Genomic DNA, 46,675 nt, shown 5'->3' on the forward strand with positions numbered 1-46,675 from the left:
GAATGTTAAGGATACACAAATATAGAAGTAGATAAGTGCACACACGAATACCATCTGCAATCACATTCTAGCACAGGCGGGGGAAAAAGAAAATCGAAGGAATGGGAAAAAGTTATCTTGTCTGAATCCTATCCATAAGGTATAGTAACCTTATCACGAAATAAACGGAAAAGGGTAAGACGAATGATTTTAAATGTAGAAAATTTGACACATGGTTTTGGAGACAGAGCCATTTTCAATAATGTATCTTTCCGGCTGCTTGCCGGTGAACATATCGGACTGGTTGGAGCAAATGGTGAAGGTAAAAGTACCTTTATGAATATTGTGACAGGAACACTTGCGCCGGATGAAGGTAAGGTGGAATGGAACAAGCATGTGCGTGTTGGCTATCTGGATCAGCATGCGGTGCTGGAAAAGGGAATGACGATCGAATCTGTGCTGAAGTCAGCATTTTCCTATCTGTTTGAGATGGAGGAGAAGATCAACCAGATTTATGATAGCATGGCGGATGCAACGGATGATGAGATCATGGAAATGATGGAGGAAGTCGGCACGCTGCAGGATCTTCTGACAAATCATGATTTCTATATGATCGATGCCAAGACGGAACAGGTAGCGAGAGCGCTGGGGCTTCTGGAACTTGGACTGGATCATGACGTAACAGATCTGAGCGGTGGTCAGCGTACCAAGGTTTTGCTTGCAAAGCTGTTACTTGAGAAGCCGGAGATTCTGTTGCTTGATGAGCCGACAAACTATCTGGATGCAGAACATATCGAATGGCTGAAACGGTATCTGCAGGAGTATGAGAACGCATTCATCCTGATCAGCCATGATATTCCATTTTTAAATGATGTCGTAAATATCATCTATCATATGGAGAATCAGGAGTTGAACCGCTATGTCGGCAACTATGACAAATTCTTAGAAGTATACGAGGCGAGAAAGGCACAGCAGGAGGCTGCTTACCGGAAACAGCAGCAGGAGATCAGTGAATTGAAGGATTTCGTTGCCAGAAATAAAGCGCGTGTTGCCACAAGAAATATGGCGATGTCCAGACAGAAGAAGCTGGACAAGATGGATGTGATAGAACTTGCCAGGGAACGCCCAAAGCCGGAATTTTATTTTAAGGAAGCGAGAACACCGGGCAAGATGTTATTTGAAACTGAGGATCTGGTGATCGGATATGACAAACAGGCGCCGCTTTCCAAACCGATCAATCTTCGGATGGAGCGTGGAGAAAAGATCGCGATCGTTGGTACAAATGGTATAGGAAAGAGTACGCTGCTTAAGAGTTTGCTTGGAATCATCAAGCCGATATCCGGTACGGTGCATCTGGGTGATTATCTGTATAAAGGTTATTTTGAACAGGAAATGGCTGGGACAGAGAATACCTGTCTGGAGGAAATCTGGCAGGAATTTCCGGGATTTTCACAGTATGAGGTGCGATCGGCACTTGCCAAATGCGGACTGACAACCAAGCATATCGAGAGTAAGGTTAAGGTATTAAGCGGTGGTGAGCAGGCAAAGGTACGCCTGTGTAAACTGATCAATCAGGAGACGAATCTGTTGATCCTCGATGAGCCGACAAACCATCTGGATGTGGATGCAAAGGACGAATTGAAGCGGGCATTGAAAGACTATCACGGTTCGGTTTTGTTAGTCTGCCATGAGCCGGAGTTCTATTCAGATATCGTGACAAAGGTGTGGAATCTGGAAGAGTACAGTGTGTTGACACTGTAATAAAGAAATAAATTTATAATCATGAGGTGTAGACTGTCTATAATCGGATGGGAATATAGACGGCATGAATATGCTGACAGAGATAATACTGAATGACAAAGTGACAAATGAAAATATCCGGGTACAGGTTATAAGATCCGGGAGAAAAAGTCTCGGCCTGGAGGTGCGACCGGATGGAACGGTACTTGCAAGGATTCCGGCGAGATTATCTGACCGGGAATTAAAAGCATTTATAGAGAAACAACAGGATTGGATCTTAAAGAAGGTGGATCAGGTAAAAAAGCGTGCGGATGCACGAACGAAAATTAAGGTTCCATCTATGGATGCGTTATCAGATGCAGAGATTCAGAAGATCAAGGATAAGATAGCAGATCGGGTAAAGTATTATTGTGCGGTTATGCAGGTGACAGTTGGGCGCATCACGATCCGCAACCAGAAGACCAGATGGGGAAGCTGCAGCAGTGCCGGAAATGTGAATTTTAATTATCAGTTATATTATCTGCCGGATGAATTACTTGACTATGTGGTAGTGCATGAACTGGCGCACAGACGACATATGAATCATTCCAAAGAATTCTGGTCAGAGGTAGCGCGGTATTGCCCGGACTATAGAGCGAGACGGAAGCAGTTAAAAGAATATCAACTGGCGAATTAAAAATTGAAATGTAAAGGAAGTTTAATATGGGATTATTTCGAAAAAAGAAAGAGCAGGCATCATATGATAGTCAGAGTAAACGACCGGTCATCAAATGCAGTATCTGCACCGGTGAACAGGTCGCTGGTTTTCAGGATATTCATAACGGGATATTTGAAGATATCATGTTGATCCGTGGAAAAGAAGATCTGAAAGTCTTCCGGAAAAAATATGGAATCCCGCAGGATGCGGAGATTCCAAAGATATATTGATTTTCTTTCATGTTTTCAATATGATCGCCGAGTGTAACCCCGTTTTTGTTTATATCGATGCCTTTAATACCCATAATAGTTCCTCCTGAAAAATTAGTTCCTATATTATCTATAATACAGAGTTCATAACAAATAGTAAGAAGGAGTTTAACAGTGACACAGGAAAATTTAGTAAGATTTGAGTTTCGAAATATTAAAAAGAATGAAGCAGAGCAAACAGCAGAGATCGAACGGATCTGTTTTCCTCCGAATGAGGCCTGTACTCCGGAGATGATGCATTTGCGTGTGGAGAAAGTGCCGGAAATGTTTCTGGTTGCGGTAGATAAAGCAACAGGTAAGATTGCCGGATTTATTAATGGTCTGTCTACAAATGAAACGGTTTTGCGTGATGAATTTTTTCAGAATGCAGATCTGTATGATCCTGCCGGAAAAAATGTAATGATCCTTGGTGTTGATGTTTTGCCGGAATATCGCAGGATTGGGCTGGCTTCCGAGATGATGGAATGTTATAAGAACAGGGAAAGACAGAATGGACGAAAGCGACTGATCCTTACCTGTCTGGAATCCAGGGTTGCCATGTACCAGAAGATGGGATACGAGGATAACGGCATGTCGGTTTCTTCGTGGGGCGGCGAACAGTGGCATGAGATGACGTGTAAACTGGGAAAGGGTATCCCGGAGGCGATTGCAAAGACAACGTTGGAGCTTGGATAAGGAGAAAGAATATGTATACATTAGAAGCAGCCAGAAAATATGAAAAAGAATATGAAGTTGATGCTGATAAAAGACCGTTATTTCATGTGACACCACCGATCGGCTGGATGAATGATCCCAATGGATTTTCAGTATATAAGGGACAAATCCATTTGTTTTATCAATATCATCCATATAGCAATGTATGGGGACCGATGCATTGGGGGCATCAGGTAAGTGAAGATATGATAAGTTGGAAGCAGTATCCGACGGCACTTGCACCGGATAAGGAATACGATGAGGAAGGATGCTTTTCCGGTTCGGCAGTTATGACAAATCTTGGACATGTGTTGTTTTATACAGGAGTCAGTAAAGATAAGAATGGTGGCTGCAATCTTCAGAATCAGTGTATGGCAGTTGGAGATGGTGTAGGTTATAAGAAGCTGAAGAACAATCCTGTTCTCACAGGGGCGGTGATGCCGGAGGGATTCAGCCATATTGATTTCAGAGATCCGAAGGTATGGGAAGAAGATGGTATTTACTATATGCTGACCTGCAGCCGGGATGCTCAGAATAAAGGAATGATCGCGTTATTTTCAAATTCTGAAATACATCAATATCTGGAAAAAACAGAGCTTACCGAACAGGAGACAGAAGCCTTTGAGAAAGCAGCAGGTTGTTGGAAATATGAAGGTGTATTTGCAGAGCACATGGAACGGTTAGGAAGCGTATGGGAATGTCCGGATTATTTCAGGTTGGACGGAAAAGATGTGCTGTTGTTTTCACCACCTGATGTACAGGCGCAGGGAAATGAACTGCATAATGGTAATAATGCGATCTATGTTGTTGGAACATATGATCATGCAAAAAAGCAGTTTCAAATGGGGCAGCCACATACACTTGATAAAGGTCTGGATTTTTATGCATCACAGACGACAGAACTTCCGGATGGAAGGAGAATCTTGATCGCATGGATGCAGTCATGGCATAATTCATTTATCCCGGATGGACAGGGGTGGCAGGGCATGATGACAATCCCAAGAGAATTATATCTGTCAGATGGCAGGATCATCCAGAAACCTGTGAAAGAACTGGAGCAATATCGGGTTCGGCCGGTTTCCTATTCGAATGAAAAGGTAGAAGGCGGGCAGAACTTTGATGGGATAAAGGGAAGAACGCTGGATATGACAGTAACAATAAAATCCGGTGAATTTCAGGAGTTTTATATTGATGTAGCAAAAGATGCAGAGCATTATACCAGAATTACATATAACAGAAGAAAACGGGAGATCGAAGTTGACCGGACATTTGCAGGAATGAACCGGGATGTAGTCTGCATCAGGCGGGCAGAGGTAGAATCGGAAGCAGAACGGATAACATTACGGTTTATTCTTGACCGCAATTCGGTAGAACTGTTTGTGAATGACGGAGCGTTGTCAATGAGTACAACAATTTATACGCCGCAGACAGCAGATGGCATTTCGTTTTTCTGTGATGGAAATGCGATAATCGATATAGAAAAGTTCGATATTGAGATTCCGATGAACAGATAAATTCTGATACCGGTTATAGATATAGTAATCTGAAATACCGACAATGCAATGAATTTATTTGACGGATAAACCAGATGTAGTATAATAAACATGACCATTCGTTTAGAAATAAGTGCGGCATTTGCCGTATTACCCATGACTCTTTTTTCTATTGCGTAGGCAGAGCGGAGCTTTCAGGAGGTAGCGGATGGTCTTTTTATGTATATAGATCAGACAGGAGGAAGCACTACAATGAAGATGATATCGTGGAATGTGAACGGAATTCGCGCATGTGTTGGAAAGAATTTTATGGATTTCTTTAAAGAGGCAGATGCAGATATTTTTTGTATTCAGGAATCAAAAATGCAGGAAGGACAGCTTCAACTGGAGCTTCCGGGTTATTATCAATATTGGAATTATGCAGAGAAAAAGGGATATTCCGGAACTGCTATTTTCGCAAAGAAAGAGCCGTTGTCAGTGGCATATGGAATCGGTATAGAAGAACACGACCATGAGGGACGAGTCATCACACTCGAATATGATAATTTTTATATGGTCACTGTATATACGCCAAATTCACAGAATGAGCTTGCCAGACTGGACTATCGTATGAAGTGGGAGGATGATTTCAGAGAGTATCTGAAGCAGTTGGAACAGACAAAGCCGGTGGTAGTATGTGGGGATATGAATGTGGCACATACAGAGATCGATCTGAAAAATCCAAAGACCAATCGTAAGAACGCCGGATTTACAGATGAGGAAAGAGAAAAATTCAGTACCCTGCTTGACAGTGGATTTGTTGATACGTTTCGTTTTTTTAATCCGGACGCAGAAGGCATTTATTCCTGGTGGTCTTACCGTTTTAAGGCAAGAGAGAAGAATGCCGGATGGCGGATCGACTATTTTTTGACCTCAAAGGTTCTGGAATCCAGACTTGTGGATGCAAAGATCCATACAGAGGTGTTGGGTTCCGATCATTGTCCGGTAGAACTTGATATTGACCTGTAATGGTACCATTTATAAGAATAAATGCATACTAACAGGCGAAAGCAAAGATTACAGCACTTGCGGGTGTAGAAGAATAGAAAAAATGATAAAAGGAGAAATTATATATGCCAGTTTTTGATTTCAGTGATAAACCGGTAAAGAATGAGGATACGGTTTGTACCTATACGGCATTTCAGTCAAATGCAAAGGAAAAGACACCGGAGGAACCGATTCTGGTGTTAGATAACAGTGAGAGACAGTGGATCCATCATGCGCTGGGCGTTTTTACAAATCCGGCAAAGCGTACTACTTTTGAATTCAAGGAAAATGGGGAGACATTTTCAGCAGATATTTTAAAGATTGATTCCAGATTTGTCAGTCTGATCAAATGGCTGGGAGAAAATCATATCAGTGTACGTCTGTCCGGTAAAAATCTGGAAGACGGATATGCAGTATACAGAATCCGAGAGACAGCATTTGGTGGCGGAACCAAGTTATCTGCGGCAGATGGATTTTTACAGTTTATGATCGAACGACTGCTTGCAAGTACAGCATCAGAGGAAGTCGAGGAGGATGACGATGCAGACGAGGAAGGCGACGATATGAAGCTGACCAGTCTTCAGAGCATTTCTGATTTTATGACATGTGCGGGCAGAACGATGCCGGATAATATCCGTCTCTGGGCGAGAAGAAATCTTGCTGTTGCCAGATCAAATGAGGTGTCACCGGAGGAGCGTCGTCATGCACAGAGAGCACTCTCGATCATGATGAATATTCAGTGGAAGAGCAATTATTTTGAAGCGATCGATCCGGTTGAAGCAAGACGGATCCTGGATGAAGAATTATATGGAATGGAACGTGTAAAGCAGAGGATCATGGAGACGGTTATCCAGATCAACCGAACTCATACCCTTCCTGCTTATGGACTTCTGTTGGTCGGACCTGCCGGTACCGGAAAATCACAGATCGCGTATGCGGTTGCCCGTATTCTGAAACTGCCATGGACAACCCTTGATATGAGTTCGATCAATGATCCGGAGCAGCTTACAGGAAGCTCCAGAATCTATGCAAATGCAAAGCCGGGTATCATCATGGAAGCATTCTCGATCGCAGGAGAATCCAATCTGGTATTTATTATCAATGAGCTTGATAAGGCTGCATCAGGAAAGGGAAATGGAAATCCTGCGGATGTACTTCTGACTTTGCTTGATAATCTTGGATTTACAGATAACTATATGGAGTGTATGATCCCGACCGTTGGCGTATATCCGATCGCAACGGCAAATAATAAAGAAGATATCAGTGCGCCATTGATGTCACGTTTTGCGGTTATCGACATACCGGATTATACCTTTGAAGAAAAAAAGATCATTTTCAGTAAATTTGCATTGCCAAAGGTATTGAAGCGGATCGGTCTGAAAGAGAATGAATGTATCATCACAGAGGATGGTCTGGATGCGGTCATTGAAGAATTCAAGAATACCTCCGGTATCCGTGATCTGGAGCAGGCAGCCGAGCATCTGGCAGCAAATGCACTTTACCGGATCGAGGTAGATCATGTACCACAGGTGACATTTGATGCGGAAGGCGTAAGACATTTATTCCTATAGGAGAGAATGTTGCCGGACGGCTGTTTTTAGTTAAATGAAAATGGAGCGTAAGTAAAAATGATAAAATTAGTAGCAAGTGACGTGGATGGAACTCTTGTTCCTGACGGAACATTTGAGATCAATCCTGAGATCTATGATGTAATAAAGGCATTAAAAGAAAAGAATATAACTTTTGTAGCAGCAAGCGGCAGGCAGTATGCGAGCTTGAAAAAGTTATTTGCACCGGTTGCAGATCAGATCTTATATATCCCGGATAATGGCGGATTTGTCAGAGGAAGCAAGGGCGAAACATGGCTCAAACGTCCGATGGAGAAAGACCTGATCCGTGCGATCGTGGAGGATGCAGAGAAGCTGCCGGATGTAGAGCTGTTGCTCTGTGGAAGGGATTATGCCTATGTTGGAAGCGAGGATGGACGACTGTATAACTGGATGCGGGAAGCATATCGCTATGAGATCAAGGCAGTGCCGGATCTTACCGATATTAATGATGATATCGTGAAGATCTCGATATTTCACCCGGAGGATGCAGAGCGGATCGTAAAAGACTGGTTTTATGACAAATGGAAGGATACCATTCTACTGGCACCTGCCGGAGTTTACTGGGTAGACTGTTCGGAACCATCGATCAACAAGGGAAGTGCATTACAGTTTCTGCTTGATAAATATGAGATCAAACCGGATGAAGTTATGGTATTTGGTGATAATATCAATGACCTTGGTATGCTTGCCTGTGCAAAGGAAAGCTATGCGATCGGAAGTGCCAGAGATGAGGTAAAGCAGGCAGCAGCCCATGTAGCAGATACGATGCGCAATCAGGGTGTGATCAAGGTATTAAAAGAGAAGCTGTTACGATAACAGGCAGCAGCTATGAAAAGAAAACATACAGAACAGGAAAAAGAATTGTATCAGAAAAAAGGAGTGAAGCCTGATGGCATGTACAACGATATTAGTTGGAAAGAAGGCATCCTATGATGGATCAACGATCATTGCCAGAAACGATGATTCAGGATCCGGTCATTATATGCCGAAGAAATTTGTAGTCGTAGAACCGGAAGAACAGCCGAAGATCTACCGTTCGGTTCTGGCACATCTGGAAATTCCGCTTCCGGAAGAAGCGATGCGCTATACATCGATGCCCAATGCAATCGATGGGGAAGGCATCTGGGCAGCAAGCGGTGTAAATGCAGCCCATGTTGCAATGACAGCGACCGAAACCATTACATCGAATCCGAGAGTGCTCGGCGCAGATCCTCTGGTCGAGTATCAGCCGGCAGAGAACGGAAACGAAGAAATGCCGGGCGGAATCGGAGAAGAAGATATCGTCTGTCTCGTACTTCCATATATAAGAAGTGCGAGAGCAGGTGTAGAACGTCTTGGCAGTCTGCTTGAAACGTACGGAACCTACGAGATGAATGGAATCGCATTCCAGGATCAGGATGAGATCTGGTGGATGGAAACGATCGGAGGACATCACTGGATCGCGAAAAAAGTGCCGGATGATGTCTATGTTGTGATGCCGAATCAGTTCGGCATGGATGTATTTGATATGAAGGATGCACTAACGGATCAGAACGCACATATGTGCTCAAAAGATCTGCCGGAATTTATCGAGAAGAATCATCTGGATCTGACTATTAGAAGAAGCACAGAACGTAAGGCCGAAGATGCGGATCTGCCATTTGGCAGATTCATTAATCCAAGAGAGATATTTGGGAGTCATGATGATTCGGATCATGTCTACAATACGCCAAGAGCATGGTTTATGGAGCGGTATCTGAATCCGAAGACCTACCGCTGGGATGGTGAAAATGCAGATTACACACCGGTATCGGACGACATTCCATGGAGTCTGATTCCGGAGCATAAGGTGACGATGGAGGATGTCAAATATGTGTTGTCCGCGCATTATCAGGGAACACCATATGATCCATATCTCCCATATGGAGATAAGAAGATGGCAGGTGCATATCGTTCCATCGGTATTAACCGGACTGATTTCATGTCTGCGATCCAGATGCGACCATATGGAGCAGAGGACAGTCGTGTGATCGAGTGGGTGGCATTTGCTTCAAATGCGTTTAATGTCATGGTGCCATTTTATGCAAATGTGGACACGACACCGGAATATCTGGCGAACACGACCGCTGACGTATCTACCGATAATTTCTACTGGAACAGCCGTATGATCGCAGCGATGGCAGATGCCTCTTACAGCAAGTCTCTGTTCCATATTGAACGGTATCAGGAAACTATGCTTGCGAAAGGGCATGCAGTGATCAACCGATATGATGAGCAGATAGAAAAAGAAGCAGATGCCGGTAAACGAAGCGCGCTTCGGAAGCAGGCCAATCAGGAAATGGCAGATATTCTCCGGAAAGAGACCGGTAATACGCTTTCCAAAGTCTTATATGAACTGAGTAATCAGATGAAGAATTCTTATGCGAGATCGGATGCTTAAAGCAGCGGCATAGAGAAGCAAGAAATACAGGAGAAAAAGTAGAAAATATGAAACGAGAATCATTTAAATCCCGTTTAGGATTTTTATTAGTAAGTGCAGGATGCGCGATCGGAATCGGAAATGTATGGAGATTCCCATATGTAGTAGGGGAAAATGGTGGAGGAATCTTTGTATTGTTCTATCTGTTGTTCCTTGTGGTGATGGGACTTCCGGTTCTGACGATGGAGCTTGCTGTCGGACGAGGAAGCAGAAAGAGTGCAGTTCTGGCTTATAAGGAGCTTGAAAAACCAAAGAGCAAATGGCACATTCATGGATGGTTTGCGATCCTTGGCTGTTATGTACTGATGATGTACTATACAACCGTATCCGGTTGGATGGTATCGTATTTTTATAAATTCGTAACAGGCGAATTCAAGGCTGGTATGGATGCGGATTCAACCGGATCTGTATTCTCGAATCTGCTTGCCGATCCAAAGCAGATGGGCTTCTGGATGATTCTGACGGTTATTGTCGGATTTATCGTATGCAGCCGTGGACTTCAGAATGGTCTGGAACGGATCAGTAAGATTATGATGACAGCACTGTTGGTGCTGATCGTGGTACTGGCAGTTCACAGCATTACTTTATCAGGAGCCGGTGAAGGTTTACGGTTCTACCTGATCCCAAATCTGTCAACGGTTGAGAAAGTTGGTATCGGAAATGTGATCTCCGCGGCTATGAATCAGGCCTTCTTCACTCTGAGTCTTGGTGTAGCTGCGATGGAGATCTTCGGAAGTTATATGAGCAAGGATCATGCGCTGGCAGGCGAAGGTGTCAGGATCTGTGCGCTTGATACATTTGTAGCAGTTATGTCCGGTCTTATTATCTTTCCGGCCTGCTTCAGCTATGGAGTAGAGGTCACTGCAGGACCAAAGCTGATATTTGTAACGCTGCCAAATGTATTTGTCAATATGGCAGGCGGCAGGATCTGGGGTTCTCTGTTCTTTCTGTTTATGACATTTGCAAGCTTTTCTACGGTTATCGCCGTATTTGAAAATATCATGTCATTTGCGATGGATATGTTCGGATGGAGCAGGAATAAGACAGCCATCATCAATTGCGTTATTATTCTGATCGCAAGTCTTCCTTGTGTTCTGGGATACAACGTGTGGAGTGATCTGCACCTGATCGGTGGCAGAGATGTATTAGACAGTGAGGACTTCCTGGTAAGTAATCTTCTGCTCCCACTCGGTTCGCTGATCTATCTGTTGTTCTGTGTTACGAAATGGGGTTGGGGCTTTGATAATTATATTGAGGAAGTAAATACCGGTTCCGGATTGAAAATGTCCGTAAAATTAAAACCATATTTCCAGTTTGTACTTCCTGTTCTGATCCTGATCATTCTGATTCAGGGACTGTTATAAAGAAGATTTTCAAGATAAAATATGAGAAGATATTTGGGAGATCAGACGGTATATGGATACGAAAAAATATGAAGATCAGATACCTGTAGATGAAGGCTTACAGGGAAATGAGACAATTGAAGAAGCAATCCTTGTTTTACAGCAGGAACCGACAGAAGAAATGCTTGCACATACACTTACAGTGATAAGACGGCGTGCGAGAGCAAATGGACAGTTCATTGTTGCTGTTATACCACCGGCGGGTGCGGAGAGCAGTTTGCAGATCCAGGCGATCCAGACCGAGGATGAGCGGTACTGGTGGATGGCATTTACCAGCTTTGATGAGGAGATAAAGGGCGGTGAAACCGTAATGTCAACCTTTATGGCAGATATCAGCCATCTCTTTGAAGCAGTTTTAATGACGGACGATATAGAGGGCATTATTCTGAATCCCTGGAACCGTGCATTAATGTTGGATAAGGGTCTGCTTCAGCTGATTCTTGCAGGAAAGTAGCCAAACATTAGAAAAATGCCATTTTTTGTATAAAAAGTTTAGAAAATTTAATTTTTCACAAAAACAGTTGTTTAAATTTCACAAAAATATAATGAGAAATGAAAAGAATTGTGATATAATCAGAAAGTAGTGTAGTAGTACACTACTTTTTGTTTTTTATAGGCAAGAGTCGTTTGCGGCTTCTTAGGCGTACCAATAAGATAGAGTAATAGGAGGATGGAAAGATGGCAAGATTTACGTTACCTAGAGATATTTATCATGGAAAGGATGCATTAGATGCATTAAAAACTTTTAAAGGAAAAAGGGCGATGATCTGTGTTGGCGGTGGCTCGATGAAACGCTTTGGATTTCTGGATAAAGTAGAAAAGAATCTGAAAGAGGCAGGAATGGAAGTTCAGTTATTTGAAGGCATTGAACCGGATCCGTCTGTTGAAACAGTTATGAAGGGTGCTGCTGCCATGCTGGAGTTTGAACCGGACTGGATCATAGCAATCGGCGGAGGTTCTCCGATTGATGCGGCAAAGGCAATGTGGATCAAATATGAATATCCGGACATTACATTTGAAGATATGTGTAAGGTATTTGGTATTCCGTCCCTTCGTAAAAAAGCTCATTTCTGTGCAATTTCATCTACTTCAGGAACTGCAACTGAAGTAACGGCCTTTTCAATTATCACGGATTATCAGAAGGGCATCAAATACCCGATCGCTGATTTTGAGATCACACCGGATGTAGCGATCGTTGATCCTGAGCTGGCAGAGACGATGCCGCAGAAGTTAGTTGCTCATACCGGTATGGATGCAATGACACATGCGATCGAGGCATATGTATCAACCGCAAACTGTGATTTCACAGATCCGCTTGCATTACATGCTATTAAGATGATCCAGAATGATCTGGTTGGTTCTTATAACGGAGATATGGAAAAACGTGATGCGATGCACAACGCTCAGTGCCTTGCAGGTATGGCATTCTCAAATGCGCTTCTGGGTATTGTTCATTCTATGGCACATAAAACAGGTGCAGCATTTGCGGATTATGGCGCACACATCATTCACGGTGCGGCAAATGCAATGTATCTGCCGAAGGTCATCGCATTTAATGCAAAGGATGAAACTGCAAAAGAAAGATATGGAGTGATCGCAGACTTTATGGGACTTGGCGGTGATACATTAGATGAGAAGGTAACACTTCTGATCAACTATCTGCGTAAGATGAACGATGATCTGAATATCCCACACTGTATCAAACATTATGGTGCTGACAGCTATCCGGCAGAGCAGGGCTTTGTACCTGAGAATGTATTCTTAGAGCGGTTGCCTGAGATCGCAGCAAATGCAATATTGGATGCATGTACAGGATCAAATCCAAGACAGCCGAGTCAGGAAGAGATGGAGAAACTCTTAAAGTGCTGTTATTATGATTCAGAGGTTGATTTCTAAAAGTAATTGATTTATAAGAGGTACAATACTGATATAAAATAAGAAACCAGGGTATTTTTGGAACAAATTCCGAAAATACCCTTTTAAAATGTCAGGTAAAACTTGATTTCTCAGGGACAGCACTTTATACTGGAAAAGTAGTGTGCCTTTATGGAAACGAATGTAGTAGAATGCTTAGCATAGGGCATAAAAAACAAAAGAAAATTTTGGAGGAGAGAAATTGAAGATCAAAAGAAAACAGATTGCGATGCTTATATTCATTGCGATCATAATCGTACTCATGGTGGTAACCGGTAAAACACCGGGGGAGATCGCAGATCCGGAGAATTATCAATGTAAGACCTATGCAACGATATTATCTCTGCTTCCACCGGTTATTGCGATTGGTCTGGCACTGATCACAAAGGAGGTTTATACCTCATTGCTTGCAGGTATTATCACAGGTGGATTATTATATTCGAATTTTAATCTGGAGTTAGGCATCAATACCATGCTGTTTAATGAAAATGGCGGTATGATCGCGAAGCTTTCAGATTCAGGAAATGCGGGTATTCTGGTATTTCTTGTTATGCTTGGTATTCTGGTATCCCTGTTAAATAAAGCAGGAGGCTCTGCGGCATTTGGAAAATGGGCATCAAAACACATTAAGACAAGGATTGGTGCACAATTATCCGTTATGGTTCTTGGAATCCTGATCTTTGTAGACGATTATTTTAATTGTCTGACTGTAGGAAGTGTCCTTCGTCCCGTAACAGATCGCCATAAAGTATCTAGAGCCAAATTATCTTATATTATTGATGCTACAGCAGCACCGGTGTGTATCATAGCACCGATCAGTTCATGGGCTGCAGCTGTTACATCATCCGTACCGGAAGATGCTGGAATTAACGGATTTGCAGTATTTATCCAGACAATTCCATATAATCTGTATGCGCTTCTTACGTTAGTCATGGTACTTGGAGTAACCATTCTTCGTGTTGATTTCGGTCCGATGAAGAGACATGAAATGAATGCGATCGCAGGGGATCTGTTCACAACTCCGGGAAGACCATATGAAGATAATGAAGAAGAAATTTTAAAAGAAAATGCACATGTGCTGGATCTGATCCTGCCGGTTGTTGTGCTGATCATAAGCTGTATCATTGCAATGGTATATACAGGTGGTTTCTTCAGCGGAACATCATTTGTAGATGCATTCGCAAATTCATCCGCATCGGTTGGTCTGGTGCTTGGTGGTGCTGTTACACTGGTATTTACGTTTATTTATTTCATGCTGCGTGATACCTTATCCTTCCGGGAATTTACGGAATGTATACCGGAAGGTTTCAAATCAATGATCGCACCGATCCTGATCCTTACAATGGCGTGGACACTTTCCGGTATGACGAATCTCCTCGGCGCAAAGGTATATGTAGCTGATCTGGTATCCAGTTCTGCCAGTTCCATGCAGGGCTTCCTGCCGATGATCATATTCATTGTTGCAGCCTTACTTGCATTTGCCACCGGAACGTCATGGGGAACCTTCAGTATTCTGATCCCGATCGTGATCGGCGTATTCCCATCCGGACAGATGATGGTAATCTCTATCGCATCCTGTCTTGCAGGTGCGGTATGTGGTGACCACTGCTCCCCAATCTCAGATACAACGATCATGGCATCTGCCGGAGGACATTGTGAGCATGTAAACCATGTATCTACACAGCTTCCATATGCAATTGTTGTAGCTGCAGTATGTATGGTTGGATATCTGTTGATCGGAATTCTTCAGGCTGCGAAGCTTGCCGCACTTTCATGGCTTGCGCTTCCGGTTTGTATCGTGCTGTTATTTGTAATTCTAATGCTTATTCGTGCAAAAACCGGACGTGAAGAGGTTTAGGTTTCGAATATTTTCACCGAAACGTATGGACATATTTAAGAGCGTACGACCTGAATTCGAAAAACCTGCCAGATTATAGTAAAGGAAATTAGTAGTAAAATATGTTAGAAACAATTGAATCAATCAACAATGTAGTCAATAACTTTATATGGGGTGTCCCTGCCATGATCTGTATTATTGGTGTCGGTCTGGTGTTAAGCTTCCGAACCCGGTTTCTGCAGATCCGGAAATTTCCATATGCGATGAAAGTTACGATCGGGCGAATGTTTCGAAAGAAACAGGCTGCCGATGGAGCCATGACACCGTTTCAGGCGGTGTGTACCGCGCTTGCGGCTACGGTCGGTACAGGAAATATAGCGGGTGTTGCCGGAGCGATCGCTATCGGTGGACCGGGCGCCGTCTTCTGGATGTGGATATCCGCACTTCTTGGTATGTGTACAAAGTTTTCAGAAGTAACACTCGCCGTTCATTTCCGGGAGAAGAATGATAAGGGCGAATTTGTCGGCGGACCGATGTATTATATCAAGAATGGTCTGAAGAAGCACTGGCACTGGCTTGCATATCTGTTTGCGGCATTTGGTGTGATCACAGTATTCGGTACAGGAAATGCCACACAGGTAAACACGATCACGACAGCGATCGATTCTGCATTATTTAATTATGGAATTATTTCAAAGGATTCCGCGTCAACTATAAATCTGGTCATCGGTATTGTGCTCGCAGTCCTGCTTGCATTGATCCTGCTTGGCGGGATTAAGAGAATCGGACAGGTAACAGAGAAGCTGGTACCATTTATGGCGCTGTTCTATGTGGTGCTTGCGCTTGGAGTCGTAATTTTAAATATCAATCATGTGCCGGCAGTATTTAAAGAGATTGTGGAAGGCGCATTTTCACCGGCGTCAGTAACCGGTGGTGTTGTTGGAAGCTTTTTCATGAGCATGAAGAAGGGTGTATCAAGAGGTATCTTTTCAAATGAGGCCGGGCTTGGTACAGGTTCAATCGCACATGCATGTGCAGATACAAGAAAGCCGGTAAAACAGGGATTCTTTGGAATCTTTGAAGTATTCGTAGATACTATAGTTATCTGTACCCTGACTGCATTGGTTATACTTTGCAGCGAAGTGCCGATCACATATGGACAGGCAGCGGGCGCTGAGCTTACGATCAGTGGGTTTACTGCTACATATGGCAACTGGGTATCACTTTTTACAGCTGTGGCAATGTGCTGTTTCGCATTTTCAACTATTATTGGTTGGGGATTATATGGTGCGAGGTGTATCGAGTTCTTGTTCGGAACAAAGGTAAATAAGCCGTTTATGTTTGTTTATTCACTGGTTGCTATCGTTGGTGCAACCTTAGATCTTGGATTGCTCTGGAGTATTGCAGAGACTTTCAATGGTCTGATGGCGATACCAAACCTGATCGCAGTATTCTTGCTTTCCGGTGTAGTTGTGAAGCTGGTCAGGGAGCATTTTGATCTGGAAGCAAGGGAAGAAGCATAATAAAAATAACAGATAAGTAAAAATAATAGATAAACAAAAAACATCTAATCGGATAACAGATATGAATATGTCGTTAACCGATCGGATGTTTTTTTCTATATGGAAAGTCTTATTGCATAAAGCAAGGAACTTCAGATTAAAATTTCGTCAAATCAAAATTTTTTCAAAAAATATAAATTTGTATCAACTTTTTCTCATCCTTAAACATCTAAATAATAGAAAACAAAGTAAGAAATACTTTTGAGATAGATAAGGAGGAACGGATAATGCGTCAGAATAGGAATAGAGTCAGATTACAAAAAAGAAGAAAGATGTTCTTAATGCAGCAAAAGAGAAAGAGAAGGAGAAGAAGACAGCAGATATTTATGCGTGGAACGGCAGCAGCAATGCTTCTGTTTGCGTTCTGCATCAGTATTCGGTTCATACATATGGCGAAAGACAGACCGATTGTAGAAGGATCAACGCAGGAGCCTGTGACAACAGAGGTAAGTACGACAGAGACAAGTACGACAGAGAGTTCCGGAATCGGTAATGTGAAAGAGACATTGCTGACAGGCCGGGGAGATGATACTACAACAGGATCAGTAAAAAACATGGATTTAAAGAGCGATGACAAATCAAATGATTTTTCGGATGCGGTATTTGTCGGAGATTCCAGAACGGAAGGCTTCGTGTTACAAACCGGTATACAGACAACCGCATATGTACACAAGGGATTAACTGTTGCAAGCGCATATACCGCAAAAGTAATCCATCAGGACGATGAAGACCGGTCAGTGATGGAGGCACTTGCCAGAACAAGATATAATCGTGTATATTTAATGTTTGGAATCAATGAGACAGGCTGGATCAGTAATGATATATTTATCTCAGATTACAAGCAGATCATTGATGATATTAAGGCACAAAATCCATCTGCAAAGATATTTATTCAGTCGGTACTTCCGGTAAGTAAAGCGGTATCGGATTCCGGCGGATATGTCAGAAATGATAAGATCGCGGAATATAATAAACGATTAGAGCAGCTTGCAGCGGATGAAGGTGCTACATTTGTGAATGTGCAGGAAGCGGTATCAACAGATGGAGTTCTGCCGGATGATGCGGCCACAGATGGAATTCATCTGAATAAGAAATATTGTGAAAAATGGCTCACATATCTGGAGGAACATACACTGGATAAATAAAAATATTAACAGAGGGAACAGAACGTGAATGAGCGTAGTATTTTAAGAAAAACAAAATATCAGAATGAACGTGCCGGTTATAAAAAGCAGGAATCACAAGATACGGGAATCCGGTCAACTGTGGTGATACGATTTATTGAGGATAATCAGGAGAAGTTTTATCGGATGGCATTTGGCTATATGAAGAATGAACAGGATGCTTTAGATGCGGTTCATGATGCGGTCGTTAAGATACTGCAGAACCGGAGCCAGGTAAAAAGTCCGGAATACTTTGAAACATGGGCGTATCGTATACTGATCAATGAATGTCTGATGGCTTTGCGAAGGCAAAAAAAGGTTGTCTATCTGCAGGAGGATGATTCACTTGAAGACAGTACAGACAGAACGGGAAAGCAGGAGGAATATGTCGATCTGTATCATTCTATGGATCGGCTTCCGGCAAAATTGAAAACAGTCGTTCTTTTGCGTTTTTTTGAAGATATGCAATTTGACAAGATCGCAGAGGTTACAGGAGATAATATCAACACAGTAAAATCAAGGTTGTATAAGGCTTTGAAACTCTTAAAGCTGGATTTGGAGGTTTATGATGAAGTTTAATAAAGAGGAATATGAAAATATAAAAATCCCGGAACAATTGAATTCCATAGTTCAGGAAGCGATAGAAGAAGGGCTGACGACAGAGAGCACAGGGATGTCGGATCAGAAGCCTGTTAATATATATACGAGACGGAAGAAACATATACTGCGTTATGCAGGAGAGGCCGTAGCTGCAATGTTTTTGATATTTGTGGTTCTGCTGAATGTATCTCCGACGTTTGCAAAGGCAGCTGCCGATACGCCGTTTATCGGTCCTGTGTGTCAGGTATTTACCTTCCGGGAATATGAATATGAGGATGAAGCCAAATATGTAAATGTGAAAGTTCCGCAGTTGAATAATACCGGAAATTCCGAACTGGAAAAGCGTGTGAATCGTGAGATAGCAAAGATGATCAACCAGGAAGTGGAGGCAAGTAAGAAGCGTGCGGAAGAAGAGTATAACGCTTATATATTAACCGGGGGAGATCCGAAGAACTTTATCCCATATGATATCGTTATTGACTATGAGGTCAAATGTCTGGATGAACATTATGTATCCTTTGTGATCAGTGAAAATGAGACCCGGGCAACCGGTTATTACCAGATGTTCTATTATAACATTGATCTGGATACAGGAAAGGATATTACATTAAAAGAATGGTTTGGCAGCAATTACAAGAAGATCATAGCCGATGAGGTTCAGAAGCAGATCAATACCTGGGACGACGAAAAGAAATTCTATCTCTGGGAAGATTTAGATCTGGAAGATCTGATCAATGAAGATACACAGTTTTATATCAATGACAAGGATCAGGTTGTGGTATTTTTTAATAAATATGAGCTGGGTGCAGGAGCAATGGGAACGCCGGAATTTGTAATTGATGTATCAAAATAATATAAAATAAAAAGCTGTAAAGGAAGTGTGAAATCTTTATAAAAGAGATTGACATTTCCTTTTTTTCTGGCTATATTGTTCTAAAAGAAACTTAGCACTCCTGCGATATGAGTGCTAACAGACTTTTGCCTGTATAACCAATACCAAAAGCTATGTCAACACAGGTCAGCGGCGATTGCTGCGATAATTTGCGAAACTCAGAAATAATACAGGAAAAGGCAGTACATATATGTAGAAATTACAGGTACCTGCCGGAAAGAGAGGAGACATATGAAAGAAGTAAAATCACCCAAGAAGCCGTTGATCTTCTATTATGGGATCGTGCTGGTCGTTCTTCTGGTTTTTAATATGTTTATTTATCCGCTTCTGATGAAGATACAGGTCAAGGAAGTAGATTACGGAACATTTATGAAGATGATCAATGAGAAAAATATTGGCGAAGTAGAGGTGGATGATTCCGAGATCATCTTCACAGACAAGGATAAGAACACATACTATAAGACCGGAGCTATGGATGATCCGGGACTGACGGAACGGTTATACGATGCCGGAGCGGTATTTTCAAAGAATGTCGATGAGACGGTATCACCGGTCTGGAATTTCCTGTTGAGATTTCTTCTTCCGATTATTATATTCATCGGACTGGGCCAGTATTTCAGTAAGAAGCTGATCGAACAGGCGGGCGGTAAGAATGCGATGTCCTTTGGAATGGGCAAGAGCAATGCCAAGGTATATGTGCAGTCGACAAATGGTATCCGTTTCTCGGATGTCGCAGGAGAGGATGAAGCAAAAGAGAATCTGGCAGAGATCGTTGATTATCTGCACAACCCTGCGAAATATACGGATGTCGGTGCTTCGATGCCAAAGGGTGTCCTGTTAGTAGGTCCTCCGGGAACCGGTAAAACAATGCTTGCAAAAGCAGTTGCGGGAGAGTCCAATGTACCGTTCTTCTCGATGTCCGGTTCGGAATTCGTAGAAATGTTTGTAGGTATGGGTGCCTCCAAGGTCAGAGATCTGTTCAAGCAGGCAAAGGAAAAAGCACCATGTATCGTATTTATCGATGAGATCGATGCGATCGGTAAGAAGCGTGACGGACAGATCGGAGGAAATGATGAAAGAGAACAGACCTTGAATCAGCTCCTGACTGAGATGGATGGTTTTGAAGGAAACAACGGCGTTATCATTCTGGCGGCAACAAACCGACCGGAATCGCTTGATCCTGCACTTACCCGTCCGGGTCGATTCGATCGTAGAGTCCCGGTTGAACTTCCGGATCTGAAAGGAAGGGAAGCAATCCTTCAGGTACATGCCAGAAAGATCAAGGTTTCGGATGATGTGGATTTCCATACGATCGCAAGAATGGCAGCGGGAGCTTCCGGTGCAGAGCTTGCCAATATCGTAAATGAAGCAGCTCTTCGAACAGTACGGGCAGGCAGAACGATCGTTACAGAAGCAGATCTTGAAGAAAGTGTAGAAGTAGTTATCGCAGGATATCAGAAGAAGAATGCTGTTTTATCAGATAAAGAAAAGCATGTGGTTGCCTATCATGAGATCGGACATGCGCTCGTAGCGGCCATGCAGTCGCACTCAGCACCGGTACAGAAGATCACGATCATTCCGAGAACTTCAGGTGCGCTCGGCTATACCATGCAGGTGGAGCAGGGAGACAGATATCTGCTGACAAAAGAAGAACTGGAAAATAAGATTGCAACCTTTACCGGTGGACGTGCAGCAGAGGAAGTGGTATTCGGTGAGGTTACGACCGGAGCCTCGAATGATATCGAGCAGGCAACGAAGATCGCACGGGCAATGATCACCCAGTATGGCATGAATGATGACTTTGATATGGTTGCGATGGAGACGAGAAATAATCAGTATCTTGGTGGGGATACATCCCTTACCTGTTCACCGGAAACCCAGCGGGAGATCGACCGCAAGGTTGTAGAACTGGTGAAGGTTCAGCATGAAAAAGCACGTAAGATCTTAGAGGAGAACCGGGAAAAGCTGGATGAACTGGCAGCCTTTTTATATGAGAGAGAGACGATCACAGGAGACGAATTTATGAGCATTTTACAGGATAAGAGGTGAGAATTATGAGGAAACGAACAGGATTTGGCTGGATGGAGCTGATACTTGGAATTATACTCACTATACTTGGCATCTTTACGATGATCCGTCCTGAAAGTATGTTGAACAGTATTGTCATCTGTTACGGAATCGTGGCAGCAGTCAGCGGTATAGCAGATATTATATTTTATGTAAAGATGGAGCGGCATATGGGAGTTGTACCGACAGTATCCCTGACCTCCGGCATCTTAAGTACCCTGCTTGGTATGATGCTGATCCTCTGTCCGGGAGCCGCACAACGGTTAGTGATCTGGCTCTTTGCACTCTGGATCATTATGCACAGTATATCCAGACTGTCCCATATCAGCACTGTACGGTATTTTGCAGGTAACAGCTTCGGACTTGTATCCCTGTTGTTGAATATCATCGGTATCGTGATCGGAGTTATGCTTCTGATAGAACCGATTATGGCAGTTGTCGCATTCGGTTATCTGATCGGACTGTATCTGATCGTGCTTGGAATTGATAGTATTGCATCAGCACTCAGCAAAATGGGATCAGACTGGTAGGCGTAAATAATCCGAATCATAAAAAAATACATTTCCAGTAGAATCTCGTCGAGAAATGATGTATGATTGTACTAATTGTTTGTTAAGGACGAAAGCAATCTCAAGGAGGAACTACAGTTGAATTTCTTAGAAGAAAGAATTGTAAAAGACGGAATTGTAAAAGACGGAAATGTATTAAAGGTTGACAGCTTTTTGAATCACCAGATGGACATCCGGTTATTTGACCAGATCGGTGAAGAATTTAAGAAGCGTTTTGAAGGAACGCCGATCAATAAGATCCTCACGATTGAGGCATCCGGAATCGGGATTGCATGTGTGGCAGCGCGACAGTTTGATGTGCCTGTTATCTTTGCGAAGAAATCAAAAAGCATCAATATAGAAGGTGAAGTATATGTGGCAGAGGTAGAATCCTTTACCCACAAATGTAAGAATCAGGTTATCGTGTCAAAGAAGTTCTTGAATCCGGATGACAATGTTCTGATCATTGATGACTTTCTCGCAAATGGCTGTGCGCTTCAGGGATTGATCTCTATCGTGACATCAGCCGGTGCAAATGTTGCGGGAATCGGTATCGTAATCGAAAAAGGCTTCCAGACCGGCGGACAGATCATCCGGAATCTGGGATATCATCTGGAATCCCTTGCAATTGTAGACGAGATGGATGCAGCGACAGGAAATATCATTTTCCGGGAGCAGTAGGAAGCAATGACAAAGGTTGTAAATCGTGTCACGATCGTAGCCTTGTCCCAGAGGAGTAATTAAAGGAGTTTTTTATGGCAGAACAGAATGAGAAAGATTCTGTGCAGACAACCTCCGGCAGTGGAGAGCACAGAGAGAAAGATTTATCCATTATGGATTACAGTAAGACCTATGGAGGAATCTCCAAACGGTTTTCAAATGTAGCAAATGAGAAGATGGAGACACCGAAACCTGTCGCGATCGGAAGAGTTCTGATCGGACTTATGGCGATGCTTCTGATATGGGCAAACTTCCAGCCGTTCGTTCAGGCGACTGTGGATGGAACAACAGAATCCGTCAATTTCCTGAGTGGAGACGGAATCCTTGTTATATTTTTTGCATTGATCACAAGTATTATAATGGTATTTAAAAATGCAAGAAAATGGACGTTACTTACAGCGATCCTGACTCTGGCTGTGATCATGATCGATCTGGTCAATACAATGGTTCAGATCAAGAATAATGCCAATGGCGATATAGTCTATAGCCTTGGCTATGGAACCGTCTTCCTGCTGATCGGTGCGATCGTTATGGTAGTCGGCGCAGCAATGATTCTGGTGACAGACTTGAAGAATAAGAAGAAATAATTTAAATATTTAATAATAAAAAGGCTTCCCCCTGATGCATGGGCTATATCCTTTATTTCACAGAACACTTGCGTTCTATTTTTCACATAACGGTACTAAGTTCACTGCTTATCGCAGTTCACTAAGGACCGACGTGAAAAAAGGTCTGTTCCATAAAGATATAAGCCCATACATTAGTGGGAAGCCTTTTTTATAATTTAACAGCCTAAACCTAGATATTTGCAGATCATATTCCAAAGATCTGAACAGTTACAATTCATACACATAATAAAATCCTCCTGTTGTAATTTATAAATGTATCGATCGAGTACAATGGAATTGTAACAATTCTGTAACATTTTCACAATATGAAACAATTACCAGTTTGATTTTTAAATGTGGAAATATGTATATAGTTTATTACAAAGACAGAAAAAGGCTTCCTGTTAATATTGCAGATATATCAAACCTGTTTGCAAAGTATTGTTTTTGAGAAAAATGGACGAGAGTATTATTATTGTGAAGCAAGCCTGCCTGAGCGTTGGTACTTAGGCTGCGTATTTTGTAGCCTTATGTACCATTACGTCGAAGGTAGAGCGGAAGCGTCTTGCGGAATAATAGATGATACTCTTGTTCATTTTGATATAAATATTTGAGTGAACAGGTTTGATTTAGCTGCATGGATCCTTTCAGGAAGCCTTTTTCGTATGTAAAAAACAAAAATTTCCACTTGAAAAATCGAACGTAAGTTCTTATAATAAACATATGTTCGAAATACAAGCAAATAAAACTATACAGGAAAAATTACATATACTGGCGGATGCGGCGAAGTATGATGTGGCATGTACATCCAGCGGTGTGGATCGAAAAGGAAAGGAAGGAATGCTCGGAAATGCACGATCCTGCGGAATCTGTCACAGCTTTGCATCAGACGGACGCTGTATCTCTCTGCTCAAGATTCTGATGACGAATCATTGTATTTATGACTGCAAGTATTGCGTGAACCGAGTATCGAATGATGTCAAGCGTGCCACTTTTACGCCGGAGGAGATCTGTGAACTGACGATCGAATTTTATAAAAGGAATTATATAGAAGGGCTGTTCTTAAGCTCCGGTGTGATCCGTGATCCGGCATACACGATGGAGCAGATCTGTATAACTTTACAGCTTCTTCGTACAAAATACAGGTTCAACGGATATATTCATGTAAAGACGATTCCGGGTGCACCGGATGAACTGCTTGCGGCTGCCGGATTTCTGGCCGACCGCATCAGTGTGAATCTGGAGCTGCCGACTGCGGAGAGCCTGAAGAAACTTGCTCCGAATAAGAGCTTCCAGACGATCATGACTCCGATGGGGAAGGTGCGTGATACGATCGCAGAGACAAGAACCCTGATAGGGAAAGATGCAAGAATGGAACGCAGTCTGGGGAATCGTTACCTGCCGGGAAGTATATTCGGGAAAGAACAGTTACGGCTGACCGGAGCACAGAGTAATGGAGGCGGCTCTCTTTGGAAGAAAGCTGCTTCCTTTGCTCCGGCAACTCGGGATACATGGAAGCCGCGGACATTTGCACCGGCAGGTCAGAGTACACAGATGATCATTGGGGCATCCGATGAGAGCGACTATACGCTGGTTCAGACGACACAGAAGTTATACCAGAACTATGATCTGAAACGTGTCTTTTATTCCGCCTATATTCCGGTAAATGAGGACTCGGCACTTCCGTCTCTTGCGACTCCGGTTCCGCTTCTGAGAGAACACCGACTGTATCAGGCAGACTGGCTGCTGCGGTTTTACGGATTTCAGGCAGATGAATTGTTGTCGGAGGAGCGACCGAATTTTAATGTCCGGATGGATCCGAAATGCGACTGGGCTATCCGGCATCTGGAACAGTTCCCGATCGAAGTGCAGACAGCTTCTTATGATACGCTGCTCCGGGTGCCGGGGATAGGACCGAAATCAGCAGGCAGGATTGTAAAGGCGAGACGGTACGGACATCTGGAATTTGACCATCTGAAGAAGATGGGCGTGGTGTTGAAACGGGCGCATTATTTTATTACCTGTGGAGGACGGATGATGTATAAGATACCGATCGAAGAGCAGTATATTACCAGACAACTGATAGGCGAGCATGCAAAAGAAAACTGGCAGGTAGAGCATAAGGAAGAAGAATATAAGCAGTTATCCTTTTTTGATGCTCAGGGAGTATTTGGAGTTCCGAATTGATTTGTGGATAAATGTAAAATTCTATTTAAGAATAGACGATTGTATGAAGAAATATTGTCAGGATAGATTTTATAGATAGATGAGGATATAGATGGGAGAATGTAAATATGAGGATATTTACCTGTAAACATCAATTAGAAGATATGATGACCTGCATCTATGATGCATGGGTCTATGCACTCCGGGTCGGACATGATAAGGTGCGGTTACGGACAGAGCCGATCGTGCAGGCAACTTTATTTGACGAGTATGTCCATGTGGATGCCGATGCAGAAAAGACGGAAAAGGTTCTGCGTTCCGTTCGAAATAAGATCGGGATGCAGGCATATATCGATGTGTATTATGCCTGTCTGATGGAAGATGATGTACTGGACGATATCTACCGGTTTTTGCGGATCGGATTTCAGGCAGGACCAAGGGTGATCGGGATGCTTGCAGAGCCTCCGGTCAGCCGGATGCTGGAGATTCGGCGGGCAGTTGGAAATGAGATTCATCATTTTCGGGAATTTGCCAGATTCAATTCGATTGATAATAAGGTGTATGTCTGTCATCTGGAACCGAAGCATGATGTGATCTATCAGGTGGCAGAGCATTTTGCAGACCGGATGCCGGACGAATATTTTATGATCCTTGATGATAACCGGAAGTATGCGGTGATCCATCCGGGAAAACATTACTCAGGGCAGCAGGAAAAGCAGGCAGATAGAGAAAGAGAGATTTCAGAACAGAACCGATATATGAAGGAAAAGGCTCAGAAGATGTATTTGCGGGAGTTGTCCGATGAGGAAATAAAGACGCTCCGACAGACGGAATTATTGAAGGATGAATATACCGAACTCTGGAAGACCTTCTTTCATACGATCGGGATTGAACAGCGGAAGAATCCAACCTGCCAGCGGAATCTGATGCCGATATGGAAGCGGAAGCATGCGGTAGAATTCATGCAGTAAACAAAAAAGAATAAAATTTACTAACTTTTAGTAAAAATTTAGCAAAAACTATTGATTAGTTTTTATTCTCGTGTATAATGATGATAGTGGTTATCGTAACAGAGAATCCGGTACCGATAAATGTTGCGATAACCGAAGGTTAAGAATTTATTTTACAGGAGGATTATGATATGAAGATTTTAGTAACAGGTGGTGCTGGTTATATTGGAAGTCATACTTGCGTTGAATTATTAGAAGCAGGATATGATGTAGTAGTTGTTGACAATCTGTATAATGCGAGTCCGAAAGTAATTGGAAGAATAAAAGAGATAACAGGAAAAGACGTAACATTTTATGAGAAGGATATCCGTGATCTGGATGCAATGAACGAAATCTTTGCAAAAGAAAAGCCGGATACAGTAATTCATTTTGCAGGTTTAAAAGCAGTTGGTGAGTCTGTTCGTAAGCCACTCGAATATTATGAGAATAACATCGCGGGTACATTAACACTTTGCAAGGCAATGCGCGAGAATGGATGCAAGAACATTATCTTTTCATCATCTGCAACCGTATATGGCAATCCTGCATTTATTCCGATCACAGAGGAATGTCCAAAGGGTGTCTGCACAAATCCTTACGGCTGGACCAAGCATATGCTTGAGCAGATCCTGACAGATATCCACACAGCAGATCCGGAATGGAATGTAATCCTGCTTCGTTACTTCAATCCAATCGGAGCACATAAGAGTGGACTGATCGGAGAAGATCCAAAGGGTATTCCAAACAACCTGCTTCCTTATGTAGCACAGGTAGCGGTAGGAAAGCTTCCTTGTCTTGGTGTATTCGGCGATGACTATGATACACCGGACGGAACAGGTGTCAGAGATTACATTCATGTTGTAGATCTTGCCAAGGGTCATGTAAAAGCGATCAATAAGATCAAAGAGAATCCGGGTGTAAAGATTTACAATCTGGGTACAGGAAAAGGATACAGCGTTTTAGATGTTGTTAAGGCATTTGAGAAGGCGTGCGGTAAGAAAATCCCTTATGAGATCAAGCCTCGTCGTGCAGGTGATATCGCAACCTGTTATTCTGATGCAACTCTTGCTAAGAAAGAACTTGGCTGGGAAGCAGAATACGGAATCGATGAGATGTGCGCAGATTCATGGAGATGGCAGAGCATGAATCCGGATGGCTATGGTGCATAATGAAAATATTCAGTAAATAAGTAACAGACAGGCAATTGTAAACGTGCCGGAATACAGGGCATAGAGAAGATACAATTGCCTGTTTGTTTAAGATAGAAAGGGGTTCGTTTATATGGCAGAATATGCAGCTTCAAAGACCAGATATACAGAGACAGAAGGAACGGATTTTTACCGCCATTGCGGTAAAAGTGGTCTGATGCTTCCTCCGATCGCACTTGGTCTATGGCATAATTTCGGTAGTGTAGATAATTATGAGAATATGAAACAGATGTGCTTTACCGCATTTGATCACGGAATCACACATTTCGATCTGGCAAATAATTACGGTCCGATATATGGAAGCGCAGAGGAAAATTTCGGCAGAATCCTCCGGGAAGAAATGAGTGCTTACAGAGACGAGATGGTGATCAGTACAAAAGCAGGATTTGATATGTGGGAAGGTCCTTATGGCAACTGGGGCAGCCGCAAATACCTGATTGCGAGTCTGGATCAGAGCTTAAAGAGAATGGGACTTCCATATGTAGATATCTTCTATCACCATCGCATGGACCCGAACACACCGTTAGAAGAAACGATGGAAGCGCTTGCACAGATCGTAAGAAGCGGTAAGGCTTTATATGTAGGTCTGTCGAATTATGACGGCCCGACGATGGCGAAAGCAGAGCGGATTCTGGATGAACTGCATTGTCCGTTTATCATCAATCAGAATCGTTACAATATTCTGGATCGGACAGTTGAGAAGAACGGACTACTGAAGCAGACATATGCATCCGGAAGAGGACTGATCTGCTTTTCTCCACTGGCACAGGGGATGTTAACCGATAAATATCTGCAGAATATTCCAAAGGACAGCCGGGTGGCAAGAGACGGACGGTTCCTTCATGAGGATCAGGTCGTATCGATGCGTCCGCTTCTGACAGAGTTAAATGATATTGCAGCAGGCTATAATATGAGCTTGTCAGAGCTTGCGATTGCATGGCTGCTGAACAAACCGGAGGTTACAACTGTTTTGATCGGTGCATCGAAGCCGGAACAGATACTCAGTAATCTGAAGGCTGCTGAGAAGCAGAGAACAACCGAGATGGAAGCAGAGGAACTGGCACTGATCGAAAAGGCGGTCAACCTTTATCACGCATAGAGGATAAGTGTTATTTGACTTCACTTCAAAAAAGAATATAATATAAAAGACAGTTCTGAAAAGTATTTTCTGACAGACAATGCTTTTGAAAGTATTGACGGAACAGAACGGATCATATTGTATGTTATTTTGAAAGAGGAAGACGGTATTGCAGGCACATCAGACAGATTTCTCAAGTGGAAATGTATATAGAAATATTATAGAAGTAGCTGTACCAATGATCCTGGCACAGCTACTTAATCTTTTATATAACGTGGTTGACAGGATCTACATCGGGCGGATCCCGGAAGTCGGTACAACTGCACTGACAGGGGTAGGTCTGTGCTTTCCGATCATTTCACTGATCACCGCCTTTACCTATCTGTATGGAAATGGAGGTGCACCGCTTTGTTCCATGGAACGCGGTAAGGGTAATGATGAAGAAGCAGAGCATCTGATGGGAAATGCTTTTACGTTATTGATCGGAACAGGGATTGTATTGACGATTATCGGGCTGATCTTTTATAAGCCGATTCTTTATCTGTTTGGTGCAAGTGATGATACATTCCCATATGCAGGCTCCTATATTCGGATCTATCTGCTGGGAACGGTATTTGTCATGGTATCGGTAGGAATGAATCCGTTTATCAACAGTCAGGGCTTTGGAAATACAGGGATGATATCGGTTCTGATCGGAGCAGTTTTAAATATAATACTGGATCCTATATTTATCTTTACTTTAAATCTGGGAGTAAGAGGAGCGGCTATTGCGACGATCATTTCTCAGTTTTGCTCGACAGTATGGGTACTTGTATTCCTGACCGGAAAACGGGCAGTGCTTCATTTGAAATGGAGCTGTATGTGGCTGCAGTGGAAACGGGTTTTGCGGATCATCAGTCTGGGAGTATCCAGCTTTATCATGGCATTTACAAACAGTCTGGTACAGGTTGTATGTAATGCGACACTTCAGGTCTATGGTGGGGATATCTATGTGGGCGTTATGACCGTATTGAATTCCGTGCGGGATATCTGTACACTTCCGGTTATGGGTATTACAAATGGTGCATCTCCGGTCATGAGCTTTAATTATGGAGAAGGGGCATATGAGAAGGTACGGAAAGCCATCCGTTTCCTGACTATATTATGCGTAACCTATACTTTTGCGGCATGGGGCATTCTCAGATTGTTCCCGGAGCCGTTTATCCGTATATTTAATCATTCACCGGAACTGATCGCAAAAGGGGTTCCGGCATTACATATATATTTCTTTGGATTTTGTTTTATGGCATTGCAGTTTACCGGACAGAGTGTGTTCCTTGCGCTTGGAAAGGCAAAAAAGGCTACCTTCTTTTCTCTGCTTCGGAAGGCATTTATCGTAGTGCCACTTACCATTCTGCTTCCGAAAATTGGGAATCTTGGAGTGGATGGTGTATTCTGGGCAGAGCCGGTTTCAAATCTGATCGGCGGATGTGCCAGCTTCTTTACAATGTGTGCCACGGTGTTGCCTGAATTAAAGCATGAAAAAGCTCGATGAAAAATATAAACGACCGGATAGTCAAATGCCTGTAAGAACAGGATATGATTATCCGGTCATTTTATCTGATAGAATTATTTACTCGATCTCTCGTAGTGCCTTTCTGAACTGGAAGAAGAACAGGATGGCGGTGAAGGTTACGGCGATCAGGTCCGCGATCGGTTCTGCCATGTAGACAGCCATTGTCTTATCTGCGGTGTAGATATGCGGCATAATGAAGACCAATGGGATCAACAGGACGAATTTACGCATGATCGCAACGATGATGGATGCCGGAGCGTTGCCGAGAGCATTGAATGTCATTTGGCAGGAGATCTGGATTCCAAATAAGAACATAACCGCAAGGTAGTATCTAAGTGCATCCTTGGTAAATGTGATCAGGGCTGTATCCGGGGTAAAGATGGATGCAAAAACCTGAGGAAAACATATAATGCAAAGCCATAATAAAACAGAATATGTCAGGCTGACCTTCAGCAGAAGTTTGAATGCATCCTTTACTCTGGATGCATTTTTTGCACCATAGTTATAACTGATGATCGGCTGAGCACCCTGGCCAAGTCCCTGAAGTGGGAGCATGGCGAACTGCATGACGCTGGTAAGGATCGTCATAGCACCGACGGCCATATCTCCGCCATATTTCAGAAGGGAGGAGTTGAAGCACACGGATATGATACTTTCACTTCCCTGCATGATAAAGACGGCAGAACCGAGTGCCAGACATGGCAGGATATAGGAGGCCTGCAAACCGAGGTTTTTCACACGGATGCGGAGAGTTGTCCGCTTGCCGAAGAGGAAGCTTAAGACCCAGATGCAGGAACAACCCTGAGAAATGATCGTTGCAAGGGCCGCGCCTTTTACTCCCATATGAAGCGCAAAGATAAAGATCGGGTCTAAGATGATATTCGCGATCGCACCGATCAGTACGGACAACATACCTTCTTTGGCGAAGCCCTGTGCAGTGATAAATGCATTCATACCCAGAGTGAGCTGTACAAAGATTGTGCCGATGGCGTAGATATTCATATATGAGGTTGCATAGTTAATGGTATTCTTACTTGCACCGAATGCCAGAAGCAGGTCGCGATTCCAGATCAGAAGAACAGCAGTCAGTATAACGGATAAGATGATCTGCATGGTAAAACAGTTACCGAGGATTTTCTCGGCATCGTCTTTTTTATTTTTGCCCATATAGATGGTAGCTCGTGGAGCACCGCCATTTCCGACCAGAGCCGCGAAAGCGGAGATGATCATGATAAGGGGCATACAGACACCGACACCGGTAAGTGCCAGTGAACCGTTTTGTGGGATATGACCGATGTAAATACGATCAACGATGTTATACAGCATATTGATCATCTGTGCGGCGACTGTAGGAAGTGCGAGCTTTGCCAGTAATTTGCCGATCGGTTCTTTTGCCAGAAATTCCCGGTCGGATGAGCTTGAGTTGTGAACAATTCGGTTCGGTTGGTTGTCCCTGATGTTTTTCGATATGGATTCTTCGCCGGTTGGTGGTGAAGCTTTTGATGTGTTGTTTGGAGAATCGGTTATGCTGTAGGTTTGTGTTTGTTTCTTCATGTATATTCCTCGTTCCTTTGATTGATGTTTTATATTGTATAAAAGTTAATTGCGATATGAGCTTGCCTGAATATAGTATTGTCCGAACTGCCCGGTATTCAGGCAGCAGTGTTGTGATCATATTATTTTAAATGTGATAACACGTTGTCATACAAACGCTTGTTATAGGATGCAAAATTCTTCTTTTCGTCATCTGAAAAACCTTCAAAGATGCAGGAGATCAGTTCGTCCTGCTTTTTCTCGATCGCATGTATAACAGGAATTGATCTATCGGAGAGCTTCAGATGAATGATTCGTTTATCATTTGTGTCCGGATGTCTGGTCAGATAGCCTTTGTCGGTGAGAGAATCAATGGCTGTGGATACATTTCCACGCTGCAGCATACGAAACTCTACGATATCTCTGGCAGTATCATGTGCCGGATTATTGTGTAAAAAAGTAATGATGATAACTTCAATCCGTGAAAGCTTATAGTCTGTCCGGATGCTTTCAAGATATTTTTCCTGAAGCTTCATCAGACTTTTTGTCATATCAAAAATATTGGATGGCGGTTGAATAGTCATATGTATTCCTCATTTTCATAAAGTTCTTTTTAGAACTATTATAACTTCAAAAATGAAAGAGTCAACCCATATATATAATTTTTATAGAAAGAGGAAAACGCAGTCAGGGTGTTATCTGGGACAAAATCTAAAGGCAAAAATATTATTGACAGAGAAAAAATAATAGATATACTAAAATTTGTACGCACAGATAGGATAGCTAAGTATAAAATTTTATTGCATACCGGATCACCTGTATTGCAGAGTTACATATAGAAATAGGATAATCAGAGGATAATATGCCGCAGATAAACGAGAAAACATGGATAATTATAGCAGTAGTAATTGCGCTTATAGGATCGCTGATCTACAATATCATTTCAGCAAAAAAGCTGAAAAAGAAAAGACAACAGTTTACAAGAAGTATTCAGTCTTCGTATACGCATATGAAGACGATCGAGGATACCAATAAAAAGATATATGAGATTTCAAATGAGATCAATGAACTGATCAGAGAACAGAAAGACACCAAAGGATATATAGAAAAAAAGAAGAAGGAGATCGAACAGATCAGACAGATGATTGTGACAAATGACACGATCCTTGACTGCACGATCTCAGATAAGCGGGATCTTGCAACAGAAAAACAGATCGCATTTACCTATAATATCCCGACCGGTTTACCGGAGATTCAGATGGAAGATGTCGACAAGATCCGTCTGTTTGCCAATCTGTTAGACAATGCGATAGAAGCAGCCGAGTCTGTACCGGCACAGGATATAAATGGGAAAAATAAAAGATACATACATATATCGATATTGAATCGTGGAAGCAACTTCTTTGTTACCATTGAAAATTCCAAAAGAACGGAGATTTCTGTTACAGAAAATCAATTCCATACAACAAAACTCGATGCAGAAAACCATGGCAGGGGTGTCCGGATTATCCGTCAGATCGTCGCCAAATACGATGGCACGGTCGAGTTTACCGACAAGGGCGATACCTTCGAAGTCGCGGTTATGTTGTAAATGGCATCTTTTTTGTTCGTAAAAGAGTTTCATCTGTGATATACTAAATCCGTTGCCACCCCTATATAGGCACAGAAAGGGGGGTTGACTTACGGAAGTGTTAGTATCGTTTATTATCTCTGTTATGGCAAGTGTAGTTGCCTACTACATATGCAAATGGTTGGACGGAGACAAATAATCGGCAACCAGCCTAAGGTTTAAGCCACCTTTGCCGAAACGGAATAGAAAAAGCCATGAGTGGCATCTCATGGCTTTTTTGTTGCCCTTACGGACTGTTAATATCGTTTTTGCCTAAACACAATATATCATATGCTCCGGTTAAAATCAAGTATTCCCTTTTTTATCAGAAATATTGTTATTTGCAGAATTTTATTTTCTGAAACATATGAAAGCAACTAGATAGTGAGAATAGAACGGGAGTGTTCTGCGGCATGAATGGATACAAGCGCATGTCATATAGTTGTCTTGTCGTTAGTTTACAACATAGCGTGCTCGGAAATGTATTTCAGGTAGGCGGCTTTGATCGGCTTGGCGTAACGCCTGCCGACAGGCAGTTTAACACCGTCAGTCAGTTCAATCTCCTGTGAGGCGGCATTTTTAACATATTCAAGATTCACCACAAAAGAACTGTGGCATTGTGAGAAACAGGCAGGAAGACGCTTACTTACAGCCTGAATGGATTCGTATACTTTGTACGATTTTTGTTCATTTGTATAGATAATGATCTCCCGCCCGATTCGTTCGATATATGTGATCGAATCGCAGGGGAGTGTATAGCGTTTGCGATTGGAAGTAATATCCAGAAATCGAGTCTTGCGTTCGACAGTAAGCCGGACTGCTTTATCGAGGGCTTTTGGCAGATATCTTTGTATGGAATCCTTCGTAACATAATATATATGACGGACTTCATAAGAGTCAGAGATATAATCGGTATGGCTGGTAAGAAAAATAACTGCACATTGCGGGCATCGCTGGTTGATCGCAGAAGCGAGGTCGATACCATTTAATTCGCCCATCTCAATATCTAAAATGGCAATATCATAGTCGAGCATATCATTTTCAAGCAACTTCTTTAGTTCTTCCGGTTTGTAAGGATTGATCACGGATGTAAATGCTGTGTAAGTATTCAGACAGGAATGTACGAAGGTTGTTGTTTCTTTTAATTGTAAATCCGAATCATCGCATAATAAAAGTTTTAAGTCCATATTTGTTGCCCCCTGCAAATAGTAATTCCCAAGAAGAATTATTTCTAATTAACTGGTAATATTATAGTAAATTTGTTAATATAAGACAAGAAAAAAGTCAGAAAATGGATGCGGGATACAGTGGCCGGAACATAGAAGGTGAGATAATAAATGAACATATGGACATTCCTGCAGGTGCTCGGAGCAGCCCTGATCACGGCATTACAATTTAATATTTATCTGGGTGCTTATATGGGAATGGATCGTGGAAGAAGAGACCGGATCTATCTGGGATTGAATATTTTAAATATGTTTTTCCTCCGCGTTTTAATAAATACAAGTATACAGCTTGATGCACCGGTATGGTTTCGCACCATCGTCTATACTTTTGGATTTGCGATGATGCTTGTAGGTGTCGTATTATACCGTAAAGAGCGCATGGTTATAAATTTGGTATCATTTATGGTGGGTATTATGACATTTGATCTTGTTACGGTGACGATGTCAGCAGTGATCGAGGAGCTGTTTGGATATGCATATAATGATACACCGGTATTATACAGTGCAAAGGCATTGCTTGTCTGGCTTGGGGTAGAAGCCTTGCGTGAGGGCATAGGAACGATCATTGAAGTCTGGTTTATGCGGACATTTATGCCATACGGGAAGTTCCGGAGACAATCATTTGCCAGAAGCATGGTGTGGATTCTGGCTGTTGGAACCGGATATATGATGTTGGTCGTGTATTTTGTGACTATGGTAAAAGAGGTTAATCTGATGTCACAGTTTATAGCACTGGGAATCTGGGCATCTGCTTTTATAGTTACGTATCATCTGTATACGATCGTATATAATAGCTATCAAAGAAAAATGATACGTTTTCTGGAAGCAAAGATGAAGCAGCAGAAAGAGGATTATGAGAAGCTTCTGGCTGATTACAACAGGCTGCGGGATATCAAGCATGATCTGTATAATTATGTGCATATACTTGATCTGGCAGGAGATGTCCGGAAGGAACAGGAGCAGATCAGACAGTTACAGGAGGATCTGAAACCGGGAAAACAGAAGGAGTATATAAAATACACAGATCATTCAATCCTGAATCTGGCATTAAATAATGTTACATCTGTCTGTGAGGGTGCAGGTATTCATCCGGAAGTTGCAGCAGAAGAAATTCAGATTGATACAAATGTAGAACTCGACATGGGATATCTGATCGAGCGGATGGTACATAATGTTATTTTGTTGAATGAAGATCAGGGAGAGAATAAGCAGGATTCCATATCAGAGTCATTGCCCCGGACACTTCGGATTCAGATCGCACCATCGGAATCCTCAGATGGAAATATTCAGGTTGTGCTTAAGGGTATCGGACTTCGCATGAAGGGTATTGAGATGAATTCAGATAACAGAAAGGAGATACGGAATAATAAGCAGATCATCCAGTTTATTATGGAGCGGCATGAGGGATTCCAGTGGAATAACAGGAAAGAATCTCATCTGTATCTGACCGCATGAGCAGAGACCCGTATCCGGAATTTGTAGAAATATGTCGATTACGACGGAAACATTGCAGATTACGACAGGTTTATTGTATCTGATAAATGTTTTGATATAATAACTTCATAGATATATCGAAAACCGATATATTATTGAGTGGGAAAGTTCATAATATATGCATTTATGTCAGAGAGGACATATATTTTTCAGCCCAATCAGCTCTCCTTGCTGCAAGATTGTGGAAACTCAGAATGAGTGCAGTAGATTATGGTTGCAAAATATGAAAAGCATACATTGGAACGGATGAAGGAAGATCTGATAGTTGTACCGAGAAACGCAGGTATCAGGTCTTCTTTTTTTAGCCTTTTACCATGCCTTAACCGTAAAACGTGCTACAATATATATTGTGACAGTTTAGAATATGCATATATAATAATGCTTGTCAAAATTGATTGAAATGGATACGATTGTTATAACAGATTACAAAAAGATACAGCGGAGAAAATGATGAACAGATTCCTGAATTTTACAAAGAATTTTTTAATTACGGCAGCGATATTGGTATGTGGATTTTTGTTGTCCCTGTTTATGCAGAAGGAGTGGGGAAATCAGACTTTGATACCCTCTATTTTTCTGTTGGATGTATTTCTGGTATCCGTTGTCACAGATGGTTTCTTATATGGTGCGGTCGCATCTGTCATCAGCATTCTGGCGGTAAATTATGCATTTACATTTCCTTATTTTAAGATTAATTTTACGATTCCGGAAAATATGATCTCTGCCGTTATCATGATAGCTATTGCAGTTATTACCTGCGGATTTACAAATAAGCTGAAGAGTCAGGAACAGTTAAAGGCAGAGAGTGAGCAGGAGAAGATGCGGGCAAACCTGCTCCGATCCGTATCCCATGATTTTCGGACACCGCTTACAACGATTTATGGTGCAAGCTCTGCAATGTTAGATGACAAGAATGAATTTACGGAGGAGCAGAAGAAAAGTATGCTTCGCGGAATCAAACAGGATGCGCAATGGCTGTCACGAATGGTTGAGAATATGTTATCGATTACCAGACTGGATGGAAAAAATGTTAAGATCATTAAGATCCCGATCGCGCTGGATGAGCTGTTAGATTCTGTCCTGGTTAAGTTCAATAAACGGTATGAAGATCAGAATGTTGAGATTGACATTCCGGATGAACTGATCATGATTCCGATGGATGCGATCTTAGTCGAGCAGTTGATCCTGAATCTATTAGAAAATGCAGTTCAGCATGCAGAGGGAATGAGTAAGCTTGGGCTTCGTGTATATACGAGTGGGCATTTTGCAGTATTTGAGATCCGGGACAACGGATGTGGTATTCCGGTTGACAAGGTAAAGGATATATTTGCAGGGAAGCTGGTTTATGGTGAATCAGGACTTGACAGCAGTAAGAAAAATGCAGGGATCGGATTGTCGGTATGTACCACGATCGTAAAAGCCCATGGTGGTGAGATCTCTGCGGAGAATCTGCAGGATGGCGGTGCTGTTGTGCGGTTTACATTGGATATGGAGGAAACTGAGAATGATTAATAACAGATATAAGATATTGATAATTGAAGACGAAGAACATATTAATAATCTGATCAGTGCGCTGATGGAAGCAAATGGATATCAGGCTGTTTCCGCATATTCCTGTCGGGGGGGACAGATGATGTTTGCATCCCATCGTCCTGATCTGGTCATTCTGGATCTGGGATTGCCGGATCGGGATGGAATGACATTTTTAAGGGAAGTGCGGCAATCATCATTTACACCGATCATCGTTTTATCGGCACGTTCTGATGAGAGGGATAAAGTAGAGGCACTCAATGAGGGTGCAAATGATTATGTAACCAAGCCATTCAGTTCAAATGAACTGGTAGCAAGGGTACGTTCAGCACTCCGTATCGCTACGCATCGGGCAGAGGACGGATTGCGGCCGGGTGGAAGGTTCGAGGTTGGAGAGCTGGTTATCAATTATGATGCAAGACTGGTTACGATCGCCGGAAATGAAGTGAAGCTGACACAGACAGAATATAATATTGTAGCGTTGTTATCCGAGCATGCAGGTAAGATGCTGACCTACAGTTTTATCATCAACGAGATCTGGGGATATAATGATTCGGGAAGCCGGAAGAAGCTGCAGGTGAATATGGCGAATATCCGAAAGAAGTTCGGTGCAGTTCCCGGTAAGGAGAATTACATAACGAATGAATTAGGGGTCGGATACCGGATGTGCGATTCATAGAAAAGAATTCTGAAACTCTACAGCATTCGGTCACGGGGATGGCGCTTGTTATAAATAACGTGCTGCGATTTCTGTTCTCTGGACATTGCCCTATTCGTAAATACTCCTGTGCTAACTCGCTTCACACGGACAAGCACTCGTATTTACCGGCAATGTGCAGTTCACAACGAAATCTCGCAATGTTATTTTATAACAAGCACCATCCCCGTGACCGAGTGCTGTAGAGTTTTTTGTATAAGTAGATAATTGACTATAAGAGAAAGATTTTATGTTTTTTTAATATAAAATACAGGAAGTGGTGTTGACACATTCTTTTTTTTGAACTAAAATGTAGCGTGCTACACATGAAAAAAGATGTATAGTATGTATAAGATATGCAAGCTATATAACATTAAATGTAAGAGCATTTTCCGAAAATTATACATAGCTGTAAATAAAAGAAAGGAACCGTAATGGAACAGGAAAAGGATATGGATGCAGATCGAAAGCTGCCGTGTGGTCCGGAGAAGGACATCGGTTATTATATTAAGCGGATCAATGATAAGCTGAAGGCCGGATTTGACGCATATTTATGTGACGTGGATCTGACCAGTTCACAGGCAAGAGTGATTGAATATGTGTACTGGAATGGTGGAATGGTGACACAGAAGGAGATCGAGGTATTTCTGGATGTAGCGCATCCGACAGTTGTCGGCATCGTGAACCGTCTGGAAAAGAAAGGTTATCTGAACTGTCATCTGGATGAGAATAACAAACGAAATAAGATGGTATGCAGCACCTGTGAAGCTGAAAAACTGCTCAATAAAATGTATGAAGGCAGGAGAGCTGCGGAACAGAGACTGCTTCATTCTTTTTCAGAGAATGAGGTGGCGCAGGCGAAAAAGCTGCTTGAAAAATTATATGAAAATATCAGATAAAGAAAGAAGGAGGACGTATGATCAGAAAATTATTAAAAAGTTTGCGGGAATATAAGAAGCCGACACTGCTTACGATATTCTGTGCAGCAATTGAAGTAGTATTTGAGATTTTAATTCCACTTTGTATGTCTGATCTGTTGGATTTTGGTATCGAAGGTGGAAAGATGAGTATTGTCGTAAAGGATGGAACATGGCTGATTGTGCTTGCAGCCTTACAGCTTTTAACAGGTGTGCTTGCAGCAGTTCTCGGTGCGAAAGCGTCAGCAGGATTTTCCGCAAATCTGCGACAGGATATCTATGATAATGTCCAGACATTTTCATTTTCTAACATAGATAAGTTTTCCACTTCATCTATCGTAACAAGACTGACCACAGACGTAACGAATATTCAGAACGCATATCAGATGATCATTCGTATTGCAGTCAGAGGACCGATCATGCTGATCTTTTCCGTGATCGTTTCCTTTACGATCAATGCAAAACTGGCATGGATATTCCTGATCGTTATTCCATTTATGGGATTCGGTCTGATATTTATAGCAACCAAGGTACACCCGATCTTCGAACGGGTATTCCACAAATATGACGGTTTAAATAATATCGTTCAGGAAAATGTAAAGGGAATGCGGGTTGTCAAATCCTTTAATTCGCAGGAAGCCGAGATCGGCAAATTCAAACATGCATCAGGTGATATCTATAAGGATTTTGTAAAGGCAGAAAGAATCCTGGCATTTAACTCTCCTTTGATGCAGTTCTTCATGTATGGATGTATGATCGCAATTTCATGGATCGGTGCAAAAGCCATTGTGGCAAGCGGAAATAACGAAGCACTTGGACTTACGACCGGTAAGTTGACTGCACTTATCACATATGCGATGCAGATATTGATGGCACTTATGATGTTATCAATGGTATTTGTCATGATCATGATATCCAGATCTTCAACGGAACGTATCGTTGAGGTGCTTGAGGAGACAACTACGATACAGAATCCGGAGAACCCGGTTCAGACTGTTGCAGATGGTTCGATCGTGTATGATCATGTGGATTTCTCTTACAGCAAACGGGCAGATAAGAAAGTTATTGACGGAGCAGATCTTAAGATCCGATCCGGTGAGACTGTTGGTATTATCGGTGGAACCGGTTCATCGAAGTCTTCCTTTGTCCAGTTGATCCCTCGTCTGTATGATGTGACAGGCGGAACACTTATGGTCGGTGGCGTGGATGTCCGCAAATATGACCTGCAGGTGCTTCGTGATGCAGTTGCAATGGTTCTTCAGAAGAATGAACTGTTTTCAGGGACGATAAAAGAGAACCTCCGCTGGGGAAATGAACAGGCGACGGATGAAGAAGTAAAAGAAGCCTGCCGTCTTGCCTGCGCGGATGAATTCGTTGAGGCGATGCCGGATGGATATGATACCTATATTGAACAGGGTGGAACAAATGTCTCCGGTGGACAGAAGCAGCGTCTTTGTATTGCGCGGGCACTTCTTAAGAAACCGAAGATATTGATCCTCGATGATTCGACCAGTGCGGTTGATACAAAGACCGATGCGATGATCCAGAAAGCATTTGCCGAATACCTGCCGGACACGACCAAGATCATCATTGCGCAGAGAATTTCCTCTGTTCAGCACGCAGATAAGATCGTGGTATTGGATGATGGTAAGATCATGGATGTAGGTACGCATGAAGAATTGATCGTAAAGAGTCCGATCTACAGAGAAGTATATGAATCACAGCAGAAGGGAGGCGGTCAGGATGAGTAAACAGAAGAAACAGATGAACGCACCCGACAGAGAGCAGGGCAGCAGGGTCAATAAAAATACAGCCAAACGGCTGCTGTCCTATATCGGAGCATATAAGAAGACGCTGGTTGTTGTATTTATCTGTATTATCTTAAGTGCACTTGCAAGTGTAGCGTCGGCAATGTTTATCGAGATACTGATCGATGATTATATCATCCCGATCCTTGCAATGGATCATCCGGTCTATACCGGGCTGATCAAGGCACTTTGCATGGTAGGCGTTATTTACCTGATCGGTGTATTTTCTACATGGTTTTATAACTACCTGATGGTAGGGATCGCACAGGGAACTCTGAAAACCATACGAGATGAGATGTTCGAGAAGATGCAGAGCCTGCCAATCCGTTATTTTGATACGCATACACACGGAGATATCATGAGCTGCTATACCAACGATACTGATACGCTCCGCCAGATGATCGCACAGTCCCTTTCACAGATGATCTCATCGATATGTACGGTTGTTGCGGTATTCTGCTGTATGTTATATCAGAGCATTTATCTGACACTGATCGTTGTCGTGATGCTGTTCTTTATCATGAAGCTGGTGAAGGTCATCGGTGGCAAGAGTGGATTTTATTTTATAAAACAGCAGCAGACACTTGGTGCATTAGATGGTTATATCGAGGAAATGGTCAATGGCCAGAAGGTTGTTAAGGTATTCTGCCACGAAGAGAAAGCCAGAGAAGATTTCCAGAAAAAGAATCAGGAATGGCAGCAGGCAGCAGCCAGTGCAAATGGTTATGCAAGCGGAATGATGCCGATGATGAATGCACTTGGTTATGTGCAGTATGTAGTTGTAGCGGTTGTTGGAGCATGGCTTGCGATCTCCGGTGCAACGAATCTGACGCTGGTCGGAACGAATACAGCCACTCTTGGTATGATCGCATCCTTCCTTACGTTGTCGAAGAACTTTACCAATCCGATCTCACAGCTTTCGAATCAGTTTAATGCGATCGTAACGGCACTTGCAGGCGCGGAACGTATCTTTAAGCTGATCGATGAAGAACCGGAAGTGGATAATGGTTATGTAACACTTGCAAATGTCAAAGAGGAAAATGGTGAGCTGGTGGAAGTGAAAGAACGAACCGGAATCTGGGCATGGAAGCATCCACATGAGGATGGCAGTCTTACTTACCAGAGATTAGAGGGCGATATCGTTCTGGATCATGTGGATTTCAGCTACAATCCGGACAAACAGATTCTGCGTGATGTGACGCTCTATGCGAAACCGGGTCAGAAGATCGCATTTGTAGGTGCTACCGGAGCAGGAAAAACGACGATCACCAATCTGATCAATCGTTTCTATGATATAGACGATGGTAAGATCCGGTATGACGGAATCAATATTAATAAGATCCGCAAGAAGGATCTGCGGGCATCTCTCGGTATCGTATTACAGGAGGTCAATCTGTTTACCGGAACGGTTATGGAGAACCTGAAATATGGAAATCCAAATGCCACGGATGAGGAATGTATTGCAGCCGCCAAGCTTGCGAATGCGCATAATTTCATTATGATGCTGCCAAATGGTTATGACACGGTGCTTGCCGGAGATGGAAGCGGATTGTCACAGGGACAGCGGCAGTTGATCTCGATCGCAAGAGCAGCCGTATCCAATCCGCCGGTTATGATATTGGATGAAGCAACCTCCTCGATCGATACAAGAACGGAGGCGATGGTTCAGCAGGGAATGGACCGGCTGATGGAAGGCAGAACCGTATTTGTCATTGCACATCGTTTGTCTACAGTTAAGAATTCGGATGTTATCATGGTACTGGATCATGGCGCAGTCATTGAACGTGGTACACATGAGGATCTGATCGCAAAGAAAGGAACCTATTACCAGCTTTATACCGGAGCATTTGAATTGGAGTGATAAATAGTAAAAACTCTACTGTTACCTGTCTCTGGTAGTTGCTCTTATTATAAATAACGTGCTGCGATTTCTGTTCACTGCATATGCCTGATTCGTAAATACTCCTGTGCTAACTCGCGTTCGGTTGAGCGGAGCACTTAGTGAAGACGAGCGTTAGCGTAGTTTGAGGTTAGTGTAGCTTACTCTGATCCGGCAACAACGAAATCTCGCAATATTATTTTATAATAAGCATAATACCCAGCCCTAGGAAGCAGTAGAGTTTTTTGCTATTTTTAGGCAGGCGGTAAATGGTGGATAGCGTATTGATTATAGCATGACTAGGTTTGCTATAAGAGAAAGTTATAACGAATTCTAATATTTATGTATTGTATTTTAGTTGGAATTTGTTATATAATTCATACATTCCGAATAGGAATAGTAAGATAATGATGCGCAGAAACAAAAATTGTATTAAGTTTGAACACTTCGGATTACCAAGACAGAGGCATTTGAGTCCGCCGGTCCTTAGGTGGCGCTGTAAGCGGCAGCTTAGTACCGTTGCAGGACGAAACGAGCGGAAGCGTCCTCTGATTGGTAATGCCGAAAGTGTTCAAACATGATGATATTACGTTACGGCATTAGTAAAATATAAGAAGGAGGAAATGCCATGCGACAGGTATTATGCTTTGGTGATTCAAACACATATGGTTATGTGCCGGGAACGGCAGAACGCTATGACTGGGATACCAGATGGACCGGAATCGTAGGAACCGGACTGATGGAAAAGGGATATATTGTACAGGAGGAAGGGCTGTGTGGCAGAACTACAGTATTTGACGATCCGCTTCGTCCGGGCAGACGTGGCAGTGAACTCCTTCCGATCATATTAGAAACCCATAAGCCGGAAGATCTGATCATTTTAATGCTTGGAACAAATGACTGTAAGACATTTTATGGTGCAACGGCAGGTAGCATCGGACTGGGTATTCGTAAGCTGGTGCGACAGATCCGGGATGGTGCGCCAGCAGCAAAGATCCTTCTGATGTCACCAATCGCACTGGGCGAGAAGGTCTGGGATGGATTTGATCCGGAATTTGGAAAGAATTCTGTACAGGTGTCCAAAGAGCTGCCGGAGATTTACCGGCAGATTGCGGAAGAAGAAGGACTATATTATCTGGCGGCTTCTGATTATGCCGTACCATCGGAACGGGATCAGGAGCACATGGATGAAGAAGGACACAAGGCGCTGGCGGAAGCGGTACTGGAAAAGATTTCAGAGATTTTGTAATGTGAGTAAGGAGTACAGAGAGAAATTATGGCTGGGGAGACTGTAGACAGAAAAGAAGTATTAAAACAGGCATTTGTGAAGGCTCTGCCGATCACCGGAAGTTATCTCTTTGTCAGTATGGCATACGGACTCACGATGCAGGAAGCAGGACTGTCCTGGCTCTGGTCGCTGTTTACCAGCCTGACGGTATATACCGGTGCATTTCAGTTTGTGCTGGTAACATTCTTAAGCAGTGGGGCATCGATTCTCACGATCGCACTTACTGCGTTGTTTATGAATAGCAGGCAGTTCTTTTATGGACTGACATTTGTTGAAGATTTCAAGAAAATGGGTAAGCGTTATCCATATATGGTACACACAATGACGGATGAGACATATGCCGTCAATTGTTCCATGCTGTCTTCTGAGGTGATAAGAGATCGTAACGCAGAGAAGGCAAATGACCGGAAACGTAGATTTGATATTATGTTTTATGTGGCATTATTCAGTCGTATATCCTGGATGGTGGGCGCTGTGCTTGGCGGCATACTCGGTCAGATCCTTCCGGTGAAATTAGAGGGAATCGATTTCTGTATGACAGCGTTATTTATTACGATCGCGATCGATCAATGGAGAAGTGTGAAAGTGCATTTGCCGGCACTTGCCGGGTTTATCGGAGGTGTGCTGTTGCTTTTGTTAATAGGAAAAGATTATTTCCTTCTTCCAACTTTGATTCTGGTATCAGGTCTGTTGCTGATCTGTGAAAGAAAGGTGGAAGCTCATGAATGATCGATATGTATTGATCTGTATTCTTGTGTCGGCGGCAGCTACTTTATTTATGCGGGCACTCCCATTTACCATTCTTGGAAAAAGAAAACAAATCCCTGAGAAAATCCGGTATCTCGGACGAATCCTTCCGGCAACCATCATGGCGGTGTTGATCGTGTACTGCCTGAGGGAAGTACCGACCGAATTCTTAAGCGGCGGCTATAAGAAGTTGATCGCAGCCGCAGTTTGTGTCGTTCTTCATGTGTGGAAAAAGAATACATTTGTCAGCATCATAGGCAGTACGATTGTGTATATGTTATTATGAGCAATGACACCGAAAAAAAGGGCTGTCGCACCAATCACTTAGTGCGGCAGCCCTTTTTTGTAGTATCCGTTGTAACGAAATTACTTTGTTTTATACGATCACATTGTTGACAGCCCCTCTATTTTGTGATGGGGTTATCTATTCTAAGAATATGTCAATGAATAAGTATTATAGCGGGGGATTATTATGTAAAAATAATTATGTTGATGAACTTGCGCATTAGTGTTCTAACGCAGCAAGTTTAGCCTGTAATGCAGCAATTTCGGCATCCTTTTCGGACAAAGCGGCATCCTTCTCGGACAAAGCAGCATCTTTTTCAGATAAAGCAGCGTCCTTCTCAGATATTGTGGCATCTTTTTCTTCCAATGTTTTCTTCATCTGTTCAATCATATAATTAACAGTATTTTCATCTGCTTTTGCTAAGGCTTGTGAATACATACCGATAACCTCCTTTGGACGATATAAGTATTCGGACATATCCCGACAGATCTTTTCCATCCAGGGATAGTCGGATATTAGTGTAGCAAGGTCATTTATAGAATCAGCTGTTAGCAGAGCTAACCATGCATTAAGTGCATTCTTTTCTTTAGCATACTTGTTATTTTTAAATACGTCAAGGGCGACAACATAGTATTCCTGCAAAAGATGAAGATCAATGCCTGTGTTAAAAATTGTTTTTCCATGATGTATAAAAATATCAGAAGATTTGCATTCGGGTGGACTGTCTTCAAACATGACGATTGTGTATACAGTCTTGATATCGTGATAGGTGAATTGATCTCCTTTTTCTCCCTTGACTCGTGTATATTGACGGAGAAGAAGATCGGACGAATAACAAGACATGCGCTCGCCAGAAAATGCATAATGTATTTTCTGGATCTCTACATTTGCAATAGAGCCATCTTCCAACTGTACGATGATATCCATAATTAATAATGGTGAAGTTGGCAGTAAACGATTTTCCTGCGATAGAACGCTTTGAACGGTAACGTTAATTCCTATGATGCTGCTAAGCAAATGAGATAGTCGTCCGGGATAGAAATCAGGGTTAAACAGTGCTTTAAAGAATGGATCATAGGTTAAAGGAAGAGATTTATTTCCTCCCATAAATTCTTCAAATCTATTTCGCCATTCATTGTTCAAATCCAGATATTTGCTAAAGGTATTGACATCTTTTTGTAAATCTTTTAAAAAGTCATCTTTTTTCCGAGCTGGGAAAATTTGACGGATATCTACTGACGCGGATTTGCGTGCCGTGGTAGGTGCAATATTATTGCTATCTTCGTTGGGATTATACATTGATTATTCCTCTTAATTTCCGGTACCTGATTTGTCGACAAAACCACCATATCAGAAATAAAAGAGAAAAGTTCATAAATGTAATAA

At 42.6% G+C, this 46,675-nt stretch carries 40 protein-coding genes; 36 read left to right on the forward strand and 4 right to left on the reverse strand.

The genetic code is table 11. The annotated features are described in order from the left end of the window. Positions 1-183 precede the first annotated feature (183 nt). The 26 genes from DWW43_RS01855 (at position 184) to DWW43_RS01980 (ending at position 30,254) form a co-directional block, all read left to right on the forward strand. Positions 184-1,740, forward strand: a complete 1,557-nt coding sequence (locus DWW43_RS01855) for an ABC-F family ATP-binding cassette domain-containing protein (protein WP_008402300.1) — start codon at positions 184-186, stop codon at positions 1,738-1,740. 64 nt (positions 1,741-1,804) lie between these two features. Beyond that, positions 1,805-2,395, forward strand: coding sequence for a M48 family metallopeptidase (locus DWW43_RS01860; RefSeq protein WP_119962545.1), 591 nt, complete (start codon positions 1,805-1,807; stop codon positions 2,393-2,395). A 26-nt stretch (positions 2,396-2,421) separates the two neighbouring features. After that, the gene (locus tag DWW43_RS01865; RefSeq protein WP_117823027.1) at positions 2,422-2,646 is read left to right on the forward strand and encodes an aspartate dehydrogenase; all 225 of its coding nucleotides are present in this window, start codon (positions 2,422-2,424) and stop codon (positions 2,644-2,646) included. 153 nt (positions 2,647-2,799) lie between these two features. Then, on the forward strand, positions 2,800-3,360 hold the full coding sequence (locus DWW43_RS01870) for a GNAT family N-acetyltransferase (protein WP_119962546.1): 561 nt from the start codon (positions 2,800-2,802) through the stop codon (positions 3,358-3,360). Positions 3,361-3,371: 11 nt separating this feature from the next. Beyond that, a complete protein-coding gene (locus DWW43_RS01875; RefSeq protein WP_119962547.1) occupies positions 3,372-4,892 on the forward strand; it encodes a glycoside hydrolase family 32 protein in 1,521 nt (506 codons plus the stop codon). A 231-nt stretch (positions 4,893-5,123) separates the two neighbouring features. Continuing rightward, positions 5,124-5,879 carry an exodeoxyribonuclease III gene (locus DWW43_RS01880; RefSeq protein ID WP_044945919.1) on the forward strand — a complete coding sequence of 252 codons (756 nt, stop codon included), beginning with the start codon at positions 5,124-5,126 and terminating at the stop codon, positions 5,877-5,879. Between the two features lie 104 nt (positions 5,880-5,983). Continuing rightward, positions 5,984-7,468 carry an AAA family ATPase gene (locus DWW43_RS01885; RefSeq protein ID WP_119962548.1) on the forward strand — a complete coding sequence of 495 codons (1,485 nt, stop codon included), beginning with the start codon at positions 5,984-5,986 and terminating at the stop codon, positions 7,466-7,468. A 57-nt stretch (positions 7,469-7,525) separates the two neighbouring features. Further along, positions 7,526-8,323: an HAD family hydrolase gene (locus DWW43_RS01890; protein WP_119962549.1), complete on the forward strand. Its 798-nt coding sequence runs from the start codon at positions 7,526-7,528 to the stop codon at positions 8,321-8,323. Positions 8,324-8,396: 73 nt separating this feature from the next. Further along, positions 8,397-9,926: a C69 family dipeptidase gene (locus DWW43_RS01895; RefSeq protein WP_119962550.1), complete on the forward strand. Its 1,530-nt coding sequence runs from the start codon at positions 8,397-8,399 to the stop codon at positions 9,924-9,926. Positions 9,927-9,973: 47 nt separating this feature from the next. Then, positions 9,974-11,329: a sodium-dependent transporter gene (locus tag DWW43_RS01900; protein ID WP_119962551.1), complete on the forward strand. Its 1,356-nt coding sequence runs from the start codon at positions 9,974-9,976 to the stop codon at positions 11,327-11,329. Between the two features lie 52 nt (positions 11,330-11,381). Continuing rightward, a complete protein-coding gene (locus DWW43_RS01905; RefSeq protein WP_119962552.1) occupies positions 11,382-11,822 on the forward strand; it encodes an SseB family protein in 441 nt (146 codons plus the stop codon). Positions 11,823-12,046: 224 nt separating this feature from the next. Beyond that, positions 12,047-13,264, forward strand: coding sequence for an iron-containing alcohol dehydrogenase (locus DWW43_RS01910; protein WP_119962553.1), 1,218 nt, complete (start codon positions 12,047-12,049; stop codon positions 13,262-13,264). Positions 13,265-13,484: 220 nt separating this feature from the next. Continuing rightward, on the forward strand, positions 13,485-15,140 hold the full coding sequence (locus tag DWW43_RS01915; protein ID WP_347475228.1) for a Na+/H+ antiporter NhaC family protein: 1,656 nt from the start codon (positions 13,485-13,487) through the stop codon (positions 15,138-15,140). Between the two features lie 101 nt (positions 15,141-15,241). Continuing rightward, positions 15,242-16,642 carry a sodium:alanine symporter family protein gene (locus DWW43_RS01920; protein ID WP_119962554.1) on the forward strand — a complete coding sequence of 467 codons (1,401 nt, stop codon included), beginning with the start codon at positions 15,242-15,244 and terminating at the stop codon, positions 16,640-16,642. A 266-nt stretch (positions 16,643-16,908) separates the two neighbouring features. Continuing rightward, positions 16,909-17,826 carry a GDSL-type esterase/lipase family protein gene (locus DWW43_RS01925; RefSeq protein WP_119962555.1) on the forward strand — a complete coding sequence of 306 codons (918 nt, stop codon included), beginning with the start codon at positions 16,909-16,911 and terminating at the stop codon, positions 17,824-17,826. 24 nt (positions 17,827-17,850) lie between these two features. After that, positions 17,851-18,423 carry a sigma-70 family RNA polymerase sigma factor gene (locus tag DWW43_RS01930; protein WP_117823013.1) on the forward strand — a complete coding sequence of 191 codons (573 nt, stop codon included), beginning with the start codon at positions 17,851-17,853 and terminating at the stop codon, positions 18,421-18,423. Then, the gene (locus DWW43_RS01935; protein WP_165852996.1) at positions 18,413-19,297 is read left to right on the forward strand and encodes a DUF3298 and DUF4163 domain-containing protein; all 885 of its coding nucleotides are present in this window, start codon (positions 18,413-18,415) and stop codon (positions 19,295-19,297) included. Before DWW43_RS01930 ends, DWW43_RS01935 begins: the two co-directional genes overlap by 11 nt. 270 nt (positions 19,298-19,567) lie before the next feature. After that, a complete protein-coding gene (ftsH, locus tag DWW43_RS01940) occupies positions 19,568-21,385 on the forward strand; it encodes an ATP-dependent zinc metalloprotease FtsH (protein ID WP_119962557.1) in 1,818 nt (605 codons plus the stop codon). A 5-nt stretch (positions 21,386-21,390) separates the two neighbouring features. Beyond that, the gene (locus DWW43_RS01945; RefSeq protein WP_117808815.1) at positions 21,391-21,933 is read left to right on the forward strand and encodes a DUF308 domain-containing protein; all 543 of its coding nucleotides are present in this window, start codon (positions 21,391-21,393) and stop codon (positions 21,931-21,933) included. A gap of 117 nt (positions 21,934-22,050) precedes the next feature. Beyond that, on the forward strand, positions 22,051-22,632 hold the full coding sequence (locus DWW43_RS01950) for a xanthine phosphoribosyltransferase (protein WP_119962558.1): 582 nt from the start codon (positions 22,051-22,053) through the stop codon (positions 22,630-22,632). Between the two features lie 74 nt (positions 22,633-22,706). Continuing rightward, positions 22,707-23,258, forward strand: a complete 552-nt coding sequence (locus DWW43_RS01955; RefSeq protein WP_119962559.1) for a hypothetical protein — start codon at positions 22,707-22,709, stop codon at positions 23,256-23,258. 744 nt (positions 23,259-24,002) lie between these two features. After that, the gene (locus tag DWW43_RS01960) at positions 24,003-25,466 is read left to right on the forward strand and encodes a putative DNA modification/repair radical SAM protein (RefSeq protein WP_119962560.1); all 1,464 of its coding nucleotides are present in this window, start codon (positions 24,003-24,005) and stop codon (positions 25,464-25,466) included. Between the two features lie 107 nt (positions 25,467-25,573). Then, positions 25,574-26,416, forward strand: a complete 843-nt coding sequence (locus DWW43_RS01965; protein WP_119962561.1) for a TIGR03915 family putative DNA repair protein — start codon at positions 25,574-25,576, stop codon at positions 26,414-26,416. Between the two features lie 170 nt (positions 26,417-26,586). Continuing rightward, positions 26,587-27,603 carry a UDP-glucose 4-epimerase GalE gene (gene galE, locus DWW43_RS01970; protein WP_008402329.1) on the forward strand — a complete coding sequence of 339 codons (1,017 nt, stop codon included), beginning with the start codon at positions 26,587-26,589 and terminating at the stop codon, positions 27,601-27,603. A 112-nt stretch (positions 27,604-27,715) separates the two neighbouring features. Further along, positions 27,716-28,741 (forward strand): aldo/keto reductase, encoded by a 1,026-nt coding sequence (locus DWW43_RS01975; RefSeq protein WP_119962562.1) that lies wholly within the window; start codon positions 27,716-27,718, stop codon positions 28,739-28,741. Positions 28,742-28,889: 148 nt separating this feature from the next. Next, positions 28,890-30,254: an MATE family efflux transporter gene (locus tag DWW43_RS01980; protein WP_119962563.1), complete on the forward strand. Its 1,365-nt coding sequence runs from the start codon at positions 28,890-28,892 to the stop codon at positions 30,252-30,254. A gap of 78 nt (positions 30,255-30,332) precedes the next feature. Here the strand turns inward: DWW43_RS01980 and DWW43_RS01985 are convergent, their stop codons facing one another. After that, positions 30,333-31,829 carry an MATE family efflux transporter gene (locus DWW43_RS01985; protein WP_243104372.1) on the reverse strand — a complete coding sequence of 499 codons (1,497 nt, stop codon included), beginning with the start codon at positions 31,827-31,829 and terminating at the stop codon, positions 30,333-30,335. A gap of 122 nt (positions 31,830-31,951) precedes the next feature. Beyond that, positions 31,952-32,392, reverse strand: coding sequence for a MarR family transcriptional regulator (locus DWW43_RS01990; RefSeq protein WP_119962564.1), 441 nt, complete (start codon positions 32,390-32,392; stop codon positions 31,952-31,954). A gap of 278 nt (positions 32,393-32,670) precedes the next feature. Between DWW43_RS01990 and DWW43_RS01995 the strand changes: the two genes are divergently transcribed. Further along, the gene (locus DWW43_RS01995; protein ID WP_008402334.1) at positions 32,671-33,399 is read left to right on the forward strand and encodes an ATP-binding protein; all 729 of its coding nucleotides are present in this window, start codon (positions 32,671-32,673) and stop codon (positions 33,397-33,399) included. 476 nt (positions 33,400-33,875) lie between these two features. Here the strand turns inward: DWW43_RS01995 and DWW43_RS02000 are convergent, their stop codons facing one another. Further along, positions 33,876-34,604, reverse strand: coding sequence for a LytTR family DNA-binding domain-containing protein (locus DWW43_RS02000; protein ID WP_008402335.1), 729 nt, complete (start codon positions 34,602-34,604; stop codon positions 33,876-33,878). A gap of 150 nt (positions 34,605-34,754) precedes the next feature. Here DWW43_RS02000 and DWW43_RS02005 point away from each other — a divergent pair, with 150 nt between their 5' ends. From DWW43_RS02005 to DWW43_RS02050, 9 genes are all read left to right on the forward strand, one after another. Beyond that, on the forward strand, positions 34,755-36,098 hold the full coding sequence (locus DWW43_RS02005; RefSeq protein ID WP_119962565.1) for a hypothetical protein: 1,344 nt from the start codon (positions 34,755-34,757) through the stop codon (positions 36,096-36,098). 486 nt (positions 36,099-36,584) lie between these two features. Next, positions 36,585-37,649, forward strand: a complete 1,065-nt coding sequence (locus tag DWW43_RS02015; RefSeq protein WP_119962567.1) for a DUF4118 domain-containing protein — start codon at positions 36,585-36,587, stop codon at positions 37,647-37,649. Further along, positions 37,642-38,346 carry a response regulator transcription factor gene (locus tag DWW43_RS02020; protein ID WP_008402338.1) on the forward strand — a complete coding sequence of 235 codons (705 nt, stop codon included), beginning with the start codon at positions 37,642-37,644 and terminating at the stop codon, positions 38,344-38,346. Before DWW43_RS02015 ends, DWW43_RS02020 begins: the two co-directional genes overlap by 8 nt. Before the next feature lie 452 nt (positions 38,347-38,798). Further along, complete coding sequence (locus DWW43_RS02025; protein ID WP_008402340.1) at positions 38,799-39,263, forward strand: MarR family transcriptional regulator; 465 nt, start codon at positions 38,799-38,801, stop codon at positions 39,261-39,263. Positions 39,264-39,280: 17 nt separating this feature from the next. Continuing rightward, a complete protein-coding gene (locus tag DWW43_RS02030; protein WP_008402341.1) occupies positions 39,281-41,032 on the forward strand; it encodes an ABC transporter ATP-binding protein in 1,752 nt (583 codons plus the stop codon). Between the two features lie 13 nt (positions 41,033-41,045). Beyond that, entirely contained in the window at positions 41,046-42,950 is a 1,905-nt protein-coding gene (locus DWW43_RS02035; RefSeq protein WP_044945930.1) for an ABC transporter ATP-binding protein, read from the forward strand. A gap of 646 nt (positions 42,951-43,596) precedes the next feature. Then, a complete protein-coding gene (locus DWW43_RS02040; protein WP_008402344.1) occupies positions 43,597-44,217 on the forward strand; it encodes a GDSL-type esterase/lipase family protein in 621 nt (206 codons plus the stop codon). Between the two features lie 27 nt (positions 44,218-44,244). Next, positions 44,245-44,985: an AzlC family ABC transporter permease gene (locus tag DWW43_RS02045; RefSeq protein ID WP_008402345.1), complete on the forward strand. Its 741-nt coding sequence runs from the start codon at positions 44,245-44,247 to the stop codon at positions 44,983-44,985. Next, entirely contained in the window at positions 44,978-45,289 is a 312-nt protein-coding gene (locus DWW43_RS02050; protein WP_008402346.1) for an AzlD domain-containing protein, read from the forward strand. The genes DWW43_RS02045 and DWW43_RS02050 overlap by 8 nt, the downstream gene beginning before the upstream one ends. A 219-nt stretch (positions 45,290-45,508) precedes the next feature. Here DWW43_RS02050 and DWW43_RS02055 read toward each other — a convergent pair whose 3' ends face one another. Continuing rightward, positions 45,509-46,588, reverse strand: coding sequence for a PD-(D/E)XK nuclease family transposase (locus tag DWW43_RS02055; RefSeq protein ID WP_119962569.1), 1,080 nt, complete (start codon positions 46,586-46,588; stop codon positions 45,509-45,511). Positions 46,589-46,675: the final 87 nt, after the last annotated feature.

The sequence above is a fragment of the Clostridium sp. AF15-41 genome, assembly GCF_003604095.1.
Classification (GTDB): domain Bacteria; phylum Bacillota; class Clostridia; order Lachnospirales; family Lachnospiraceae; genus Coprococcus.

Bases quoted from the DNA above. Each gene is read 5' to 3' on its own strand.
- DWW43_RS01855 (WP_008402300.1), top strand. From the start codon at position 184: ATGATTTTAAATGTAGAAAATTTGACACATGGTTTTGGAGACAGAGCC.
- DWW43_RS01860 (WP_119962545.1), top strand. From the start codon at position 1,805: ATGAATATGCTGACAGAGATAATACTGAATGACAAAGTGACAAATGAA.
- DWW43_RS01865 (WP_117823027.1), top strand. From the start codon at position 2,422: ATGGGATTATTTCGAAAAAAGAAAGAGCAGGCATCATATGATAGTCAG.
- DWW43_RS01875 (WP_119962547.1), top strand. From the start codon at position 3,372: ATGTATACATTAGAAGCAGCCAGAAAATATGAAAAAGAATATGAAGTT.
- DWW43_RS01880 (WP_044945919.1), top strand. From the start codon at position 5,124: ATGAAGATGATATCGTGGAATGTGAACGGAATTCGCGCATGTGTTGGA.
- DWW43_RS01885 (WP_119962548.1), top strand. From the start codon at position 5,984: ATGCCAGTTTTTGATTTCAGTGATAAACCGGTAAAGAATGAGGATACG.
- DWW43_RS01890 (WP_119962549.1), top strand. From the start codon at position 7,526: ATGATAAAATTAGTAGCAAGTGACGTGGATGGAACTCTTGTTCCTGAC.
- DWW43_RS01895 (WP_119962550.1), top strand. From the start codon at position 8,397: ATGGCATGTACAACGATATTAGTTGGAAAGAAGGCATCCTATGATGGA.
- DWW43_RS01900 (WP_119962551.1), top strand. From the start codon at position 9,974: ATGAAACGAGAATCATTTAAATCCCGTTTAGGATTTTTATTAGTAAGT.
- DWW43_RS01905 (WP_119962552.1), top strand. From the start codon at position 11,382: ATGGATACGAAAAAATATGAAGATCAGATACCTGTAGATGAAGGCTTA.
- DWW43_RS01910 (WP_119962553.1), top strand. From the start codon at position 12,047: ATGGCAAGATTTACGTTACCTAGAGATATTTATCATGGAAAGGATGCA.
- DWW43_RS01920 (WP_119962554.1), top strand. From the start codon at position 15,242: ATGTTAGAAACAATTGAATCAATCAACAATGTAGTCAATAACTTTATA.
- DWW43_RS01925 (WP_119962555.1), top strand. From the start codon at position 16,909: ATGCGTCAGAATAGGAATAGAGTCAGATTACAAAAAAGAAGAAAGATG.
- DWW43_RS01935 (WP_165852996.1), top strand. From the start codon at position 18,413: ATGAAGTTTAATAAAGAGGAATATGAAAATATAAAAATCCCGGAACAA.
- ftsH (WP_119962557.1), top strand. From the start codon at position 19,568: ATGAAAGAAGTAAAATCACCCAAGAAGCCGTTGATCTTCTATTATGGG.
- DWW43_RS01945 (WP_117808815.1), top strand. From the start codon at position 21,391: ATGAGGAAACGAACAGGATTTGGCTGGATGGAGCTGATACTTGGAATT.
- DWW43_RS01955 (WP_119962559.1), top strand. From the start codon at position 22,707: ATGGCAGAACAGAATGAGAAAGATTCTGTGCAGACAACCTCCGGCAGT.
- DWW43_RS01960 (WP_119962560.1), top strand. From the start codon at position 24,003: ATGTTCGAAATACAAGCAAATAAAACTATACAGGAAAAATTACATATA.
- DWW43_RS01965 (WP_119962561.1), top strand. From the start codon at position 25,574: ATGAGGATATTTACCTGTAAACATCAATTAGAAGATATGATGACCTGC.
- galE (WP_008402329.1), top strand. From the start codon at position 26,587: ATGAAGATTTTAGTAACAGGTGGTGCTGGTTATATTGGAAGTCATACT.
- DWW43_RS01975 (WP_119962562.1), top strand. From the start codon at position 27,716: ATGGCAGAATATGCAGCTTCAAAGACCAGATATACAGAGACAGAAGGA.
- DWW43_RS01985 (WP_243104372.1), bottom strand. From the start codon at position 31,829: ATGAAGAAACAAACACAAACCTACAGCATAACCGATTCTCCAAACAAC.
- DWW43_RS01990 (WP_119962564.1), bottom strand. From the start codon at position 32,392: ATGACTATTCAACCGCCATCCAATATTTTTGATATGACAAAAAGTCTG.
- DWW43_RS01995 (WP_008402334.1), top strand. From the start codon at position 32,671: ATGCCGCAGATAAACGAGAAAACATGGATAATTATAGCAGTAGTAATT.
- DWW43_RS02000 (WP_008402335.1), bottom strand. From the start codon at position 34,604: ATGGACTTAAAACTTTTATTATGCGATGATTCGGATTTACAATTAAAA.
- DWW43_RS02005 (WP_119962565.1), top strand. From the start codon at position 34,755: ATGAACATATGGACATTCCTGCAGGTGCTCGGAGCAGCCCTGATCACG.
- DWW43_RS02015 (WP_119962567.1), top strand. From the start codon at position 36,585: ATGATGAACAGATTCCTGAATTTTACAAAGAATTTTTTAATTACGGCA.
- DWW43_RS02020 (WP_008402338.1), top strand. From the start codon at position 37,642: ATGATTAATAACAGATATAAGATATTGATAATTGAAGACGAAGAACAT.
- DWW43_RS02025 (WP_008402340.1), top strand. From the start codon at position 38,799: ATGGAACAGGAAAAGGATATGGATGCAGATCGAAAGCTGCCGTGTGGT.
- DWW43_RS02030 (WP_008402341.1), top strand. From the start codon at position 39,281: ATGATCAGAAAATTATTAAAAAGTTTGCGGGAATATAAGAAGCCGACA.
- DWW43_RS02035 (WP_044945930.1), top strand. From the start codon at position 41,046: ATGAACGCACCCGACAGAGAGCAGGGCAGCAGGGTCAATAAAAATACA.
- DWW43_RS02040 (WP_008402344.1), top strand. From the start codon at position 43,597: ATGCGACAGGTATTATGCTTTGGTGATTCAAACACATATGGTTATGTG.
- DWW43_RS02045 (WP_008402345.1), top strand. From the start codon at position 44,245: ATGGCTGGGGAGACTGTAGACAGAAAAGAAGTATTAAAACAGGCATTT.
- DWW43_RS02050 (WP_008402346.1), top strand. From the start codon at position 44,978: ATGAATGATCGATATGTATTGATCTGTATTCTTGTGTCGGCGGCAGCT.
- DWW43_RS02055 (WP_119962569.1), bottom strand. From the start codon at position 46,588: ATGTATAATCCCAACGAAGATAGCAATAATATTGCACCTACCACGGCA.